Genomic DNA, 57671 nt, shown 5'->3' on the forward strand with positions numbered 1-57671 from the left:
CATCGTGGAAGATATTCCAGGTGTGACACGTGACCGTATTTATAGTTCGGCAGATTGGTTAGCACATGAATTTAATATTATTGATACAGGTGGAATTGAAATTGGTGACGAGCCGTTTTTAGAGCAAATCCGCCAGCAAGCTGAAATTGCCATTGATGAGGCAGATGTCATTATCTTTATGACAAATGGTCGTGAAGGTGTGACAGCAGCAGATGAGCAAGTGGCAAAAATTTTATATAAGACAAAAAAACCAGTTGTACTAGCTGTCAACAAAATCGATAACCCCGATATGCGTGAAATGATTTATGATTTTTATTCACTAGGATTTGGGGAGCCGTTCCCAATCTCAGGTTCACACGGCATTGGCTTAGGAGATTTACTTGATGAATGTGCAAAGCATTTCCCAAAAGAAGATGAAAATCAATACGACGAAGATGTGATTAAGTTCTCGTTAATCGGTCGTCCAAATGTAGGGAAATCTTCATTAGTAAATGCTTTCCTCGGACAAGAGCGTGTAATTGTATCGAATATTGCCGGTACAACGCGTGATGCGATTGATACACCATACACGTATGAAGAACAAGATTATGTCATTATTGATACAGCGGGGATGCGTAAAAAAGGGAAAGTGTACGAGTCCACAGAGAAATATTCTGTACTACGTGCGCTACGTGCAATTGAGCGCTCCGATGTTGTATTAGTAGTCTTGAATGCGGATGAAGGGATTCAAGAACAAGATAAAAAAATCGCTGGCTATGCGCACGAAGCAGGGAAGGCGATTGTTATCGTTGTAAACAAATGGGATGCTGTTGAAAAAGATGAGAAGACAATGAACTTCTATACACAACAAATTCGTGAGCATTTCTTATTTTTAGATTATGCACCGATTGTTTTTGTATCAGCGAAAACAAAGCAACGTGTACATCAAATTTTACCAATTATCCAACGTGTAAGTGAAAACCATGCAATGCGTATTCAATCATCAATCTTAAATGAAGTGATTGAGGATGCGGTAGCGAGAAATCCGGCACCAGCAGATAAAGGTCGCCGCTTACGCTTATATTACACGACACAAGTTGCTATTAAGCCACCAACGTTTGTCGTATTCGTCAATGAACCAGAGTTAATGCATTTCTCTTATGAGCGTTTCCTAGAGAATCGTATTCGTGAAACGTTTGATTTCGAAGGGACACCAATTCGTTTAATTACACGTGCACGTGATTAATTCGATAAAGGGGATAGAACGATGGAATATGTAACGGTATTAGGGGCAGGCTCTTGGGGAACAGCGCTTGCAGTTGTATTAGCGGAAAATGGGCATAATACGCTGTTATGGACCCACCGAGCAGACCAAGCAACAGAAATAAACGAACAACACACGAATAAAAAATATTTACCAGAAACGATTTTGCCGACGAATTTACGTGCTACCGCTTCTTTAGAAGAAGCGGTAGCCCATGCACCGACAATTGTTGTAGCGGTGCCGACAAAAGCGATTCGTGAAGTATGTAGCAATATGTCGGATTTACTGCATACGGCTAAATTATTAGTACATGTGTCAAAAGGGATTGAACCGGATACATTGCTGCGCATTTCGGAGCTGATACGAGAAAGCGTGAAGGCGGAGTTCATTGAAGACATTGTTGTCCTATCAGGGCCTTCGCATGCCGAAGAAGTTGTATTGCAACATCCGACGACTGTGACAGCGGCGTGTACGTCAATCGATGCGGCGAAAAAAGTGCAAGATTTGTTTATGAGTAATTATTTCCGCGTTTACACAAACGATGATATTATTGGTGTGGAAATCGGTGGTGCGTTAAAAAACGTCATTGCACTTGCTGCAGGGATTACGGATGGTTTAAACTACGGTGATAATGCCAAAGCAGCGCTCATTACACGCGGTTTAGCTGAAATTACAAGGCTCGGTGTCAAAATGGGTGGTAATCCATTTACATTTGCAGGTTTAACGGGTATGGGCGATTTAATTGTGACATGTACAAGCGTCCATTCACGTAACTGGCGTGCAGGTCATATGCTCGGTCAAGGGTTAAAGTTAGATGAAGTGTTAGCTAAAATGGGCATGGTTGTAGAAGGGGTTCGTACAACGAAAGCGGCGTATCAATTAGCACAGCAATATGAGGTACCGATGCCGATTACAACCGCTTTATACGAAGTGTTGTTTAACGATAAGGAAGTAAAAGTAGCAGTCGATGAGCTCATGATTCGTATGAAAAAATCAGAAATCGATGAGTTACGGTAAATTTTAATAAAATGTTCACAAACAAGGAGGTGCAAATGTGCGCCTCCTATATTTTTATATGGAAAAACGGTATAATGACTAACAGTGTGAAAGAAATGTGAAAGGCGGTTTTTCTGTAATGCCATTATTAGATATGTCTGCATTTGTATTAAATGCGCGTGGGCCGTTAGCGAATATGCCCGCCCTTGATGTCATGTGGGTATCATTTTATTCAATTGGGCTAATGATGCTTTCGGTTATTATGGTTTCAGCTGTTCGAAAGTGGGTACATAATGCATTCTTTTCAATTGCTTTAAGATTCATTGCGTTTGCAATGTTCTTTATAGGTACGGTTTTAATGGTGCTCGTTGTAGCAACGTGGCCAGCGTAATAAATGGAAGGGGAAAAATGATGAAAAAGTCCTTAGTATTTTTCTTAGTAGTAGTAGCTTCTGTTCTGTTATCTGCGTGCGGTGCTGTTTATACGAATGATGAACAACAACGAGTGCAGCAAACACCAAATCCAGACGCGCTTAATGCGGTACAACGTGCAATCAATGAATATCAAGAAGCTACCGGTGTATTGCCGATTAAAAATAGTGAAGAAAATACCGATATTTTTGTGAAGTATCAAATTGATTTTATGAAATTAACAAATGGTGGCTATCTTGCAAAAGCACCGGATAATGCGTATGAACAAGGTGGTATTTTTACATATGTCCTTTGGAATGTAGAAGACGCGCCAACAGTGAAATTGATTGATTTACGTATGACGGAACGTATTCGTGAAGTCAATTTACGTTTTGTATCTACAAAATATCCACAATTTAAAGATCGTGTCGCAGACTATGTATATACAATCAATTATAAAAATATTGGCTATAGTCAAGAAGTAGCGGTGAATAGTCCCTATACAAATAATTTATTGCCATTAGTTGTATCAAGCGAAGGGGATGTATATGTAGACTATTCGCTTGATATGCAGCTTTTTATTAATGAAAAAGGTTTGACACCAACACCAGGGGAAGATATTCGCTATTTACTAGCGGATGAATACCCTGTATTACCAGCTTATTCTTTACCATATACAGTAGATGAAAATAATGAAGTGACTTTTATGTATGACCCAGTAAAGGTAGAAAAAGAAGAAAAGCAACAAAAATAAGAGAATAGTGAAAAATAAAATAGACGCTTCTCGCAAATTTTGCGAGGAGCGTTTTTCATATTTTAATAAAATGTTCATACAATGGTAATACGTAAAGGGGGAGCGTATGTCAGAACAAGTATTTAAACAGTTAGCTGAACGTACTAATGGAGATGTATATATCGGTGTTGTAGGGCCTGTACGTGTCGGAAAATCCACGTTTGTCAAAAAAGTAATGGAAATGATTGTGTTGCCGAATATTGCATATGAGGATGAACGAAAACGTGCATTGGACGAGTTACCACAAAGCTCGCCTGGTCCTGTTATTATGACGGCAGAGCCGAAATTCGTGCCTGCTCAAAGCGCACATATTACAATTGGTGAAAATGATTTAGCTTTCCGTATTCGATTAGCGGATTGTGTAGGGTATGTGATTGATGGGGTAAAAGGTTACGAGGATGAAAATGGACCGAAATTCGTGCAAACACCATGGCATAATGAGCCTATTCCATTCCAAGAAGCAGCTAAGATTGGGACGGATAAAGTCATACGTGATCATGCGAATATCGGCGTCGTTGTGACAACGGATGGTACAGTAAACGGGATTAAACGTTCTGCTGCGGAAGTGGCAGAGCAACAAATTATCGAACAATTACAGGAGATTGGAAAGCCATTTGTTATCGTATTAAACAGTACAATGCCTGGGCATGAAAACACGATGCGTTTACGTAATGAACTATTAGAAAAATACAATGTGCCGGTGCATGCAGTGTCGATTGAGCAACTGACAAAAACAGATATTATGTATATTTTACAAGAGTCGCTCTATGAATTTCCGGTGGAAGTCATTGATGTAGAAAAACCAGACTGGTTAGATGTGTTAGAAGACTCGCATCCAATTCATGTGACGTTACAAGAAGCGATTGATCATATGACGACAACGATTCGAAAAATCCGTGATGTGGAGCATGCGACAAAAGTACTTGAGCAGATTGATTTTGTGGAAGCGTGTGACTTACAAGAAGTGGACCCAGGCCTTGGGGTGGCAACGATTCGATTAGCGATAAAAGGCGAAACATATAAAGCGGTATGTAATGAATGGTTAACGGAACCGATTGATACGAAAAAAGATTGGCTGCTATTTATTAAGGAGTCTGCACAAGCCAAAGAAGAACAAAAACGCTTTAAAGCAGCGATTGACAATGCTCGAAAAGATGGGTACGGGGTGACATTACCGACAATCGATGAATTTGAGCCAAGCGAGCCAGAATTAATTCGTCAAAATAATTTCTATGGTGTGCGGATGAAGGCAAGTGCAGCCTCTTATCACATTATTCGCATTGATATGGGGACGGAATTTGCGCCGTTAATCGGTTCAGAATTTTACAGTCAACAATTATTAAAAGATTTAAAATACGCATTTGAGCATGATCGAGAAGCGTTATGGAATACACAGCTCTTTGGTACACCGCTTCATGAATTATTAAAAGAAAGCATTAGTTATAAAATGCAATCTATTCCACAAAATGCAAAAGAACGTATGCGTTTAACAATTGAACGTATGGTAAATGAAGGTGAACGAGGAATTGTAACGTTTGTGATTTAGTTATAATTTATAAACAAATAATTGAAAATTCCGAAAGAACAGTGGCAAATTTGGTTCATTTGTCCTGTTCTTTTTGTTTTGGTCACAAAAAATAGCAGGAACTTAAAAAATACGGATAAATACAGTTGCAGTGCGATTTTTCTTATGTTACTCTTTTTACATGATTTAGGTTCATGACCCTTTGAGAGGAGGTGAATGGTGTGAATAAAACAGAATTAGTAAACTCTGTTGCTGAAGCTGCAGGTCTTTCAAAAAAGGACGCTTCTAAAGCAGTTGAAGCTGTATTTGATACAATTCAAGATGCTCTTGCAAAGGGTGACAAAGTACAATTAATCGGTTTTGGTAACTTCGAGGTACGTGAACGCGCAGCTCGTAAAGGTCGTAACCCACAAACAGGTGACGAAATCGAAATCGCGGCTAGCAAAGTACCGGCTTTCAAACCAGGTAAAGCGCTTAAAGATGCTGTAAAATAATACACATCCGTAGTTACATAGAGCAGCTCTCCATTGTTATGGGGGCTGCTCTTTTTGCTAGTTAGTACATAATTTTTATCGTTAGAGTAAGCTGTTTTGAACTTATAGACCGGATGTGCTACGATTCATGTGTTAAGTTGAACGAAGAAATGTAGGAGGCAACAATGTCAAACGTTGATTTAAAAAAGATAGAAGAAGCAGTAAAAATGATTTTAGAAGCAGTAGGGGAAGACGTAAATCGCGAAGGGTTACTAGATACACCCAAACGCGTTGCGAAAATGTATGCCGAAATGTTTAGTGGATTGCAAGAAGACCCACGTGATTATTTCAGTACAGTATTCCATGAAGACCATGAAGAGCTTGTACTCGTAAAGGATATTCCCTTTTACTCGATGTGTGAGCATCATTTAGTGCCGTTTTATGGGAAAGCGCATGTTGCTTATATTCCGAAGGACGGGAAAGTAGCAGGGTTAAGTAAATTAGGACGTTGTGTAGAGTCTGTAGCACGTCGCCCGCAATTACAGGAACGCATTACATCAACAGTAGCTGATACAATTATGGACATGCTAGATCCAAAAGGGGTATATGTCGTTGTAGAGGCGGAACATATGTGTATGACAATGCGTGGTTTAAAAAAGCCAGGTTCAAAAACCGTTACTTCCGTAGCACGTGGCGTATATGAAACAGATGATATTAAACGACGCGAAATCATTTCCTTTATTCAAATGTCTTAATTGGCGCAAAATTGTGTTATGATAGCTAAAGAAAAATGTTCGTATGAGGTGAGTAAAGGATGACACAACCTGATTATATAATTATTGAAGCGCAAGAAGACGGTGTACATGTAATCGGTTTAACACGCGGAACGGATACAAAATTCCATCATTCTGAAAAGCTAGACGCAGGAGAGATTATGATTGCACAGTTTACAGAGCATACATCAGCAATGAAAATCCGCGGAAAAGCAAAAATTCATTCAGCACATGGCGTAGTCGAGAGCGGCTTGAAAAAGTAATATATTTACGACCTTGAATGTGATACAACACCAAGCTGGCTATGCTATAATGAAGCATAGTTACTTTAGTGAAATGGAGTACTATTTATGGATGCAACAACTATTAGCCAAGCTGTGGAGCAATTAAAAACAACAATTTTAGACAGTATTCGGCATAATGTATTACTAAAATACACTGGCACGCCGTTGTTAAATGAACAACAGCTGTTTTTTTTGCTGCTTCCAAAGCTAAATGGTGAAGCTTGGGACGAGGAAGTGACAAAGAGTGCCGTAACAGTAGGGATCGTGCATTCGTCACTTGCAGAGCACGATAAAATTTATGCGACAAATGCCGTGTCGAAAGAGCAACAATTAACCGTTTTATCAGGTGATTATTATAGTGGTCGCTATTATCAGTTGTTAGCACAAACAGGTAATATTGAGTTAATTCGAAAATTATCCGAAGCCATTGTAGAGCGTTGTGAACAGGAAATGACCGTCTATGAACACGAGAGACGTACGTTCCAAGAATGGATTCACAGTATCGCTACAATTGAAACGGCGTTAATTGAACGATTCTTTTCCGTGTATCAGTACGATTCCTATAAACAAGTCATGCAGCAAGCATTAACGATTGCACGCCTCAATAGAGAGTTAATAGGCGTATCACAAGGAGCGCCCTCGCTGTATATAGAGCGCATGGCAATGAATCTTGAGGGACAACCGATTGCACAAGTACTTGAACAGGAAATCACTGAGCGTAAACGGGCATTAAATGTAACACTTGCAACAAGCACATATAGTGAGACACTACAACAAATCATTGTTGACATGGTATCTTGATTGTTTGTTGACAAAGAAAGGTTTTGAAAAAATGGCAAAATCGAAAGAACAACATGTACATGAAGTATTTGAACAAATTTCAGGTAATTATGACAAAATGAATTCAGTCATTAGTTTTCAAATGCATAAGCTATGGCGCAATGATGTCATGAAACGGATGGATGTAAAAAAAGGTTCAGCTTGTTTAGATGTATGTTGTGGTACAGCTGACTGGACGATTGCTTTAGCGAAAGCAACTGGTGGAGATGGCATCGTCAAAGGTGTGGACTTCAGCGAAAATATGCTGAGCGTAGGCAAGGAAAAAGTGTTGCCGTATGATTTTGTTGAGCTGATTCATGGGAACGCGATGGAATTACCATTTGAAGATAATACATTCGATTATGTGACAATTGGTTTTGGGTTGCGCAATGTACCAGATTACATGCAAGTGCTACGCGAAATGAATCGCGTACTAAAGCCAGGTGGCATGGCGGTATGCCTCGAAACATCTCAATCAGAAATTCCAGGGTATCGTCAATTGTTCCGTTTTTACTTTAAGTACATCATGCCATTATTTGGGAAGCTGTTTGCGAAAAGCTATAAAGAGTATTCTTGGTTACAAGAATCAGCGGATGATTTCCCGGGTATGAAAAAGTTAGCATCGATGTTTAAAGAAGCTGGATTTGTCAATGTCACATATAAAGGATATAGTGGCGGCGCAGCAGCGGCGCATATCGGTTTAAAAAAAGAAATTTAGTGGGAGAAGGTTTGTTCACGTGGAAAAGATGAAGCTGAAGTTACTCTATGCTGATTTAAAATCAGATATAGATGTCATCGAAAAAGAATTAGAAATAGCGTTGAACTCGTCTTCACACTTGTTAAATGATGCCTCTCTCCATCTTCTGCAAGCTGGCGGTAAACGAATTCGTCCTGTATTTGTCCTGCTCAGTGCCAAATTTGGCCAATATGATATCGAGCGTGTCAAGCATGTCGCCGTCCCATTCGAGTTGATTCATATGGCGTCACTTGTGCATGATGATGTCATTGATAATTCGGATATGAGAAGGGGAGAGCTGACAGTAAAAGCGCAGTGGAACAATAGAGTGGCCATGTATACGGGCGACTTTATTTTTGCGCGTGCGCTTGAATATGTTACAGCAATTGAACAACCGCGCGTTCATCAAATTTTAGCACGTACAATGGTTGAAATTTGCAACGGCGAAGTGATTCAAATTGAAGATAAGTTTCGTTTAAATCAAAATATCAAAGATTATTTCCGCCGCATTAAGCGTAAAACAGCTCTACTGATCGAATCGAGCTGTGAATTAGGAGCTATTGTAGGTGGCGTAGACCCAGAAAATGTTCGTCGTTTAAAACGTTATGGTTATTTTGTTGGGATGAGCTTTCAAATCGTCGATGATATTTTAGATTTTACCGCAACGGATAAAGAGTTAGGAAAACCAGCTGGCAGTGATTTATTACAAGGGAATATTACACTGCCAGCGTTACTCTTAAAGGATGACCCACAAGTGCGTCCATATATCGATAAGATTGTTGCAGGCCAATTAACAGAAGCAGAACGTAAAGACATGCTAAAAATCGTTCGTAAATCAAATGCCATCAAAGAAGCATCAAAAATTAGCGATAAGTATTTACAAAAAGCATTAAAAGAAGTGGCGGCATTGCCACATCATCCGATGAAGAAAAAATTACGTGATATAGCATTATTCATCGGTAAGCGTAAATTTTAGCTAATACTTGCACGTATAATATTATTTTGGTAATATTTATCGGTAGGTGAAAAAACCTGTATCGAATTTGAAGGAGTGTTTAAATAATGGCTATCGAAAAAACTTTTTTAATGGTTAAGCCTGACGGTGTTGAGCGCCAAGTAATCGGTGACATCATTGACCGTTTCGAGCGTCGCGGTTTCACAATGCGCGGAGCTAAATTTATGAACGTATCTCGCGAATTAGCGGAAAGCCACTATGCGGAGCACGCTGAGCGTCCATTCTTCGGTGAATTAGTAGATTTCATTACTTCTGGCCCAGTATTCGCAATGGTATGGGAAGGCGAGTCTGTAATCTCTCTAGCTCGTATTATGATTGGTGCTACAAAGCCATCAGAATCTCAACCAGGTACAATCCGTGGTGACTATGCAGTAACTGTATCTCACAACGTAATTCACGGATCTGATTCTTTAGCTTCTGCTGAGCGCGAAATCGGCCTTTGGTTCGGTGAAGAGTTAGCTTAATTTTTAACTAATAATACACAAATAGCTATCACATCGATTGTGATAGCTATTTTTTTATGTTGTTATTTCAGAAAAATGAAACAATTATATGGTATGCTTATATGTAATGGGAAAAATGAATGGAATGTTTTGGGCAATGATTACCGCCGTTGTGATAGCATGAATGCTCACAGATTCATTTATAAAAATAGAACATAAGGAGTGGAAATGGTGGGGGGATTTATTATAGCCATTGTTTCGATTATCGTTGGAGGTGCAATTCCTCTTTCGGCAATCTATTTAAATCATAAAAAGTCTACAATGAAACTTCAGCTACAGTTAGCCGAAAAGGAAATTAAACTGGAGGAATTAAGGCTTCAAACGATTGCTGAAGAAACACAAAAAATGCGTTTAGAGCTAGAACAATCAAAGCAAACATTACTTGAATCGACAAAGCAAATCGATTATACAAAGCCGTAAGTGATAAAAAAACTTGTCTATAGGATGATTTCATATAATACCTATTTCTGTCATGCGTATTTTCAGCTATAATAATTGTACTATGCATCAGAAAGGGAAGATGTGAGACGATGTCAGACTATGAACAATTTATCCAAGGTATTAAACGTAAAACAGGAATTGACTTAGCACTCTATAAAGAGGCGCAAATGAAACGTCGTTTAACGTCTTTATACGAGAAAAAAGGCTACAAAAACTTTGTGGAATTTTTAGCAGCGCTTGAAAAAGACCGCGATTTAATGAATGAATTTTTAGATCGTATGACGATTAATGTGTCAGAGTTTTATCGTAATGGTAAGCGTTGGGAAGTATTGCAAAATAAAATTTTCCCTAAGCTTTTGCAAACGAATAAAAGACTTAAAATTTGGAGTGCAGCCTGTTCTACAGGGGAAGAGCCGTATAGCTTAGCGATGGTGTTATCACAGCATCAGTCTCTATCGCAAATTAGCATTTTAGCTACGGATTTAGATGAAAATGTCATTCAAAAAGCGAAGCTCGGTTTGTATCCAGAGCGCTCGTTAGCAGAAGTGCCAAAAGATGTACAAGCTAAGTATTTCCGACAAGAAGGACAGTTTTATAAAGTAAACGATGAAATTAAACGTACGGTTACATTCAAGAAGCACAATTTATTAAAGGATGGGTACGAGTCTAATTTCGACCTCATCGTTTGTCGAAATGTCATGATTTACTTTACTGAGGAAGCAAAAGATCAAATTTATGAGAATTTTAGCAAATCTTTGCGCCCAGGTGGTATTTTATTTGTAGGGTCAACAGAGCAAATTTTTAATCCGGCCCGTTATGGGTTTGAAGTGGAAGATACATTTTTCTATCGAAAAAAATAATGAAATCGTTCGTCAAAGCAATGTATGTAGCTTGCAAAATAATCAAGAATGTACACTCATATTGCCATATCGACGCTTTTCGTATAAACGAAAGGCGTTGTTTATTTAGTAGTAAACGAAATGGTATACATTTGAATCTTTTTTAGAGAGATTGTTCTATAGGAGCTGCATGCGTTTTGTTACAAGAAGAACGTTCAGAATATTCGTGAATAAAGAAGTTTATTTCGATAATCGTACTGTATTTTCTAGATAGATATGTTATAGTGAAAAATACATACTTTAGCGAGTTGAAGGGAGAAAGTGTTTTATGCGTTATTTAACAGCAGGTGAGTCGCACGGACCACAATTAACAACTATTATTGAGGGGTTACCATCCCTTTTACCAATTACAGCAGAGAAAATTAACTATGATTTAAAACGACGTCAAGGTGGACACGGTCGTGGACGCCGCATGCAAATTGAAACAGATACAGTAGAAATCGTAGCAGGTGTACGTCATGGTCAAACATTAGGATCACCGGTTGCGCTGGTTGTCACAAATGATGACTGGAAGCATTGGACGAAAATTATGGGGGCAGCACAATTACCAGAAGACGTGGATCCAAATGAAATCAAGCGTCAAATTTCACGTCCACGTCCGGGCCATGCCGATTTAGTAGGTGGGATGAAATACGGCCATCGCGATCTTCGGAACGTGTTAGAGCGCTCGAGTGCACGTGAAACAACAGTACGTGTAGCCGTTGGTGCAGTAGCAAAAGCATTATTAAATGAACTAGGGATTTCCGTTGTGTCGTACGTAACAGAAATTGCTGGCATTAAAGCAGATGTATCCAAGGTAGCGGGTAAATCAGTCGATGAAATTCGTGCGATTGTAGAGGAAGATCCATGTTACACGGTGGATGCTGAAGCATCGGCAAAAATGGTCGAGGCGATTGATGAAGCCAAAAAAGCGGGAGACTCTATCGGTGGTATTGTAGAAGTTATCATTGAAGGCTTACCAGCAGGGATCGGCTCTTATGTGCATTATGACCGTAAGTTAGATGGGAAATTAGCACAAGCGATGCTTTCCATTAATGCATTTAAAGGTGTGGAGTTTGGGATTGGCTTTGAAGCAGCGCGTCTTCCAGGCTCACAAGTGCACGATGAAATCATTTGGGACGAAGAAAAGGGCTATACACGTAAAACGAATAATCTTGGTGGTTTAGAGGGCGGTATGACAACGGGGATGCCAATTGTTGTACGTGGGGTAATGAAGCCAATTCCAACCCTCTATAAACCGTTAAATAGTGTAGATATCGAAACAAAAGAAGTGTTTAAGGCGAGTGTAGAGCGTAGTGATAGTTGTGCAGTACCAGCAGCATCCGTTGTAGCAGAGCATGTGATTGCATGGGAAATCGCAGCCGCTATTGTGGACCAATTCCATAGCGACCAACTACCACAGTTAAAAGCACAATTAGATGCGATGCGTGCGTACACAAAGGAGTACTAAGATGAATATTCCAGTACGAGCAGCTTCACATCAATATGAAGTAGTGATTGGCAACGGGATGTTAAAAGCCGCCTTGGAAAGCTATAAGGCGTTATTTGAGCGAGCGGATAAAATCATCGTTTTAACCGATCAACACGTGTGGGCGGCACAAGAAGGCTATTTCAAGTCTTCTTGCCCGTACGACTTCCATGTTTTTGTTATGCCAGCAGGCGAAGCGTGTAAATCATTTGAAAACTTTAATGCCGCACAGACATTTCTATTAGAACAAAAATGTACACGCAAATCGCTTGTCATTGCTTTTGGTGGCGGCGCAGTAGGGGACTTAGCAGGCTTTGTTGCCGCGACGTATATGCGGGGTATTCCGTTTATTCAAGTACCGACAACGATTTTAGCGCATGATTCAGCAGTCGGCGGTAAGACGGCGATCAACCACGCGCTTGGTAAAAATATGATTGGTGCTTTTTATCAACCAGAAGCAGTACTGTACGATACACAGTTTTTAGCGACACTCCCTATTCGTGAAGTACGTTCAGGGATGACAGAAGTGATTAAACATGCGATGATTTCAAATCCACAATGGTTACAGGAAATCATGCAAAAAAACATCACGGCGCTGGATGAACCAACATTGGCAGATTATTTAGCGAAAGGCGTACAAGTAAAGGCGAAAATCGTAGAAGAAGATGAAACGGAACAATCTGTTCGCAAGTTTTTAAACCTCGGTCATACTTACGGTCATGCAATGGAAGCAGCAGCAGGCTACGGTGGGTTAGCACACGGTGAAGCAGTGATGATCGGTCTTGTGTATTGCTTATTGTTAAGTGAACGTTACGGTCAGATCACACGGGAATTTACCGTTGATTTTTACAAATTTGCACGTAATAATGGTTATCCGTTTAGTGCAGTACATGATTATACATTTGAAGAACTTACAGAATATTTATTAAAAGATAAAAAAGCAGATTATGGGGAATTACAATTTGTTTTACTAGAAGACATCGGCAAACCTTATGTGAAGAAAATTGAACTTTTTGAATGTAAGGAAATCGATGTAGCATTACGACAATTATTAACGGAGGTGCACGAATGATTCGCGGTGTTCGAGGGGCAACAACAATTCAATCAGATACAGCTGAACTAGTATGGAGCGAAACAGCATCACTTGTGTTAGAAATGGTAAAAGTAAATCAGATTGACCCAGCAGACATCGCTTCTGTTACTATTTCAACAACGACTGATATTAAATCAGCATTCCCAGCAAAATCAGTACGTTCGATGGAAGGATGGCAATACGTACCGATTATGTGTATGCATGAAATGGATGTGCCAGGCGGCTTGCCGCTTTGTATTCGTGTGCTAATGCATGTCAATACGGATGTAGTACAAAAAGATATTCAACATGTATATTTAAATGAGGCAGTCAAATTAAGACCGGATTTAGTTCGTAAATAGAGGAGTCGGTAAGGATGAAATGGAAACAACAAATTCACGGAATGAAAGCATACCAACCAGGTAAACCAATGGAAGAAGTAAAGGCAATGTATGGCTTAGATGAAGTAGTGAAGCTTGCATCAAATGAAAATCCATTTGGCAGCTCGCCAAAAGTAAAAGCGTTTTTACAAAGTGATGCATCGAATCATGCGATCTATCCAGATGGCTACGCACAAAACTTACGTACGGCGGTAGCGAATCACCTTGGTGTAAAAGAAACAGAATTAATTTTTGGTAACGGTTCGGACGATTTAATTGCCATTATTACACGTGCATTGTTGTATCCAGGTGTGAACACTGTAATGGCAGACCCATCATTCTCTCAATATTGGCACAATGCTGAAATCGAAGGGGCAGAAGTACGCAAAATTCCTTGTGTAGATGGTCGTCACGATTTAGATGCCATGCTAGCTGCAATCGATGAAAATACATCTGTCGTATGGGTTTGTAGCCCAAATAATCCGACAGGTACAATCGTAACAGATGCCGAATTACAAAACTTCTTAAAGCAAGTACCATCTGATGTGCTTGTCGTGTTAGATGAAGCGTATATCGAGTACGTAAATGATCCAGCACATGAGCCGACATTAAAATATTTCCGCGAATATGAAAATGTGATTTTACTTCGTACATTTTCAAAAGCGTACGGTTTAGCCTCATTCCGTGTTGGTTACGGTATTGCGCAAGAGCACGTCATTGCTAAGTTAGATCCAGTACGTGCACCATTTAATAACACCATTTTAAGTCAAAAAGTAGCTGTCGTGGCACTTGAGGACCAAGACTATATCGCACAATGCTGTGAAGCAAATGAAAAAGGGAAGGCACAGTATGTTGCTTGGTGTGAAAAGCACGGTTTACATTACTACCCTTCGCAAACAAACTTCGTATTATTTGAAGTGAAAGCAGATAGCAATGTTGTGTTTGAAGAAATGATGAAGCGCGGCTTTATTATTCGCAGTGGTGCAGCGCTTGGCGCACCGGGTTATATTCGTGTGACAATCGGTACGGAAGAACAAAATGCTAAATTCTTATCGCTTCTTGAAGAAGTCTTAACAGAACAAGGTGTGTTTGCATGACACGTAATGTCCTTGTCATTGGATTAGGGTTAATCGGCGGTTCGGTCGCATTAGCCCTCCAAAAAGCACCACAAACAAAAATTTACGGGTTTGATGCGCTTCCTCAAACGAGAGAATTAGCAAAAACCTTAAATGTCGTACATGAAATTGTAGAAAACCCTGCACAAGTTGCGGATAAAATGGACTTTATTATTTTTGGTACACCTGTCAGTGCTACATTAACGTGGATGGAGCAATTAAAGGACTGGGTATTAAAAAAGAATGTGATTGTCACAGATACAGGTAGTACAAAGGCGTTAATTATGCAAAAGGCTGAGGAACTGAAGGAAATGGGCATCACCTTTATCGGTGGACATCCAATGGCCGGTTCGCATAAAAGTGGTGTAACCGCTGCAAAACCGTATCTTTTTGAAAATGCGTATTATATGTTAACACCGTTTGAAGATGAAAACCCTGAAACAATCGAGAAACTGGAAAATTTGCTGAAATACACAATTGGAAAGCTTGTCAAAGTTGATGCCACAGAGCATGATCATATGACGGCTGTTGTGAGCCATTTCCCGCATATTGTGGCAGCATCACTTGTGCATCAGCTACAGCTTGAAAACGCACAGCTCCCGATGACAAGATTGCTTGCTGCTGGTGGTTTCCGTGATATTACACGTATCGCCTCGTCCAATCCGATTTTATGGCGTGATATTACCTTACAAAACCGCGGGGAACTAATTGACCAGCTGGAACAGTGGACGGCTGAAATGAATCGTGTAAAGTCGCTTTTACAAGAGGGTAGTCAAGATATGATTGAACAATATTTTGCGGTGGCAAAGCAAGTGCGTGATGCCTTACCAACATCAGCTGGTGCGCTATTTGTACCGTACGATTTATATGTCGATATCCCAGACTATCCAGGGGTTATTTCCGAAGTAACAGGGTACTTAGCAGAAGATAATATTAGCATTACAAATATTCGTATTGTCGAGACACGAGAAGACGTCTTCGGTATTTTAGTTATTAGCTTTAGTTCAGCGGATGACCGTGAGCGTGCGGTAAAATGCATTGCTAGAAGAGCTAATTTTGAAACATATATTTCATAAAAGGCAAAAAGCATAATCGCTTTTTGCTCTTTTTCACAAGGAGGTTTCTGCACTATGAAGGTAATAGATTACAATCGTCCAAGTTTGCGTGGGACAATTCAAGTACCAGGGGATAAATCCATTTCACATCGTTCCGTTATGTTTGGTGCTATTGCAGAAGGCACAACGACGGTTGAAGGCTTCCTACTAGGAGAAGATTGCTTAAGCACAATCGACTGTTTCCGTAAGCTTGGGGTTCAAATTGATGTAGACGGGACAAATGTCAAAATTGAAAGCGCGGGTATTGATGCTTGGGAAGAACCGAAAGAGGTGCTATATACGGGAAATTCGGGGACAACAACGCGCCTAATGCTTGGTATATTATCCGGCACTAACCTACATACGATTATGACAGGTGATGCGTCTATCGGAAAACGTCCAATGCGCCGCGTGGTCGATCCGCTTCGCCAAATGGGTGCACAAATTGCAGGGCGTGCAGGTGGCCAATATACACCACTTGCTATTCAAGGAACAGCACTACAAGCGATTGATTACACAATGCCGGTTGCAAGCGCACAGGTGAAGTCTGCTATTTTACTGGCCGGTCTTCGTGCAAAAGGCACAACGATTGTACGTGAATCAGAAGTGTCGCGTGATCACACTGAGCGCATGCTACGTCAGTTTGGAGCGAAAGTAGATGTAACAGATGGTGTCGTATCATTTGAAGGTGGTCAAAAGCTAGTAGGTACACATGTAAAAGTGCCTGGTGATATTTCATCCGCGGCCTTTTTCTTAGTAGCTGGAGCGATCGCGAAGGATAGTGAAATTGTTATAGAAAATGTCGGTGTGAATGAAACACGTGATGGTATTATTGATGTACTAACGGCAATGGGTGCTAATATGAGCATGATAGTAGAAGATGAAACGGCGGCAGAACCAACTGCAACGATTACAATTCGTACGTCTCATTTACATGGCACAGTTATTGAAGGCGCAATTATTCCTCGTTTAATTGATGAAATTCCGATTCTAGCTTTACTAGCAACGCAAGCGAATGGACAAACGATTATAAAAGATGCGGAAGAATTAAAAGTAAAAGAAACCGATCGCATTACAGCTGTTGTAACAGAGCTAAAAAAATTAGGTGCTGACATTGAAGCAACAGATGATGGGATGATTATTAATGGCCCGACACCATTGCAGGGGGCTTCCTTAAAGTCGTACGGTGACCATCGGATTGGGATGATGGCAGCAGTCGCAGCACTAATAACGGATGAGCCAATTCAATTAGATGATGCTGAATGTATCGCTGTTTCCTACCCGACATTTTTTGAGCATGTACATTCGTTAATTGCAAGATAATTCAAATGAATGAGTTATTTCTAAATACTATTTGAAATAACTCATTTTCCTTGTTTAGCGTGTTATAGTCCTGTAGCATAAGGAATAATAAAGATAGAAAAGGTGAACGCTAGAATGAAGGAAATGTTACAGGCAATTCAAGAAGGGGATTTGCAGCGTATTAATGCATTTTTAGAAACATTTTTAATGAACGAGGCACCAGGGGAGCAATACGAGGTAGCGGAGCTTCTGATGCAGTATGGTTATTTAGAAGAAGCGAATCGGGTGCTGGAGCATTTAGCCTTTTTATTCGCAGATGAAGCGCAAATTATTATTGATCGCGCCAATGTGTGTATGGAAATGGGCAATGAAGATGAAGCGCTTGAATTGTTATTATCGGTACCAAATGATGCGCCAGAATATCCACAAGCCTTACTGGTGATGGCGGATTATTACCAAATGCAAGGGTTGTTTGAAGTAGCAGAAAAGCGAATCAATGAAGCGCTGGAGCTATTACCAAATGAACCATTACTACAGTTTGCGAAGGCAGAATTATTATTTGAGACAGGTCGTTTTATAGAAGCTGCTCGTATTTATGAAGAATTGTACGAGCAAGAGAAGCAATTTGCAGGTATTTTGCTTGCGGCACGTTTAGCGGAAGTATACCGTGCAGGCGCTGCGTATGAAACAGCACTTGACTATTATATGGAGGCACTTGAAGAAGAAGTAACGCCAGACCTATTATTCGGCTCAGCCTATGCAGCGTTTCAATCAGCAAAATATGAAACAGCTATTACACAGCTCGAAGATTTAAAAGAACTGGATCCAGATTATTTTGCAGCCTATTTATTGCTTGCACAAAGCTATGCGATGCTAGAAGATAATACACGTGCTTATCAAACGATTCAAGAAGGTTTAGCGCGGGATGAGTACGATAAGTCCCTTTATTTATTTGCGGGGAAAATGGCGTTGAAGAACAACTTGCCAGAAGAAGCTGAATCTTATTTACAACAGGCCATTGCTTTAGATCCAGAATATATGGAAGCAATTCTTGTTTTAATCGCTATTTATGCACAGCAGGAACGCTATGAAGCAGTAATTGATTTATTTGAGAGTGTGCAAAAAGAAGGTTTTGACTGGGGAGCCCTTTACCCTTACGTAGCAGATGCGTATGATAAAGAGGAGGCGTATGACAAAGCATATGAAATTTACAAAAGCGCATATAATGAGTTTAAAGAAGATGTAGCATTTTTGGAGAAGTATTGCTACTTTCTTTTAGAGGATGGGAAGCGCGATGAAGCATATGTGGTAGCAAAACAGCTCGCTCTTTTAGAACCAACAGAGCAGGAGTGGCAAAATTTATTAGAACGTTTTGAATAAAGGGGGGAATAGGATGACTTCTTCCATCCCAGTATTAGAGAAAAAGACTTTTATTCGATGGTTTTTAAAAAATCATCAACTAAAGAGAAGAGAATGCGTGTGGATTTTAAATTATTTATTAAGCAATGATCGTCTACTTGAACATGTCCATTTTGTAGAAGAAGCACATTATTGTCCGCGGGCAATGGTCATGTCTTCCGTCGAACATAATGGCGTACCATTTCGCTTTTATAAAGGGAATGTTATGACAAGTGATGCAGAAAAGTCGTTTCATGATTTACGCTTGAATCCAGATGAAAGTGTTTATATTCAAATTAATTTTCCAAATGTACCTCCACACCTTCACTACTTAGCGGTGCTTGAGGAAAACCCTTATATGCCAAAAACTCTTCATATAAGCGAAAAAGACCGTATCATTGCTGAACAATTATTAAAAAACAGTATGGCAGCATTTCAAGAAGAAAAAATTTTACGCGATATTGATGAAGCACTTGACGCAGGGGATAAAGAACGCTTTTTTGAGTTATCCAATTTATTGCAAGCGCTAAAGCATACGTCATCACAACAATGAGTTTTGGAAGGAAGAAAGATCGATGTTTTTTAATGTTAAAGATATGGAGCAAATTCACGCCCAAAAACAGTTTATTGATACAGTGATTGTACCGTTACTCAGTTTAGAGTTTGCTGATGAACGTAGTAAGCAAAGTAGTTCTGCTGCAGAGTTTTTAATGTCACTAACAGCGTTTATCGAGCAACAATTTAAAGGACGCCTATTAGTGACACCACCGTTTTCCTATATAGAGTCTTTAAAGGAAACGGTTAGCCCTGAAGCGATTGCAGCAGAACTACAATCAGCAGGCTTTAAACATATCTTTTTTGTGACTTGTGATCATCATTGGACAACTATGAGTGATTCACTCCAAGTCGTTTGGTTACCAGCCATTCCGTTAGAATCAATGGATAAAGCAGTGAAGCAAAGGATATTAGAAGATCAATTAAAACAAGTCATTCCAACCTTTACAAAAGTGTGGACTAGCTAGTAGAAGATTGATTCATTAAATGTTCACAATCCTTACTATTTCTGGGCAATGCTATATTGACCAACCTATTTTATTGATATATCATAGATATGTCCTAGTTATTACTATTTGTAAAAGTATGTCCGTTGGACTGACCTTTTAAGTTAGAGGGGGGAAAAGGATTGAGTAATAATCGAGTTACACGACGCCAATTTTTAACGTACACAATTACAGGTGTAGGTGGATTCATGGCGGCTGGTATGTTAATGCCAATGGTACGCTTTGCAGTGGATCCATTATTACAGACAAAAGAAGAAGGAGACTTCATTTTAACTGGTCAGAAAATTGCGGATTTAACAGATCAGCCAGTAAAAGTTGACTTCTCATTCGAGCAAGTTGATGCTTGGTACAAGTCTGAGGTAACAGATGCGGCTTGGGTTTACAAAGAGGGTGATACTATTGTTGCACTTTCACCAGTATGTAAACACTTAGGTTGTACAGTAAACTGGGCAGGTGACCCTGAACAACCAACTCGTTTCTTCTGTGCATGTCACGCAGGTCGTTATGAGAAAAATGGTGTGAACGTTCCAGGTACACCACCAACAGCAGCTTTAGACCAATATGAAGTGTCTGAAAAAGATGGTTTCTTAATGCTTGGGAAAAAAATAGCAAATACTTTTGCATAATTAAGTTAGGGGGTACGACATCAGTGCTAAATAAAATTTATGATTGGGTCGATGAACGTTTAGATATCACTCCTATTTGGCGTGATATTGCCGACCATGAAGTGCCAGAGCACGTTAACCCTGCACATCACTTCTCAGCATTCGTTTATTGCTTTGGTGGTTTAACGTTTTTCATCACAGTAATCCAAATCTTATCTGGTATGTTCTTAACGATGTATTACGTTCCAGATATTGAGAATGCTTGGAGATCAGTTTATTATTTACAAAACGAAGTAGCTTTCGGTGAAATCGTTCGTGGTATGCACCACTGGGGGGCTTCATTAGTAATTGTAATGATGTTCTTACATACGCTTCGTGTATTCTTCACAGGTTCTTATAAGAAACCTCGTGAGTTAAACTGGATGGTTGGTGTAGGGATTTTTGGTGTAATGATGGGATTAGGTTTCACAGGTTATTTACTTCCTTGGGACATGAAAGCATTGTTCGCAACTAAAGTAGGTATTGAGATTGCAGCATCTGTACCATTCCTTGGTGAATACATCAAGATTCTTTTAGCAGGTGACTCAACAATTCTTGGTGCGCAAACGTTAACTCGTTTCTTCGCAATCCACGTATTCTTCTTACCTGCAGCTTTATTCGCACTATTAGCGGCTCACTTTATCATGATCCGTCGTCAAGGTATTTCAGGACCACTATGATTTAAACACAATGTCTTTTATGATTTTTTAAGGAGGGGACACTATGCAACGCGGAAAAGGCATGAAGTTTGTCGGCGATTCGCGTATTAAAGCGAATAACCGTATGCCGAACAAGCCTAAAGATTATTCCGAGTATCCAGGAAAAACAGAAGCTTTCTGGCCTGACTTTTTATTAAAAGAGTGGATGGTAGGAGCAGTTTTCTTAATTGGTTACTTATTATTAACTGTCGCGCATCCATCACCACTTCAAGCGCCGGCAGACCCAACTGATGCATCTTACATTGCATTACCGGACTGGTACTTCTTATTCATGTACCAATTATTAAAATACTCTTACTTCTCTGGTGCTTATAACGTACTTGGTTCTGTAATTGTTCCAGGTTTAGCATTCGGTGCATTATTATTAATGCCATTCTTAGACACGTCAAAAGAACGTCGTCCATCAAAACGCCCAATCGCAACTTCACTTATGTTGTTGTCGGTAGCTTCTATGGTTTACTTAACGTGGGAATCTGTAGATGCAACTAACTGGGATAAAGTAAATACTCAAGGTCAAATTACTGATAAGCATTTAGGTTTACTTCCTGCAGTGGAAGTAGATACTAAGTCTGATGGCTACTTAATTTATGAAGCAAACGCTTCATGTATTGGCTGTCACGGTGGTGACTTAACGGGTGCTTCTGGTCCGATGTTATTAGGTAACACATTAACAGCGGAAGAGGTTAAAGAAGTAGTGACGAACGGTCGTGGCGGTATGCCAGGCGGTATGTTCGAAGGTACTGAAGAAGAACTTAACACTTTAGCTGAGTTCATCGCAAGCCTAAAAGAAGAGTAGTATATACAAGAGGGTCAGTTCGCTGACTCTCTTTTTTTTAACGGATAGGGAAGTATAAGTTTTATGAAAATCCGTATAAAAAATAAGTACATATTTTGACGGGAGTCGTGTTTTTTCTAGCAATTGATACATAAAATTTTTAAAAAAAGATGAAACTTTAAACGAGATCATTCGTATTAATGAAGGAGAACAAGCATGCAGACATTTATGGTGAAAGGTTGGTATCTTTTAACACATCGGGCATTTTTAACGATCTTGCTCATCATTAACTTTTTAGGTACGGTGTACGGTTACTATTGGTATAAGGGGCAACTTGCTAGTACTGAGCCAATCTTTTATATTTTTGTTCCAGACAGTCCTACAGCTAGTTTGTTCTTTTGTCTTGCGATTATCGGTTGGCTTTTAGGGACACACTTTAAGTTGATGGAAGTGCTAGCATTAATCACACTAGTGAAGTATGGGCTATGGGCTGTTGTGATGAACTTGTTGACATTCGTGGAGCTCGGTTCACTGAGTTCAGAAGGTTGGATGCTTGTCTTTTCACACTTTATGATGGCTGTCCAAGCGATTTTGTATATCCCTAAATATACATTTAGATTTGGTCATGTTGTTATCGGTGCCATTTGGACATTACATAATGACGTCATTGATTATGTATTTGGACAAATGCCGGTATACCGTGTGCTGGATCAATATGCAGACAAAATTGGCTATTTTACATTTTGGCTATCGATTGCATGTATAATACTCGCCTATGCCGTTGTGAGCAAGCGCAAACATTTGCAAGCACGGTAAAAAGTAGATAGTATTATATACGAAATATTTTATAGAGAGGGAGAATACTATTGGGTTTAGGCATGTACATTGTATATTTTGCTGTCATTATGCTATTACCATTATATGCACAAATGAAAGTAAAAAGTACGTATAACAAATTTGCTGAAGTGTCATCTCAACGCGGTATGACAGGTGCGCAAGTGGCGCGTATGATTTTAGATCACCACGGTTTAACAGATGTACGCGTTGTACCCACACAAGGTGTACTATCTGACCATTACAACCCTGCAACAAAGACAGTAGCACTGTCGGAAAGTAACTATTACGAGTCATCTTTAGCAGGGATTGCTGTAGCTGCACACGAGGTTGGTCACGCAATTCAACATAAAGAAGCTTATTCATTTTTAACGTTACGTGCGAAGTTAGTACCAGTTGCTAACATTTCATCAAATATGTCATGGATTTTTGTCATGATTGGTATTTTTGCGTCAAGTACAGGGTTCCTTTTACTAGGGATTATTTTATTATTAGCGGGTGTTATTTTCCAAGTTGTTACATTACCAGTAGAGTTCGATGCATCGAAGCGGGCAATGAATGAAGTGGTATCCCTTGGGATTATCGGCAATAATGAAGAAGTAGGCGCGCGTAAAGTATTAAATGCAGCAGCTATGACTTATGTAGCAGCGGCATCAGTAGCTGTGCTAGAATTATTACGTTTAATCTTAATCTACACAGGTATGCGTTCAGACGACTAATAGTAAGAAACGGTGCGAGAGAAGGCTCTTTGCACCGTTTTACTTTGCAATAGCTTTTAATGAAGGGGTTGTTTTTGATCATCTAACGTAAATCCTTCACCAGCCACTTCTCTCACCTCTACGATAGACACAAACGCATGTGGGTCGATAGTTTGGATCATGGATTTTAAACGGACAATTTCATTTCTTGCCACAACACAGTATAAAATGTCTTTGCTTTCCTTAGTAAAATGACCACGTCCATTTATTACGGTCACACCGCGTTCCATTTTTTCTACAATTACGTTTGCGATTTCATCTGAGTGAGTGGAAATAATGAGTGCACCTTTCGCGGAATAGGCACCATCTTGTACAAAATCGATGACACGTCCGCCAATATACACAGCGACAAGTGTATACATCATCGAACGAGCGTCTAAAAATGTTGCCCAAGACACGAGAATCACAATTGTATCAAAGGCAAACATCGTTTTTCCCATCGTCCATCCGAAATATTTATTGGCTAGACGTGCTAAAATGTCTACGCCGCCTGTTGTACCGCCGAAACGGAAGACAATCCCAAGACCAATTCCGATAAATACGCCGGCAAAAAGCGAGACAAGCAATTTATCATCTTGTAAATGCATTTGAAATTCGTATGCTTGAAAAACTTTCAAAAAGATGGAAACAGCGATAGTGCCAATCACTGTATAAATAAAAGTACGGCGTCCGAGCAATTTCCATCCAAGAATAAACATCGGAATATTTAATATAATGTTTAATATTGCGGGGTCCCATCCAAATGTAAAGTATAAAATTAGCGTAATACCACTAAAGCCGCCTTCACCAAGCTCATTTTGCATATTAAAGTGGACAAAACCGAAACTAAAAATCGCTGCACCTAATAATATAGCTAAAATATTTTTTATTTTAATACCTTGCATAAAAAATCCTCCCTCTCATTTCGATTTGATAAATAATTCAGAAAACTATTAAAAATTTGCGCACAAATACAGTATGCTCATTATGTTTCATTTTTCATGTTTTGACAACAAGGTGACATTTCCTATACGATAGATTTGAGAGGTGAATGCATGGAACAGCAATCTTTGAAGCAGTTACAAAGCAGAGTAGATGCTTACATTAGTCAGTTTGAAGAAGGGTATTTTCCACCATTTGAAATGTTGGCACGTCTGACAGAAGAAGTGGGAGAGCTGTCACGTGAAGTGCAGCATGTGTACGGATATGCCAAAAAGAAGCAAGCTGACAATAATAACATGGAAAAAGAATTAGGCGATATACTTTTTACACTAATCTGTTTTGCAAATGCACATCAAATTCAACTTGAAGATGCATTACTCCAAGTATTAAATAAATTTGAGACGAGAGACAGAGATCGTTGGACACGAAAGGAAGAAAAAAATGATTAAAGTAGCAATTGCCGGTGCACGAGGGAAAATGGGCATTGAAGCAGTACATACAGTGATGAAGCGACAAGGGATGCAGTTAGTTGCTGTACTAGATTATAAAAAAATGGGTTCCACATTAGCGAATCTTGACATATTTCCAGAAAGTTACGATGTGCCCATTTATACGGATTTTGCGCAGCTTGTAGAGGATACGAAGCCAGATGTGTTAGTCGATTTAACGAATCCTCATTCGGTATATGAACATACAAAGCAAGCGTTAGAGCTAAATGTACGTCCTGTCATCGGCACAACAGGTTTTACAGACGAGCAATTAGCAGAGCTGACAGAACTAGCAGCAAGAAAACGAATCGGGGCAATCATTGCACCCAATTTCGCGATTGGCGCTATTTTAATGATGAAATTTGCACGTGAAGCGGCTAAATATTTACCGGATGTTGAAATTATTGAAATGCATCATGATAAAAAGCTTGATGCGCCAAGTGGTACAGGGTTAAAAACAGCACAAATGATTGCGGAAGTGCGCCAAGCAAAAATCCAAGGGCATCCGACAGAAAAAGAAACGCTTGCAGGGGCACGTGGCGCAGATTATGACGGTATGAAGATCCATTCTGTACGCTTACCTGGTTTAGTAGCACACCAACAAGTATTATTCGGTGGAGAAGGACAGTTGCTGACAATTCGTCACGATTCATTAAACCGTGAATCCTTTATGAGCGGTATTTCCTTCTGTATTGAAACAGTTATTACGATGGAATCATTAGTATACGGTCTAGAAAACATTATTTAAGTGAGGGAAAATTATGAAGATCGCATTAATTGCACATGACCAAAAAAAAGATAACTTAATACAATTTGCTATTGCTTACCGTCATATTTTTGCGCAACATGAGTTATTTGCCACAGGTACGACAGGGCAAAGAATACATGAGGAAACAGGATTAACGATTACACGTTTCCGCTCAGGTCCATTAGGCGGTGATCAGCAAATTGGTGCAATGATTGCGAACAATGAAATGGATATGGTGTTTTTCTTCCGTGACCCTTTAACAGCTCAACCACATGAGCCAGATGTGACAGCATTAGTTCGTTTATGCGATTTATATCATGTGCCACTTGCTACAAATATGGGCACAGCGGAAATTTTATTAAAAGGGTTGGAAGCAGGATTAGTCGATTGGCGACTCATTCAAGAAAGACGGGGATAAAACTGACTGAAAGAAAGGATGTAAAACGGATGAGAAAATTAAAAATTGGTATTACGTGTTATCCGACAGTGGGCGGTTCAGGTGTTATTGCAACAGAATTAGGGAAGATGCTAGCAGAAAGAGGGCATGAAATTCACTTCATTACATCGAGCGTACCATTCCGATTGAATAAAATTTATCCTACCGTTTTTTTCCACGAAGTTGAAGTGAATAATTATTCTGTTTTTCAATATCCACCTTATGATATTGCATTAGCGAGTAAAATGGCTGATGTGATTAAAGAGGAAAAGTTAGATGTACTGCATATGCATTATGCGATTCCGCATGCCGTTTGTGCCGTTTTAGCGCGTGATATGTGTGGAGAAAAGATCGGCATCGTGACAACGCTTCACGGTACGGATATTTCTGTCCTTGGGGAGGATTCTACATTAGCACCAGCTATTAAATATGGCATTGAGCATTCTGATATCGTCACAACGGTGTCGGATGCATTAAAAGCAGAAACGTATGAACGAATCGACACGACAAAGCCGATTGAAACGATTTATAATTTTGTCGATGAAGATGTCTTTTACCCAAGGGACAGTAGTGATTTAAAGGCACAATTTGGTATTCATGAAAATGAGCGTGTGCTAATTCACGTATCAAATTTCCGTAAAATCAAAAACCTTCCTGATATTATTAATGCTTTTATGAAAGTACGTGAAGCCATGCCGGCCAAATTATTGCTCGTTGGCGATGGACCAGAAAAGCATCGTATTATAGAGCAAGTAAAGGAATCACCGTATAAAAGTGACGTGTTATTTTTAGGGAAACAAGAAAATATTGCAGAGCTATTTTCAATGAGTGATTTAAAATTATTATTATCAGAAAAAGAATCATTTGGTCTTGTGTTACTGGAAGCAATGGCTTGTGGTGTGCCCGGCATTGGCACAAATATCGGGGGAATTCCGGAAGTCATTGATCATGGTATAAATGGCTATCTTGTGGAACTTGGTGATGTCGATATGGTCGCACACTATGCCATCGAGCTACTAAGCGATGAGGAAAAACTAGTGGCATTTCGTGCCAATGCATTAAAAGCAGTACAGACGAAATTTAAGTCTGAAGCAATTATTGAACAATATGAAAAGTTATATGAGAGACTGGCGGCAGTTAGAGTATGAAACAACAGTGGAATGCAGCAAAGCAAGTAATTAGACAACTAGAACAGGCAGGGTTTGAAGCTGTATTTGTTGGGGGAGCAGTACGTGATTTATTGCTCGCTCGCCCGGTTCATGATATAGATGTTGCTACAAGTGCGATGCCTGAAGAAGTGAAAACGGTTTTTACAAAAACCGTGGATATCGGAATTGAACATGGTACGGTGCTTGTACTAGATACAGGGGAGCCTGTCGAGGTGACAACATACCGCACAGAAGGGACATACGCGGATCATCGCCGCCCTGATGATGTGATGTTCGTTCGCTCATTAGCGGAAGACTTAAAGCGGCGCGACTTTACGATGAACGCCATTGCCATGGATGCGAACGAGCAACTCATTGATTTATACAATGGACAGCAAGATATTACGGAAAAAACAATTCGCGCGGTAGGGAATCCATTAGAGCGGTTTGCCGAAGATGCGTTAAGAATGTTACGAGCTGTGCGCTTTTCAGCACAGCTTGGTTTTACAATTGAACAAGTAACACTTGAAGCGATCAAAGAGCATGCGCAAGAAATTACGTTTGTAGCTCGTGAAAGGATTGCGGCAGAATTTGAAAAAATGTGGGTAAGTGAATCGGTGAAAAATGGGGTTGATGCACTAGTCGCGACAAACCTAGCCGATTATTTACCAGGAAATATTACGAAACATCAAGAGAAGTGGACGAGCTTTCAAACAAAGCAGGCTGTCGTCGGATGGGCGTATCTATCTTTTGTACATAATGATTGGCAAGAGATTGTACAAGGCTACCGCTTATCGAATAAGCAAAAAGTGTTTATTCAACAGGTCTTAACCGCTTATGACAAGTTACAGCTAGGGTGGCAACCATTAGATTATTTTGAATATGACGTTGAAGTATTGGAAACGGCCTATGATTTTGTAGGGTGGCAAGGAAACCGCTTACCATTTCCAAAAGAACAAATCCATGCGACAAAAGCCAATCTTCCCATTCAAACGAAGCAGCAGCTTGCAGCAAACGGTCATGATTTTATTCAGTGGAATGAAGGGAAGCGCGGCCCTTGGTTAAAAGTAGTAATAGACCAAGCGATTGAAGCAGTTTTATCAGGCAAATTGCAAAATGATAACCAACATATAAAAGAGTGGTTTATCAATGAGTTTGAAGAGAATCGGATGATTTAAAAGGTTTCTTAATTTAAATGGCAAGCGATCGAAAAATGACCTATTTCAAACGGTTATTCAGTAGGTCGCTTGTTTTTGTTTTTCTTTTTCTGTACCCTTCTATTTGTTATTAAAAAAGTATGAGTGACAAACATTTCCATTCGCACTATGATTAGTGTGGAGGGGAGGTGTATTATGGGGTCTGTAATTTTACATTTATCTAATGGTGAAAAAATCGAAATGGCCGATAGTTTAGAAGAATTTAAAGATGAGTATTTAGACGAAAAGGGATATTTTAAATTTGGGTATATCGAAATTGAATTAAACGATATAAAAGGTGAACCATCTTTTTTAGTATTTACAGATCAAATCGTAGCGGTTTTAGAAGAAAAATAAGTCACATTTAATTCCCTAAAAATGTATTTGTAACTACTTTTAGTGAGTTTAGCTTATAATGATGTATCCTGCTAAAAACTAACAATCGCTATAAATGAATACATCTGATGAAAAAGCTGTTTGCTAACAGATGTATTCATAGCGATTGTATTACAATATTAACTCAACGGTTGAACAGAGTAAAATTTGTAATTTTGTGTATCAAGTATGTACAAAATAGGTTTAATTTAAACGAGTGTTAGTTGGATATTTTAACATTTTCCTGAAAGAAGTTGCTCCTCTTCAAGCGTGTGAGGGGCTGAGCTAAACGTTAATCATAAAATGAAAAGGTGATCTATGATAAAGAGCAAACTTTTAGCATGGATACTGTTCCTGCCTCTCTGCTTATTTTTTATTGTAATGTTTTATATTGAAGTCTCACTCTATTCTCTTTTACCATCAAGTCAAGGTGGAGTGAGTTTGTGGGTGAGGTTTAAACATGTTTGGTATCATTCCGTATCGTTTTATAGCTTCCTGTTGTTGATGTTCTTTTGGTGTTATTTAAGGTTTTTACATAAAGGAGAATAAAGGGCTTATTGTACGAACTTGGCAAGTAAATAAACTTTAAGGAGGCTATTTATGAAAATAGTAGAAGTAAAAAATGAGGATAAAGTAATCATTGACGGCTTTAAATTTTATGGTCATATTGAAGAAAATCAATTTTGCGCTACATGTAAATTTAATTTAGTATATTACGAAGATTTTGATGCTTATTTTTGTCCTAAATGTAATCGTTGGACAGAATCACAATGCAGTGACCCTGATTGTAAATATTGTTCTAATCGCCCAGAGAAACCATTATTGTATAAATAGTGTTATACCATGTGCCTGCGGAAAGCGAGTCAAGAGGAGATCAGCAAGCGTGTTATTATATAATAAGGCTAAGCCGTAATGGAGATAGTCTTTTACATAAAGCAAGCGACTAATGATGATTTTTGTAGTATTTAATAGTAAATCATTACAGTTAATTGTATGATTAAGACGATTCACTAAAGATTTTAGCCATTTAAAAATAGTAAATTATATAAAAGGATTGGTTGTTACATGACTGTTTCAATAAAAGATAAATTATTAACAAGATTATTACAAGCAAATGGAAATCCGCTATCTGGTCAGCAGCTTGCGGATGACTTTGGCGTTTCGAGGACAGCTATTTGGAAACATCTCCAAGTTCTACAAGAGGAAGGTTATACACTGGAAACAGTTAAGAAAAAAGGATACATACTAACAGGGATGCCAGACAGAATGGATGCTGCACGTATTCAGACGTTTTTACAAACGAAGCGAATTGGTCAAACGATTCACCATTTTGAGCAAGTGGAGTCGACGCAGCTTATTGCACATGACCTTGTACGTCAACATACGCCAGACGGCACCGTCGTTATTGCAGAGCAACAAACCGCAGGGCGAGGGCGTATGTTACGGCCGTGGGAATCGACGGAAGGGAAAGGCGTTTGGATGACCGTCATTTTAAAACCAGATGTGTTACCACACCAAGCCCCTCAATTTACACTTGTCGCAGCAGTGGCGGTAGTGAATGCGATGAAGGCGATGTTCTCATCGTTTACACCTGAAATTAAGTGGCCGAATGATATTTTAATTAACGGTCGCAAATGTACAGGCATTTTAACAGAAATGGTAGCCGAGGCCGACCGTGTACAGGCACTATTAATCGGAATTGGTATTAATGTAAACCAGCAAATAGATGATTTTCCAGAAGCGCTGCAATCGATTGCGACTTCAATGGCGATAGTGCATGGAGAGCCAATTGACCGCGCGTCATTTATTGCTAATGTGCTTGATTTTTTAGAGCATTATTCAAACCTTTATATACAGCATGGATTCCAACCAATCAAGGCCCTTTGGGAAGAAGCATCGGGCACGATTGGCAAGCAAGTACGTGCGACAACATTGCGAGAAGTAATCGAAGGAGAAGCCATTGGTATTACAGATACAGGCGTTTTGCAAATTCGTACAGCAGATGGTGAAGTAAAAGGCGTGTACTCGGCAGATATTGAGTTAACTTAAAACGAAAAGGGGGTGTTGCATCATAGTATGCGGCACCCCTTTAGTGTATAAAAATTTACGCTTTTTTATATAGAAGGAGAGCAATGAGTGCTACGCCGCTCGTAGTATAGAGCAGGGCTGTATCATCGACCGATACAGCGAAAAATGCACCGATTGTTGCGATGATCGTCATGAGACCAGTAAACATTCTTGTTTGATGACGGGCGCGCTCTTTTTTTTGTGCTGCATCGCGCTGTTGCATATAAAGTCGCATACGTGTCGGCTCCTCTAAATAATTGGCAAGCTTTGCGGGTAAATCTCGCAATGGTAAAATTGCATTTTGTGCGATACGTAGTAGATCTTCTTTGGATAGCCGTTCACTTGTCGTTTCTTTCTGTTTTTTCGCCCATTCAATGACGCGTGGCTTAGCAAGCGCAAATAAGTCAACCTTTGGATCAAGCACATAAATCACACCGACAAATGTTGAAATCGCCCGTCCTAAAAAAGCAAATTCAGCAGGCATTTGTACAGGTTCTTTCCGTACAATCGTTTTTAAATCTTCGAGCAAACGTTCCATGACGAAGCTATCCACTTGTTTGAAATCATTAGATTCATAAGCCTCCACAAGACGGCGAATCGCATCTGCTAATAGTTGTCGATTGGCATGCGGGAGTAAAAAATGTAATTCTTCTAAACTATCAAGCACTTGGTCGTAGTTTTTAAAAATAATGCCTTCCACAAGCTTTGACACGTACTGCGCTTGCGATGGAGTGATGCTACCGACCATGCCAAAATCAATTAGTACAATGGTGCCATCAGGTTTTAGTAAAATATTTCCGCCGTGTGGATCAGCATGGAATTGCCCACCTTCCAACACTTGTTCTAAAAAGAGATGAAAGACGCGTGCTGCAAGCTGCTGTCGATCAATTTGGTGAGTGTTTAAAAAAGCAATATCCGTTACGCGAGAGCCTTCAATCCATTCCATCACGAGGACACGGCGAGTTGAAAGTGCCTCGTTATAAATCGGAAAGTGAACGCCTTTCATGTGAACGAATCGCTCGGCAAAGCTCTGTCCATGACGAAGCTCTTGCAAAAAGTTTAATTCTGCTCCAATTACTTGTACCATCTCGCTATACAAAACATCAAAATTAATTTGCTTCGCGAAAGACGTGAAATGTTTAGCGAGCCAAATGACGATTTTCATTGCTTTAAAGTCCACGCGAATAATGCGCTCGATGTTCGGGCGTTGGATTTTAATCGCCACTTCTGCCCCGTCCTTTAGAACCCCTTTATACACTTCACCAATGGAAGCTGACGCAACAGGCTCCTCTGATAAAAAGGATAAAAAATTGTGATACGATGTATTCCATTCCTCTTCTAATAAAGCAATTGCCTGATTTTTAGGCACAGGCGGTACGCGGTCTGTTAGTCCTTCTAGCTCTTGGATGAAGGAAGGTGGCATAATATCGGCGCGGGTCGATAAAAATTGACCGACTTTAATGAGTAGCCCACCAAGCGATAAGGCGGTTTTCTTAAATTCAACTGCCTGTTTCGTGACAAGTTGTTCCCACTTTTTTTGGATAGCAGGAGAAAACCTTCCTTGGTAGCGTTTTTGAAAAAGGGTTACTTGTGTAAAAAACTTAATGGCCATCCAAACGATACGGTATATGCGGTAAATAGCTAAGCGTTTCAAACGAATCGTCCCCTACGTTATGTATTGTGTTCTGCTGTAGTTTCATTATATGGGTTTGGAAAAAATGTGCCAAATGATGTAACTTGTGAGATATGTATAGCTCGATTGAATTTGACTAAAATGTGAACCCAAATGAATAGTTAATGATGCTTTTTTATTGTGTTCGTATACCTATGGTAGTATATTATAAATACCGTATAGGGTATATAAAAGGAGGAATTAACATGGCACCACAAGTAACAGTTTATTCTACAACGACATGTCCGTATTGCGACATGATGAAAAACTTTTTAAATGCACAAGGGATTCCCTATCAGAATGTGGATGTGCAAAAGGATCCAATCGCTGCAGCGAAACTTGTTCAAACGACAGGACAAATGGGCGTTCCACAAACGAACGTAAATGGTGAATGGGTACTTGGCTTTGACCCGAACCGTGTGATGCAAATTTTAGGTCGATAGTAAAAAAATTTTTAAAAAAGTATGGTCATAATTTGCTAATAAAACTGTACGTCTATATGTAAAGTTGTTATATTAGTAATGGACAGTATCACATATGAACTGTACCTGTAAGTAAAAAAATTTAAATAGTCTGCCTTGATCTTTTTAGACAGGGACGGAAGAAAACGAAGCGTTACAGTAGACAATCACGCGATCCTTCTGTCCATTTTTTGGATGAGAAGGCTTTTTGTTTTCTTCGGAGCACTGAAGGAGGAGCAAATGAAAACAACAAGCGATTTCTTAAAAATGAAGCAGCAAGGGGAAAAAATTGTCATGATTACAGCATACGATTACCCAGCTGCAAAGTTCTCAGAAGATGCCGGTGTCGATATGATTTTAGTTGGTGATTCTTTAGGAATGGTTGTACTTGGCTATGACTCTACAATGCCGGTAACAGTAGAGGATATGATTCACCATAGTAAAGCTGTTCGTCGCGGTGCAAAAGATACGTTTATCGTCGTTGATATGCCATTTGGTTCTTATCATGGTGATGTCAATGAGACGTTGAAAACAGCGGTACGTATGATGCAAGCAACAGGCGCGGACGCATTAAAAGTAGAAGGTGGCGACGAGGTCATCGATGTAATTAAAAAGCTAACAAACGCTGGTATTCCAGTCGTAGCTCACCTCGGTTTATTGCCGCAATCAGCAGGGGTACTTGGTGGTTACAAAGTACAAGGCAAGACGAAAGAGCAAGCCGAAAAATTAATTCAAGATGCATTACTTGCAGAGCAAGCAGGTGCTTGTGCAGTTGTGTTAGAGTGTATTCCACATCAATTAACAGCGATCGTTTCAGAAAAACTAACAATTCCAACAATCGGTATTGGGGCAGGACCACAAGCAGATGGCCAAGTGCTTGTATTCCATGACTTATTGTTATACGGTAAGCATCATATTCCGAAGTTTGTCCATGGCTTTGCACATGTTGGCGAGGAAGTGGCAAAGGGCATTACAGGCTATACACAAGCGGTAAAAACAGGCGTGTTCCCAAGTTTACAGCAAAGCTTTACGATGAAAGAAGAAGAGCTTGATACTTTATATGGAGGCGTAACAAAATGATCGCGACAGCTACAAAAATTGTGACTACAATTGCGGAGTTAAAAGAGATTGTACGTAAAACAAAGCAAGCAGGGAAAACAATTGGCCTAGTACCGACAATGGGGTATTTGCATGAAGGGCATTTAACACTCGCTACACATGCCCGCGAAGAAAATGATCTTGTCATTATGAGTATTTTCGTGAACCCAACACAATTTGGACCAAATGAAGATTTTGAATCGTACCCACGTGATTTACCGCGCGACACACAACTTGCTGAATCGGTAGGGGTAGATGTGATCTTTGCGCCTTCTGTGGAAGAAATGTACCCAACAGATGGTGGGATTTATATTCGTGCAGGTCGTCAAGCAGAGATTTTATGCGGTGCAAGCCGTCCTGGACATTTTGACGGTGTATTGCAAGTGGTAGCAAAGCTATTCCATTTAGCAGAGCCAAATCGTGCGTATTTTGGTCAAAAAGATGCACAACAGTTAGCGATTATTTCAACAATGGTACGTGATTACAACTTCCCGTTAGAAATTCGTTCGGTACCGATTGTACGAGAAGAAGATGGTTTAGCAAAATCAAGTCGTAATGTTTATTTAACGGAAGAGCAACGTAAGCAAGCGGTTGGTTTATATAGCGGTTTAAAATTCGCAAAAGATGCCATTTTATCAGGGAAGCCAATGGGCATTGCGATGATGGCAGCACGTGATCATATTGAGCGTGAAACGGGCGGTATAATCGATTACTTGGAATGTTTAGCGTATCCGGATTTAACGCCGATTGATGGCCAAACGACAGATGTGCTTTTAGCAGTAGCTGTATATATTGGCAAAACACGTCTAATCGATAATTTGATGTTTAGCTTAAAGGAGAAATGAACAAATGTTTAAAACGATGATGAACGGTAAAATCCACCGTGCCACTGTGACACAAGCGGATTTAAATTATGTAGGTTCTATTACAATTGATGAAGATATTATGGATGCTGTTGGGATTGAAGCAAATGAAAAAGTAGCAATCGTTAACAACAATAACGGTGCCCGTCTTGAAACATATGTCATTAAAGGCGAGCGCGGGTCAGGTGTTGTATGCCTAAACGGTGCGGCTGCGCGTATGGTTCAGCCTGGTGATATTGTCATCATCATTTCCTATGTGCTTATGGATGCAGAAGAAGCGAAAAACCACGTACCAAAAGTAGCGATTATGGATGAAAACAATCGCATTAAAGAAATGATTAACTACGAACCAGAAGCAACGGTAATGTAGATAGAAATGAGGAGGAGCTATCCTATTAAGTAGGGGTGGCTCTTTTTTAAATGAAAAAACAGCCTGAGAATTATTTCTCCAGGCTGTTTCGTTACAATTCCATCAATGCAAAGAGCTGTTCCTTTGTTTGCGGAAGGGGAGTGTCTGATGGGATTTTTCCAGCTTGCTTTAACGCCTCTGCCAACTCGACAATCCAAGGCGTTTCAATATGTGTTTGTGCTAGTAAATCCGGATTTGTAAAGAGCCCCTGTGCATCGCCTTCATATAAGACTTTCCCTTTGTGCAATACAATATAATAATCTGCCCAGCCATATATAAAATTAATTTGGTGCGTAGCATAAAGGAAGGTACGATTGTCTTCGTTTAATTGCGCCAAATATTCCATCAGTTGTGTAGAGAAATAGTAGTCGAGACTACTTGTTGGCTCGTCTAAAATAAAGACTTTTGGATTCATCGCATACACACCGGCAATCGTAACGCGCTTTTTTTGCCCACCACTTAAAAAATGAATCGGTCGGTGGGCTAGTGGTGTTAGCTCCGTTAAGGCAAGGGCTTTATTCACTTGCTCTTCAATATACCGAGCATCCCAACCGAGATTTAACGGACCAAACAAAATATCCTGTTTGACAGTAGCAGCAAATAGCTGATTGTTTGCATCTTGGAACAGAAGCCCGACTTGCTGGCGCAAATTTTTTAAGTCGGATTTTTTGTATTGTAATGGTGTCCCTTGAAAGGAAATCGTGCCGCTCGTTGGCTTAATGAGCCCCATTAGTAGTTGAAAGAGCGTTGATTTCCCTGAGCCATTTTCCCCTAAAATCGCAATTTTCCGGTTCATCGGAATAGTGAGTGACAGATCCTCTAACGCCTTTGTCCCATCTGGATAGCAATAATCTACATGTTGTAACGTAAAATAAGCGTCGTCCATTTAAAGTCCTCCTTGTAGCCACATGATGCCGATGATACTACTGCCATAGAGCGCGAGTATCCATGCCATTTGCTTGTTCCACTGCTTATGCTCACAAAATGCCATAGGTACAATAAAGCAATCAATCGTACGTGCATGCATTGCGAGTGTGAGCTGCTCATTTCGCACAAGAAGCGAATGTAGCATCGCAACAATTAAAGAACTTAGCGAACGAAAGCTAACTTTTATACTCGTATAGCCTAAGCGTGCTTGTTGCGCTATGTACAGTTGCTGTGCACAGCTTAAAAATAAAAAAATGAAACGATATGTTAATTCGATGAGTTCTATTAAAATCGCTGGCACGTGGAGCCTTTGTAGCAACTGGCTTAACTCGTAAACGGGCGTTGTGAGAATTAAAAAATATAAACTTGTAATGGCACCGGATGCGGTAAATAAAATCGTAATGGCACGTTTTACATCAGATTCCAATATAAAAATGTTCCAGTTGCCAGAAGAATGGTACCAAATCACATCAACTGGCATAGCAGGCGCAGTAGAAAATGATAGGACAATCGCTATGACACCTGTCACACTAAAACCGAGTGGTGCGATGAGTAATTTACTATAAACACTAACAGGAATACGTGCCATGCCTACAATCAGAACACTCATTACCGCAATTGTCCAGCAAGCAATGGCAATATCCCTCGTCATTGTCACAATCAATAATGCCCCAACGGCTAATAACGCTTTTTGTGCTGCGGGTACATGAGAAAGTCGGTTAATATAGGCGTATTGGTCAATCGCTATCATGGATTAGTCGTTTTTTGAAGGATTCGCACGGCCGCGCATAAACCCAACAAAGTAGCCGATAATCGCAGCTCCGATTGCTGCTTGTAATACGAATAATAAGCTTTCAATTTCTCCACTTGGTGGCTCCCAAATTGCATTAAACCAAGGCTCATAATCTGTTGCAATTTCTGTAATTGCTTCTTCTGCTTCCCCGTCAGCCCCACCAAATTCAGCATCTTGTAGGAAAATAATCGGGAAAATCGCTAATGCAACGACAATCGCTAATAATAATAGATTTTTCTTTAGCATCTTAATTCTCCTTCGGTTGTAAAATACGTAAGCTTGTTAATTCACGCACATTGTATTTTTGTAAGAAATTCATGACAATCACTGTCAGTAAGCCTTCACTAATCGCTAAAGGAACTTGAGTTAAAGCAAAAATACCGCCAAATTTTTGGAAAGAAGCGACGAAGCCACCAACCTCAGCAGGGAAAGCTAATGCTAATTGAATCGATGTCATCACATATGTACCAAGATCGCCTAGCGTTGCTGCTAAAAATACGGCAATGGAGAAAGACAGACCAAGCTTTGTCGCGCCCTTGTAAACACCGTAAGCAATAAATGGTCCAACGATCGCCATTGAAAAAATATTAGCGCCAAGTGTTGTAAGTCCACCATGTGCAAGTAGTAGTGATTGGAATAATAAAACGATTGTCCCCATGACACTCATCACTAGTGGTCCAAATAAAATAGAACCAAGTCCTACCCCTGTTGGATGTGAACAGCTTCCTGTAACAGATGGAATTTTTAATGCCGATAAAACGAAAGTAAATGCCCCAGATAAAGCAAGTAGCATTTTACTATCTGGATGTTCTTTGACAACTTTTTGAATCGAACGTAAACCAAGAATTAAGAAAGGTAAGCTGATAGCGAACCAGAAAATCGCCCAAGCAATCGGTAAATACCCCTCCATAATATGCATGGCATATGCTTGTTTCGGAATAAATAGTAGAACGATGCCGAAATAAAGCAATTTAGTCAATCGATTGTTCATGTTTCATTCTCCTTTTGTTATTTTATGACGAAAAAGTGCATAAAAAAATACACTTTCTAGGAGAAAAGTGCACGATGAAAAAAGCAAACAAGCGTTGCTTCTATTCGTACCTATCCTCGTAGGTTGAATGGCGTTTAATTTTTGGCAGGTCTCCTGGCTTATCATCAACGCTCCTCACACCTTCCCGTTTAAAAACAGTGGCTGTGTTGTGAGTCACTCCGAAATTACAGTTGCGGGACAGCATCGGCCTTTCACCGATTTCCCTTTTAAGCTAAATCTATAGCACCAAAAATCATTCAGTTGTCGTCATTGAAAAATAGTCTAACAGTTTTGAAAACTTTTTTCTAGTTCTTTTTTGGTTACTAAGAGAAATATGTACTAGAATTATATATTCTGAAATAGGAAAAGCTATTGAAAGAAATATTTGAATACAAGCTAACTATTATTTTCCCCTAATCCTCCAAACGTAGTAAAATGGTGGGACGGAGGGATAAACATGAACGTATTTCAAATGCATTTAGTTGAAAAGCAAACAATGAAATTATTAAATAGCATCGCAACAACAAAGGATGAAAGCGTATTAAATGCTGTACGTGGTATAATCGATACGACATTAACAGAAGCGGATGTACCGCGCTTTATTATCGATGATGTGTTGCTAGTAAAGGAGCGCCAACAGCTTGAGCCATTTATGACGTTTGTTAAATTAAACGTAAAGCCATTTCCTGACGTCTCTGAGCAAGTAGTGAAGCGTCTATGGAAAAAAGATAAAAAAGTGAAAGCGCCAAAAGTAACAGATCCACTTGTAACGTTTGTTTCATGGGATGATACAACAACACGTTCCCGTTATTTCGTGTATGAACAAGAAGGTAAATTAGTAGGGGTGAAAGGCGTCCTTGCTATGGAAAAAACACAAGGCATTTGTGCCCTTTGTCAGCAACATAAGGATGTATCCCTTTTTACCACAAAGGAAAAGGGCGATGTTGAGGGAACGTATAAAACCTATAGTCAGTATATTTGTGCCGATGCAATTAGCTGTGAACGAAATATTGATTCAGCAGAAAAATTGCACAGCTTTATGGAAACAGTAAGACCAAAAATGCGCTAAATTTTTATTTTGGATGAAAGTAGTGATCCCTGTTTTATTTTGTGCTACGCTCGCCATGAGGTGGTTGTCTTGATTTTAATTGAACGGGATGAATCATTTAAAATAAGTACATTACAAGCAGGCGTTCGGCGTGGCTTAATCGAGCTTCGTGATTCACTATATCGAGCAGAATTGGGTCTAGTAGGGGAGCTGTATGTGGACCGAATGTGGCATGATTTTCAACTGAAGGAGCCGTATTATTTACTCCATAATTATTGCATTAGTCAGCATCAAATCGATACTGTATTTATTTGCAGTCGATTTATATTAATTGTAGAGATTAAAAACATCAGTGGACGTATTACGTTTGAAGAAGAGAAATCGCAGTTTTTACGTGAACGGGAAGATGGCACGATAGAAAGTTTTCGAAATCCGATTGATCAAGTAAAGCGCCATGTACGCTATATAGAGAGTATAATCGATGCTCGTTTGCCTATTTTTTATGCGGTTATATTTGCTCATCCGCGGACAATTATCGGTCGTATACCTCTTGGTGAGCCTGTGTTTAAACTGAGTGGATTGGAAACGTTTGTCCGAAAATTGTTAGCACAGTGTCCTGAAAAGTTGAATCCAGTTCATCTCGAACAGTTTGCACTATGGCTTGCAAGGAAGCATCAAGTTCGTAATGAAACGGTACAAATAGATGTTTCACGTGTTATGCCTGGTGTATTGTGCTCCAAGTGTACAAAAGGAATGAAGTTTCAGCATGGGAAGTTTATTTGTTTAAGATGTAATCGAAGTGGGCTAGAGGACTTTTATGTGGGGTTAGCTGATTACCGGTATTTGATTTCGGAATGGATATGTAATCAGGAGTTGCGGAGGTTTTTTCATATTTCTTCTGAAGATGCGGCGAGAAGGCTTTTGAAAAACTTAGCATTTGATTTTACAGGAAGATATAAAGATCGAAAGTATAGAATTTGTTTAGAAAAATTGAATTCGCGGGTAAATAGGTGAAAATCGCGGGTAAAGCTATAATTTTCGCGGGTATTTCACCAAAATTCGCGGGTAAATCTAAAATCCCTGCTTCCACACAAGAAGCAGGGATCATTTCATTAACTATTCACTTTCGAATATTGATGAAGGATCTTTCCTAAGCGCTTAATGCCTTCTTCAATGACTTCAGGTGTTGAGTTCGTATAGTTTAAACGTAATGTATTGATATTTTCAGGGTTTGTATAGAACGGGTCTCCTGGAACGAACGCTACTTTTTCCGCCATTGCTTTTTCAAACAATTCAAGTGCACGTACACCTTTTTCTAATGTCACCCAAATGAACATACCGCCGTCTGGTTTTGTATAGCTCACTGTAGGTGGGAAGTATTTCTCGATTGCAGCTAGCATCGCATCAGATTGCTCGCGGTATAGGTTAATAATTTTATCGACATGCTCCTGGTACTCATTGTTCGCTAAATAATCATGAATGACATATTGAGAGAAAATATTAGTGTGTAAGTCTGTTGCTTGCTTTGCTGTTTCGATATGTGCCATCAGCTCTTTATTTTTCGTCATAATCCAGCCAAGGCGCATACCGGGTGTGACCGTTTTAGAAAATGAACCTAGTAATATCGAATTCTCTAAGCGACCACCGCCAATATAAGGCAATGTCTCACCACGGAAACGTAACTCCCCGTATGGATCATCCTCGATAAACGCTACATCGTACTTTTTCACCACGTCATAAATCGCTTCACGCTTCTCGCGAGAATACGTAATCCCTGTTGGGTTTTGGAAGTTCGGTACTGTGTAGATGAATTTAACGTTTGGATTTTGTAATTGCTTCTCCAGCTCTTCTACATTTAACCCATCTTCTTCTAGAGTAACAGAATAGAAGGTAGGCTCCGCTAATGTAAAGGCTTGAATGGCACCTAAGTAACCGGGTGCTTCCATAATGACACCGTCACCTTTATTTAATAACACTTTACCGATGATCTCTAAAGCTTGTTGTGAACCTGTTGTAATGAGGATGTCATCAGGTGCAATATCAAGACCATAGTTTTTCTTATATTTTGCTGCGATATATTCACGTAAAGGTAAGTACCCTTGTGTTGTAGAATATTGGAAAAGTTTTGTGCCGTGTTCGTCAATGGAGCGGTTAATAGCTTCTTTTAACTTGTCAGTTGGAAATGAAATAGGGTTCGGTAAACCACCAGCAAATGAAATGACATCCGTTTCACCTGTGACTTTTAAGATGTTACGAATGAATGACGACGGTGTATTTAAAATTTTATTAGAGTACTGCATAACGTATCGTTCCTTTTCTTTCTAGTATATTTCGGGGGAACCCCTTAGTTGCTTCAGTATTACTCGATAATATCAGATAATTCCAACAAATAAAACCGTTAAAAGGCAAGATTTACTGAACTATCCGAGTAAAAAGCGGTTTTATGCTTAAGGTCGCAGATTCGTAAAGCTTCACAGCAATAAAAAGCATAAAAAAGAATAGGTCCTCATTTCATAATATATGTGCCATTTTTAGGTGAACTTGAAACATTGGAACTACTTGTGTTTTGTTGGGTTTTAAGCGGTTTTGTGATATATTCTATTAGTAATCGACAAGATATTGAAACAACGAATAGCAAAGGCATATGTGCTAGGCTATAGATAAAAGGAGAAATTTTAATATATGTGTGGTTTTATCGGCTATATAAATGGTACACATCCCATTGATCATAAACAAGTTATCGAAAATATGATGAATACAATTATTCACCGCGGTCCTGATAGTGGCGGCATTCACGCAGATGACAAAGTAACACTCGGTTTCCGTCGCTTAAGTATTCTTGACTTATCGGATGTAGCGAATCAGCCACTTTACAGTGAAGATGGCAATATCGTTTTAGTGTTTAACGGTGAGATTTATAACTTTATGTCCATTCGTAAAGAGTTAGAAGCGAAAGGCTATCACTTCAAAACAAATTCAGATAGTGAAGTGTTACTACATGGCTACGCAGAATACGGTTTTGAGCTTGTACATAAACTGCGTGGGATGTTCGCATTTTGTATTTGGGATCAAAAAAATGATTTACAATTTATCGCACGTGATGGCTTTGGGATTAAGCCGCTGTACTATACGCAAAACACGACAGATGAAACGATCATTTTCGGTTCAGAAATTAAATCATTTTTACCGCACCCATCCTTTATAAAAGAATTAAATAAAGATGCACTACGACCATATTTAACATTCCAATACTCCGCGATGGATGAGACCTTCTTTAAAGGTGTTTATAAGTTGCCGCCAGGTCACTTTATGGTCATTAAAGATCGTAAAGTCCAACAAATCACAAAGTATTGGGATAAAAAATACAGTGCCTCAAAAGGTTCAATCGAAGAAACAATCGCAAATATTCGTGAAACAGTAGCTGAATCCGTCAAAGCGCACCAAATTTCAGATGTAAAAGTAGGTTCGTTTTTATCTGGCGGGATCGATTCATCGTATATTGCGGCACTGCTTAAACCAGATAAGAGCTTCTCGGTTGGTTTCTCTGACTACGAAGCGATGTTCAATGAAACACATCATGCGAAAGAGTTATCGGATATTTTAGGCATTCAAAATGAGCGTAAATATGTATCGGCAGAAGAATGTTTTGACGCACTACCAAAAATTCAGTGGCATATGGATGAACCACAATCTAATCCATCGTCTGTGCCGTTGTATTTCCTATCTGAATTAGCACGGAAAGATGTAACGGTCGTGCTATCTGGTGAAGGGGCCGACGAAATCTTTGGCGGCTACGAGTGGTATAAGCCATCTGCGAAAATGCAAAAATATGAGCAAATCCCATTAGGCTTACGTAAAGCAATTGCAGGGATTGCGGGGGCATTACCGAAAAATGCCTATACAAACTTCCTGAAAAAAGGTGCACAAACGATTGAAGAACGTTTCATCGGGGAAGCGGTCGTGTGGGATGAGCAAGACGCGCTGGATGTATTAAAACCAGACTATAAAAAAGGTCCATCTGTACACGATATTACAAAGCGTGTGTATGCGGACGTGCCAAACGAAGATGATGTGACAAAAATGCAATATTTAGACTTAAGTTTATGGTTACCAGGCGATATTTTATTAAAAGCCGATAAGATGAGTATGGCGCACTCGATTGAGCTTCGAGTACCATTCCTTGATAAAGAGGTTATGGAAATGGCGAAAAAAATTCCAACTGAGCACCGTGTAAACGAGATCGATACAAAATATGCACTTCGTCAAGCAGCATTAGAGGAATTACCTGAAGAATGGGCAAAACGTAAAAAGCTTGGTTTCCCTGTGCCAATTCGTCACTGGTTCCGTGAAGAGCGCTACTATAACTTAATAAAAGAGGCATTTACAGCTGAATATGCAAAAGAGTTCTTTGATACAGACAAGCTTGTATCATACTTAGATGCACACTATGCAGGCGATAAAAACTATGCACGCTATATTTGGACAGCTTACGTATTTTTAGTATGGTATAAATGCTTCTTCATCGAAGATAATAAGTGGACTACATTGAAAGGAACGAGCCATGATGAAGTGGCGTCTACCACTCATAATTAGTTCGAGTATTTTATTAACCGCTTGTGGGGAAGAGCTGTCTCCGGTAAGCAGTTCAGCTAAAATGGTTGTATTACCCGTTGAGTATTATAGCGGTGCAGCTGTGAGCGATGTATTAGTAGAATTATATGATGCAACGGGTAATCGCGTCGGTGCAGAAGTAAGCTATGGCGGTGAAGCGGTATTTGGAGACTTGCAATTAGACGAAATGTATTCTGTTCGAATTGGGGCAACGGATTATATGGAGGATAAGCCATTCATCAGTGAGAAATCCATTGTCTTTGATTCTTCTAATCCATATGTTGTTGTGGAGACGAATGCCGTAAATCATCAGCAAGCGCTAGCTGTACCGGTAGTAAAGCAAAATCCGCAATTACCACACGGATGTGAAATTACATCATTGACGGCGATTTTAAACTATTACGGTGCCGATGTCGACAAAATGACAATGGCGAATAATTATTTACCAAAGCAACCGTTCAAGATAGAAAATGGTGTGAAGTATGGTCCAGATCCCCATGTTTCGTATGCCGGTAATCCAAGTGAACAGCAAGGGACGTATGCATTTGCAGATCCGATTGTAAAGGCAGCACAAGATTATATTTCGCAATTGGATATGAATTTAATAGCAAAAAATATTAGCGGCAGTACAGAGGAAGACGTTGAAATGTACGTAAAGCTAGGCATTCCTGTTATTAGTTGGGTAACGCTTGATTTATCGGAGCCACGTACGACAGGTGGCTGGATCATTACAGGGACTAACACATTTCATCATATGTATGTAAACTTACATGCAGTTGTTCTTGTAGGGGTGGGCGAGCATGAAGTCGAAGTAATGGACCCATTAAAAGGCATCGTAAAATTAAATAAACAACAGTTTTTTGCAAGCTACAAAGCACTCGGGGAGCAGGCTGTTGTCCTCTATTAAAGCTACGCAATTGCGTAGCTTTTTTTATGGTACAATCACATTACATAGTAAGGGAGGAATATATATGTTATTACCACAACAAATTACAGCAGCATGTCATGAGTTAACGGAGGAAGAGGCAAAAGCATTGCTTGTCGAAATCTTTATTGCACGTAATTACGGCAACCAAGAGATGATTATGAAAATAAATGAAATGGTGGAGCGACTAGGTATCGCACAAAAGTAAGCGCCCCCTCTAAGGTGGCGCTTAAAACCTCATTAAACGAGCTTGCGATTATGAAGCATTTGTTTGAAGTATGCATAAATAGTAGGAACTAGTACGAATGCAGAAATAAGCAATAGCGTAAACATTAAGTTATCAGCCACCCATTGGATATTTCCGAGTGCATAGCCAGCAAACAGCCAAATACATGTCCATAATAGGGCACCCATCATATTAAAACGTATGAATTTAGCATAAGGATATTTTGTATAGCCAGACATAAATGGTGTCATCGTACGCATTAATGGTACAAAGCGACTAAAAGTTAACGCTATCCGATCATAGTCTTCTATAAATACTTTTGCACGTGTAATCGCGTTTTCAGGGATAAAGCGAAAAAGATTTAATTTTTCTTGCGATATATTGCCGAGAAGTTTACCGATTAAATAGTTGTTACTATCGGCTAATGTTGTCGCAACAAAGTATACAAAAAACAATGTAAGTACATCTAATTTACCGATTGCGGCTACCGTTCCGCTCGCAAATACAAGGGAATCGCCGGGTAAAAATGTAAGTACAATAAATGCAGTTTTCGTAAAGACGACTGCAAATAATAAAAGATAAATATAGACGCCGAATTTTTTTATATAATCATATAATTCCGTATCAATCATACGTAAAAATTCAATGATCTCTGCAAATGACATGTAAAAACCTCATTTACTATAAATTACGTCTTATTATAGAGAGAGGTGGAAGGAATTACAAATAAAACTCACTTAAGGGGAGAAGAGATGTTGCCAGAAAGACCGAAATTACATATCGAGAAAACAGGAATTGAAAAATTCGCCAACATTATTGGCATTGCAAGTATTTTAGCGATGATTTTATTTATTATTTTCAATTGGAATGCTTTACCCGACACAGTACCAACGCATTTTAATGGGGCTGGGGAAGCCGATGCATGGGGCTCAAAGCTTTCTTTAGTAATATTACCAGCGATTGCAATTGTATTACATCTTTTTATGGAAGTTGTAGAGCGAAAGCCACATACTCATAACTATCCAGCTCGTCTGACGGAAGAAAATGCACCGCAATTTTATATGGAGAGCCGTAAGATTGTCAATTTAACGAAAAATGTATGTACAGCGATGTTTGCCTATATCGTTATTCGTTCGGTATTAGTCGCTCTCGGTGAAGCAGATGGGCTAGGTATTTTAGGGATGGTTCTATTTTTTATATTATTAGCAATTGTGATCATTCGTGGTATGGTGCGTATGTCAAAAATAAAATAGCAGGATTGTAACACAGTACAAATCCGTACTGTGTTTTTTTGTATTCTTTAAGAGTAATGATTACTATTTATGTTGACAAAGAGAAAATGTCGCGCTACTATATAAAGCGTAACAATTACTATTTAGGGGAGTGTGTCAATTGAGAGTAAACATTACATTAGCGTGTACGGAATGTGGCGATCGCAACTACATAACAACAAAAAATAAGCGAAATAACCCAGAGCGTATCGAGCTGAAAAAGTATTGCCCACGATTAAAGCGTGTGACGTTACATCGTGAGACGAAATAGGAGGGACAATACAATGAGCTATTGGAAACGCCGATTATTGCCAATGTCAGCTGCCTGTGCATTGTTATTAGCAGCGTGTAATACAAATCAGACAGAGGAAGAAGAAAAGAAGGAAGAAACAACTGCTCAAGAACAACATGAACATGAAGACAGCGCGCATGAGCACGAAGAGATGAACGGCACGCGTCTACTTGTCAGCTATGCAGGTGGATTTCTTGTAATGAATAGTGCATTTGAAGAAATCGAGCGTTATAATATCGGTCCTTCCTCTTTAGCATTAGGGAGTGATATGCGTCACGTATTCGTAAAGGATACAGCCAATAAGGATTCATACACATTATTCGATATCGGTATATGGCATGAAGATCACAGTGATCATGCGCATCCTTATGAAGAAGACCTTGTTTTAGCCTCGTATGAAATCGAAGCAAAAAATGCAGCCCATGTAGTCAGCCATAATAATCAAACAGCTGTGTTCCATGATGATAGTGGATTAGTGGAAGTGTATGATGCAGCAAGCTTATCTACTATAGAAGAACCGATTCCAGCATATACGTATCAAGGGAGTGCTCATCATGGTGTAGCGGTGCCTTTATCTGATGGAACCCTTGCTGTTTCTTATCAAACGGAAGAAGGAGCAAAATTACCAGGCGGTGTGAAAATCGTGGACAGTCATGGTCATGATGTAGCAACGATTACCGATGCATGTAACGGTCTGCACGGAACCGTGTATACAGGAGCAGATACGACAGAGAAACTAGCGTTTGGCTGTATTGGAAATGTCGTTGCGTACGATGTAGCATCTAAACAAACGACAGCGATTGCACTGCCTCATGCAGAAGCTCGCGTAAGTACAATCAAGCAGCATGCGGACAGTTCTTACTACTTAACGAACTATAAAGAAGGCGAAAATCCATCGACAAAAGTTGGGGTAATCAATAGTGAAACAAATGACTTTACATTAGTGGAGCTACCAGCTGCCTATAGTTCGGCATTGTTAGTCGCTGCACATAATATCGGCTATGTACAGGCTGAAAATGGTATTTTGTATAAAATTGATTTAGCAAAAGCGGAAATTATCGAAGAAATCGATGCTCTACAACCGTTTAACTTAGACGAAGCGAACGTAACATTAGCCTTAATGAACAACGAAGTACTAGTTGTTGTACCAACGGCGAATGCCATCTTACAAGTACACGGTGATCACGTACACCAAGTAGCCGCGTTAGATGTGGAACCGACAAGTGTTTTATCGGTAACAGCTTATTAAAAAAGAAATAATCCAATCGGTAGTGAAAAGCTACCGATTTTTGTGTTTTCGAAAGTGATGACTTTTGGTACGCTTGTACAAGAGTAGGAATAAGGAGAGAGATAGATGAAAGCATATTTAGCAAATGGATTATTTTCGATTGGGGACCGTTATGTCAATGAATACATTGCAGCAGAAATTCGAAAGGCAGTAGAAGGCATTGATTTATATGTACCGCAAGAAAACGATGCGATTAATGATAAATCTGCCTATGCGGATAGCTTAGCGATTGCAGAGGCGGATTTACAAAGCTTACAAGCGAGTGATGTATTGATTGCGGTGATAGACGGGGTAGAAATCGATTCAGGTGTAGCGGCAGAAATCGGTGTGTTCTCTACATTGAACCGACCGATTATTGCCTTATTTTCAGATGTGCGCCAACAGGGTCGCGATAATCATAAAAAAATCGAGGCGCTCATTGCAGATGGTGTGGAAAATCAATTTATTTACCGCAATTTATTTGTCATTGGCTTAGTGAAACGTACCGGTGTGATCGTTAGCACAGTGGAAGAAGTAGTAGAAGAGATGAAGAAGTTAGTATAAAGATAAAAGCGACTGTTTTGGAGCAGTTGCTTTTATTATATAGGAGTACATAATCACTCGTAGTGGTGCAGGTAAATAATAAATGGTAAGTGTTTTTGAATACTATTACAAATAAACGTATAATGAGTGAAAAGCGGTGGTGGAAATGATGGATAAAGTCAATCAACTAGTAGATTGGTTACGACAATCGACGAAAACGGTTGTGTTAACAGGTGCGGGGATGTCAACAGAAAGTGGCGTACCAGATTTTCGCTCGAAGTCAGGCTGGTGGCGGAATATCGACCCATCAACGGTTGCGAATATACAAGCACTTGAGCATGATTATGATTTATTTCATGCATTTTATTGTGCACGATTTGAAGCATTAAAAGGATGTGAACCTCACGAAGGACATCGCATTTTAGCAGATTGGGAGAAGCACGGGCTCATTGCACGTGTGGCGACACAAAACGTCGACGGCTTTCACAAAGCAGCAGGTAATACCTATGTAGATGAATTACACGGTAGTATTCATGCTGTACGTTGTCACAAGTGCGGACACGAAGCAAGTGCACAAGCTTTTTTTAATCAAGAAACATGTACTGTATGCCGAGGCAAGCTTCGACCAGGTATCGTATTATTCGGTGAAATGTTACCAGAGGATGCGTGGAATCGTGCGCTACACGCCATCAAAACGGCAGACCTCGTCATCGTCATTGGTACAAGCTTGCAAGTATATCCCGTTAATCAGCTTCCAAGCATGACGCGCGGCAAGCTTGTGTATATTAACCGGGAAGTGGATGGCTTTGAACGTGATTTTGATTTATTATTCGAAGGCTCTGCAAAGGAAATATTACAGCAAATTGATGCAGCTTTAAAAAGGTAAAATAACAGCGTGAGGACAAGTAGCCTCACGCTTTTCAGTTTACTTTAGTGTAATGTGAATCGGTTCAAGTTCTTCTTTCATTGCAATTGGCCCATTGCCAGCTGAATAATAAACAGCAGGTACTAATGTTAATGTGCTTGCGTTTGCATCAATGGCTTGAATAGAGCTGCTCCATTCATATGTCTTCAGTGCATCATAGCTGGCACCCCCATTGTTATTTGGATAATATTCATTACCTAAATCATCTGTAATGCGGACGAAATCAGTTGTGACATGCAGCCATTTTTCTAACACTACATCACTTACAATTTGTTGTACATGGAAAACAGTGGAGTAATCATTTGTTTCATAGGAAGTGAGCGTAAGGGATACATCGTCATTTGTAACGGTTTTATTGACGATCACTTTATTATTTTCCAATGCCTGAATCGTGAAATCGAATGACCAATCTCCGTTAACCATTTTAAGGGTTTCATAGTCGGTAAATGCGGTTGGCTCCCACATTACTTCAAGTGTTTGAGGTATTTCTTCTTTAAAGTGAGGTACTATTTTGGCTGTCCCAATATAGGTTGTGTCACTTATTTTTTTAATATAGTCAGAGCCTCCTTCGGCAGTCGCCCCTTTTACATGGAAGAAGTCTTTTGCGTTTGGGTTGTTCCCGAGCTGTTTTTCTGTTTCAATGGCATAAGCAATCGTAATAGCTGTTCCGTCGAAAACGGCATCCTCAATCATCACGGTTACACCGTTACTCGATTGAATTTGTGCCACATCTGTTGCAACAGTACCGAAATGTGGATTGAATGTTTCCTCTTCGGAAAAATAGTGCATCACGTCCTTTATAAATGGGATTTGCGAGGCGATGGATGGTGCTGTAAACATCGTTGTAGCAGTCACAACACCTGTCAATGTTGCAGCGGCAGCTACGTATTTAAACCAATTTGCCTTTTTCTTTTTGCCAAGGACATGCTGTTTCACACGTTGTTTCTCCAAGTCACTCACTTCTGTTAGTTCAATAGTATCGATATTTAGATCCACTAATTTTTTTAAGTCACTCATATGAGAACCTCCTTTAGCTTTAAGTTTTTTGCCAGCTTTTGTTTTCCACGGTATAGTCGATTATCAACAGCAGATTTGCTTAAATTCAGCGCTTCACCAATAGCACCATTTTGCATCTCTAAATAATATTTCAGTATAAAAATATCTCGGTCGAGTTCATCTAGTTTACTTAATTCAAACAATAGCTCATTTCTTCGCTCTCGTTCCAATAAGGTAGCCTGTACACTGATGTGTGAAGAGCCCGTTTCCTCAAACTCCTCAACCTGCTGCTCCCGCGCTCGTTGTTTTTCATAAATACGATAATAATCAATCGCTTTATATTTCGTAATCATGCCGACCCATTTCTTAAAATCAGCTGCATCACCACTAAATTGATGACTATTTTTCCAAACTTCTAAAAACACATCGTTAATACAATCATCTACGGCATCCTGCTTTCCTAATGGTTGTAAAACTTTCAGGGCGATGGCCTTCACTAATGGCATGTATTCATCGATGATATATTCTAAAGCATCTTCTTTTTTCTTCTGTAAACGTTTAATAAAATTACGATTCGTAACGGTCATATAGTATTCTCCTTCATGTATTGAAAAAGCTTTTTCACTAACTACAACGAAGTGAGCGATTAATTATTCGCAACTTTTTTTATTTTAACTTAAATTGGTAGTTGAAAATGTGCTCGTTATAAAGATGTGACAATTTTACAAAGTATAAGCCTGAATATCATTGTTGACTTAATATTTTAAATATTGTGAATTTAATAGGGGGAAACCCCTATTTTTTAAATATTAGGAAATTTGTAGAATAGAAAGTGTAGAGTTTCACAATACAAATTCGAAAGAAGGTGGGCGTGTGGATAATTCTTTCAAGATTGTCATTGTAGGTGGAGGATCAGGGGGAATTACTGTAGCATCACGACTATTGCGGAAGATGCACAGTTTAGCTGGTAAAGTGGCGATTATCGATCCTGCTACGAAGCATTATTACCAACCTTTATGGACGCTAGTTGGTGGTGGAGCGAGTAAAAAGGAGCAATCTGAGCGAGAAATGGCCTCACTCATTCCTCAAGGTGCTACTTGGATACAACAGGGGGTCACCCATTTTTACCCTGATACGAATCAAATTCAATTGGCAGACGGTTCCTTTGTGAGTTACGAGTATTTAGTCGTTTCAGCAGGATTGGAGATCAATTGGGGAGCGATTAAAGGCTTAGAAGAGGCACTAGGTACAAAAAATGTATGCAGTAATTATTCTTATCAGCATGTAGACTACACATGGGAAACCATTCGGAATTTCAAATCAGGGACAGCATTATTTACCCATCCCGCATCACCAGTAAAATGTGGTGGCGCACCCCAAAAAATTATGTACTTAGCAGATGATTATTTTAGCAAATTAGGCGTTCGGCACAATATTGATATTATTTTTGGCTCTGCTAATCCAGCAATCTTCGATGTAGCGAAATATCGTAGTGCATTGGAAAAAGTAATAGAGCGCAAAAACATCGACGCACGCTTTTGCTATAACTTAATTGAAATTAAAGCAGATGAAAAAATGGCTATTTTTGAAGATTTAAATACAGGTGAAAAAGAGGAAGTTCATTATGACATGATTCATGTCACACCGTATATGAGCGCACCTAAATTTGTAGCGAAAAGTCCATTAGCAGATGGAACGGGTTGGTTAGAAGTCGATATTCATACACTTCAGCACAAAAAATATGAAAACGTTTTCGGTTTAGGGGATAATGCGAATTTACCGACATCTAAAACAGGAGCTTCTATTCGTAAGCAAGCACCTGTTGTCGTAGAAAACTTACTGGCATGTATGCGAAACCAGCCACCAAAGAGTATGTATGATGGCTATACATCCTGTCCGATCGTTACTGGCTATAATAAGTTAATTTTAGCAGAATTCGATTATTCGAAGGAGCCTGTTGAATCGTTGCCTATTGATCAAGGAATGGAACGTACAAGTATGTATATCTTGAAAAAAGATTTACTGCCCATTATGTACTGGAATGGAATGTTAAAAGGCACAATGTAGAAAGGGGTAAATAATGATGATTAAAACACCTGTTCAGCATCAATTAGAGCAACCAGAAGTCCAGGAAGCGATTACTTCTTTTCTACAAAACTTACCTATTTACCAACAACAATTAGAATTCCTTGGACAGTTGACGAACTTCGGGCAGGCTGTATTTTCCGACAAGCAAGGTTTACAGCAATACGACCAAATGCTTCAAACATACAACCTGAATATGGAGACAATTGAAGCATTAATAGGACTGTTAGAAAAGTTGCCGCGCCTAAACCAAATGCTGGAGCAACTCGAAAATGTTGTGGCATTTGTGATGTCCATTTTAGGAGATGAAACGACATTAGCGAATGCCACAGAAAGTATAAAGGAGTATACAAAACCGATCGTTGAAAAGGGGCAAGCTGGGCTATCACTCACACAAGCAATTCAGCAAGAGGCGGAGTCAAATAAAGAACCGATTACACTACTGATGATGTATAAATGGTTAAAAGATCCGACAGTTCAACAATCATTAAAGTACGTACAAGCGACTTTAACGGTGTTAAGTAAAAACAAAAACTAAGGGGGATATTAGGATGTTATTACGTTATTTTTATGATGAAAAATTAGCACACGCGTCTTATATGATAGGCTGTCAACAAAAGGGGCAAGCTTTTATTGTTGATCCGATGCGTAATATTGAGCCGTATATTGAAGTGGCAGAAAAAGAAAATATGAGCATTATAGGCGCGTTAGAGACGCATATTCATGCGGACTTTGTGACAGGTTCAAGAGAATTAGCAGACCGTTTTGGTGCTACGATGTATGTTTCAGATGAGGGTGGAGAGGACTGGCAATATCAAAACTTAGAAAATATCCCACATCAGTTATTGAAGGATGGAGACCAGTTTGAACTAGGGCGTCTCACATTTGAAGTTATGCATACACCCGGGCATACACCGGAATCGATCTCCTTTTTATTAACAGACGGAGCGGCAGCCGATAAGCCAATTGGCATTTTTACAGGTGACTTTGTTTTTGCGGGTGATATTGGTCGTCCAGACTTACTTGAAAAGGCAGCGGGCATGGTAGGGACAGCGGATGCTGGTGCAAAGGCGATGTTTAAATCCGTTCAGCGCTTTAAGGAGTTACCGGATTATTTACAACTGTGGCCTGCGCACGGAGCTGGAAGTGCTTGTGGAAAGGCATTAGGAGCCATTCCATCTTCTACTGTAGGTTATGAAAAGCAATTTAACTGGGCAATGAAATTTGATACAGAAGAGGACTTTGTACAATCATTATTAGATGGACAGCCTGAACCGCCGTATTATTTTGCAGTGATGAAATCCGTAAATAAGGTCGGCATTGAGCTCATTAAAAATCTACCGGAGTTGCAATTTATTAATGATGTCACAATGATTGAACAATTAATCAATGAAGGTCATCAAATAGTGGATACGCGTAGTACCGATGCATTTTCAAAAGGACATGTGAAGGGAACAATCAATATTCCATTTAATAAGGCATTCACAAATTGGGCTGGTTGGATTGTAGATTACGAGAAGCCACTGTATGTATTAACTACACCTGCTCATATGGAGGAAATTTTAATCGACTTACGCTCGATAGGTATTGACCAATTAGTAGGATATGCAGATATCGATGCAATGTTATCACAGGCTAACGCGCTAGATTCCTATGAAAATGTATCACCTTTAGAAGCCAAAACAATGATGGAACAGGACGATGTTGCGTTAATCGATGTACGTAATTTAGTGGAGTTTAATGAAGGGCATATTGAAGGAGCGCAACATATTATGCTTGGCACGATTAAAAATCGATTAAACGAACTCCCGAATAAAAAGCTCATTATACAATGTCAGGCTGGCGCTCGTTCAGCCATTGCAGTAAGTGTTTTAAAAGCAAACGGCTATCATAATATCGTGAATATGTCAGGTGGCTATAGTAAGTGGCAAAAAGAAGTGCAGGAAAGCATTGTAGTAAATAATTAAAACGAGTAAAAATAACGAATCTAACGAGTCGCATGGACCAGCTGTAGCTGTCTCCTACGGCTCGTTCTTGTGTAGCTTAAAATTAAAATTTATTTGACTCTCACATTTCTTATCCTAGCTCAGTGAAAACGGTATTACTTTTATGTGTCATGTCCATCAATATTTAAATTTCATAAAATATTAGTAGGTAAGTAGTGTGATTTTTTTAGGGGAATGATTGATAAAAGGTGCTTGCTCGTTGATTTGAGCTGAAAATCCATTTCTTTCGGCACTAGCCGAAAGAAATTAGTTGAAGCCGTGCCTGCGGAAAGCGAGTCAGCCGTAGCGGAAATCAACGGTTACCTAAATGGTAATATATGTTTCGGGATTTGCTCATTATAAGTTTATCACTACATCTATTGTGCAATAATAGTGTTTTTACCATTTATAGTAAAAATCATGTAGTATTCTGTTAAATGATGATGTAATTGATAATATAGTGAAAAAATAAGAAATAATAAATTAAAAAGTTAGTATATTCATGCTTTGGGTATTTAGTTAATAATTATAATCATTCTATTTTTATAAATTAAAGATTATAAATAATAGAAAAAGGACATTTTATCATCACACAAATGGAGTAAATAACTAATTATTTGAAAATTATTTATAAGGTACTTTTTACTATATGAGAAAATTTTATATTAAAAATGATTACATTGGTTTGAAAATTATTAAATATATGCTTGTGAGAAAAGAGAGTTGATAGTAATATTAATTTAAACAAACATAGTGCTTATAGATTTACAAGTTACGGTAGTTTTATACATACTTAAATGTAGTTTATGGATTTTGAATATGTATCTAGTGACACGGCAATGATTTAATTAACTTAGTAACGTCATCGCTTTTGTGATGTTTTTATAGCACTATTATTATTTGTTCCTACCACAATTTTTATAGGGAGATGATTTAATGACAAAGCAAATCGAAATCAATTTACCAGATTGGTTTGAATTGGATGGATTAAATACTCTAGATACAATTATTAGTCCAAACTCGGAGGATGTAGGGATTTTAGTAGCAGGTGAAAATTTAGATTACACAAAAACTTGCTGCCCGACTGTACGTTTATATTTATTGCAATTAGTTGATGGTAAATATGAAGTAACAAAAGAATTAGAAGCATTTCCATTCCAATCGACAGATGAAGCAATTCAATTCTCATCTAAATTGCCAAAATTAAATGCATTTGATTTAGTGATGTTATTAAATAGAGAGCAACCTATTTTTACGGCTTAAATTTTAATGCGCGTTCGTATTCGTACGAATGCGTTTTTTTATGCGTCAAAATTGTATTTTTGTGATGAATAGGTACAATGAAAAGGTACAAAGTAAAAAGAAGGGAAGTGATTGCGTGGTGCGAGGAGTATATATTCATATCCCTTTTTGTCATCAAATTTGTAATTATTGTGATTTTAACAAAGTCTACTTTAAAAACCAGCCAGTAGACCAATATATAGAAGCGTTAGGTCAAGAAATGGCCATGGCCGTACGTGAGATGCCGCAAGCGTTTGAAAACATTGAAACGATTTTTTTAGGTGGAGGCACACCAACGGCTCTGTCGGCGACACAAATTGCTCGATTGATGGAATTGATTCGCGAGCATATTCCAATGGACAATGTGACCGAGTTTAGTTCGGAAGCCAACCCAGATGAATTGTCAGAGGATAAATTACAGGCATTGTTTAACGGTGGTGTGAATCGTCTTAGTATGGGGGTACAATCTTTTGATCAAGAGCTGCTACAAAAAATTGGCCGTACCCATTCGAATGAGCATGTATATGAAACGATTGCATTAGCGAAGAAAGTGGGCTTTGAAAACATTAGCATCGACTTAATGTATGGTTTGCCGCATCAAACAATGGAGCAGTGGAAGGATACGCTTCGTCTTGCGTTGCAACTGGACTTACCACATTACTCTGCTTATTCATTAATCGTTGAGCCGAAAACAATCTTCTATATTCAATATGCAAAAGGGAAGTTAGCCCTACCGACAGAAGATTTAGAGGCGGATATGTATGATGTCCTCATGAAAGAAATGGAAGCACATGGCTTACAGCAATACGAAATTAGTAACTTTGCGAAACCGGGATTTGCGTCTGTTCATAACAAGATTTACTGGGATAATGATGAATACGCAGGTTTTGGCGCAGGAGCACATGGGTATGTTGAAGGTGTGCGCTATTCAAACTATGGTCCCATCAAAAAATATATAGAAGCGGTAGAAGTCGGTTGTCGTCCAATCGTCCATGAACATACGGTAACGATGACGGAAAGAAAAGAAGAGCAAATGTTTTTAGGGCTTCGGAAAACAGAAGGGATAGTAGCAGAAGTATTTGAAGCGAAATTTAATGAAACCATTGCGACTACATATCGTAAAGTAATGGAGAAGCTAGTGGGTCAAGGTCTACTAGAAAGCGATGAACTAGGTATTCGGCTAACGCGAAAAGGTCGATTTGTCGGTAATGAAGTGTTTCAACAATTTTTATTAGAAGATTGAGCGATTCCGTTGACAGAAAAACGGGGATTTGTTAATTTATTATTAGTATTAGCACTCGAGGTAAATGAGTGCTAACAGAGGTGATGAGCATGTTAACAAATCGGCAATTACAAATTTTACAAGTAATCGTTGATGATTTCGTGACGTCTGCCCAACCTGTTGGGTCTCGCCAAATATCTAAAAAGGATTGGATTACATTTAGTCCCGCAACGATTCGGAATGAGATGGCAGATTTAGAGGAGTTAGGTTTTTTAGAAAAAACACATACTTCCTCAGGTCGTGTTCCTTCTGAGAAAGGCTATCGCTTTTATGTGGATCATTTATTGCAACCACAAGTGATGTCAGCTGAAGAAGTCATTCAAATTCAATCTGTTTTTCAGCGACGTATGGTCGAAGCAGAGCAAGTGATTAAAGAGTCGGCGAGTATTCTATCAGAATTAACGACCTATACAACGATTTTACTTGGTCCAGATGTACAACGACATAAGGTGAAAAAGTTTCAAATTGTTCCATTAACAAATCAAACAGCAGTTGCTATTATCGTGACGGACAATGGACATGTGGAAAATCGTGTATTTACATTACCAACGGGGTTTAGCCCTTCAGATATTGAAAAGATGGTAAATATATTAAATGACCGTTTAATCGGTGTTTCACTTCAAAACCTTCATCTCAAGTTAGAAGTTGAAGCACTCGCTGTATTAAAACAACATATACAGGCAGCAGATGCTGTCATTCAATCTTTAATACAAGTAACAAGTGGTCAAAAAGAGGGTAAGATTTACTACGCTGGTAAGACAAATATGCTCAA

At 39.3% G+C, this 57671-nt stretch carries 66 protein-coding genes and 1 riboswitch (2 of these 67 running past the window's edge); of the genes, 56 read left to right on the forward strand and 10 right to left on the reverse strand.

Annotated features, from left to right (window positions below; all coding sequences use genetic code 11):
• From der to AC3II9_RS00945, 28 genes are all read left to right on the forward strand, one after another.
• Positions 1-1225, forward strand: the 3' portion of a protein-coding gene (gene der / locus AC3II9_RS00810; protein ID WP_489152594.1) for a ribosome biogenesis GTPase Der. The gene continues 86 nt to the left of window position 1, outside the view; the window shows 1225 of its 1311 coding nt (coding positions 87-1311); its start codon lies off the left edge, out of view; it ends in the stop codon at positions 1223-1225.
• A gap of 21 nt (positions 1226-1246) precedes the next feature.
• On the forward strand, positions 1247-2260 hold the full coding sequence (locus tag AC3II9_RS00815; protein WP_489152595.1) for an NAD(P)H-dependent glycerol-3-phosphate dehydrogenase: 1014 nt from the start codon (positions 1247-1249) through the stop codon (positions 2258-2260).
• A gap of 118 nt (positions 2261-2378) precedes the next feature.
• Positions 2379-2630 (forward strand): DUF2768 domain-containing protein, encoded by a 252-nt coding sequence (locus tag AC3II9_RS00820; RefSeq protein WP_391366894.1) that lies wholly within the window; start codon positions 2379-2381, stop codon positions 2628-2630.
• Between the two features lie 20 nt (positions 2631-2650).
• Positions 2651-3403, forward strand: coding sequence for a hypothetical protein (locus AC3II9_RS00825; protein ID WP_489152596.1), 753 nt, complete (start codon positions 2651-2653; stop codon positions 3401-3403).
• A gap of 106 nt (positions 3404-3509) precedes the next feature.
• Complete coding sequence (gene spoIVA / locus AC3II9_RS00830) at positions 3510-4988, forward strand: stage IV sporulation protein A (protein ID WP_489152597.1); 1479 nt, start codon at positions 3510-3512, stop codon at positions 4986-4988.
• Positions 4989-5188: 200 nt separating this feature from the next.
• Positions 5189-5461, forward strand: coding sequence for an HU family DNA-binding protein (locus AC3II9_RS00835; protein WP_036154459.1), 273 nt, complete (start codon positions 5189-5191; stop codon positions 5459-5461).
• Positions 5462-5625: 164 nt separating this feature from the next.
• Positions 5626-6195: a GTP cyclohydrolase I FolE gene (gene folE, locus AC3II9_RS00840; RefSeq protein WP_391366900.1), complete on the forward strand. Its 570-nt coding sequence runs from the start codon at positions 5626-5628 to the stop codon at positions 6193-6195.
• A gap of 59 nt (positions 6196-6254) precedes the next feature.
• On the forward strand, positions 6255-6476 hold the full coding sequence (gene mtrB / locus AC3II9_RS00845; RefSeq protein WP_391366902.1) for a trp RNA-binding attenuation protein MtrB: 222 nt from the start codon (positions 6255-6257) through the stop codon (positions 6474-6476).
• An 87-nt stretch (positions 6477-6563) separates the two neighbouring features.
• On the forward strand, positions 6564-7298 hold the full coding sequence (locus AC3II9_RS00850) for a heptaprenyl diphosphate synthase component 1 (protein WP_489152598.1): 735 nt from the start codon (positions 6564-6566) through the stop codon (positions 7296-7298).
• A 31-nt stretch (positions 7299-7329) separates the two neighbouring features.
• A complete protein-coding gene (locus AC3II9_RS00855; RefSeq protein WP_489152599.1) occupies positions 7330-8034 on the forward strand; it encodes a demethylmenaquinone methyltransferase in 705 nt (234 codons plus the stop codon).
• Positions 8035-8053: 19 nt separating this feature from the next.
• Positions 8054-9028, forward strand: coding sequence for a heptaprenyl diphosphate synthase component II (gene hepT / locus AC3II9_RS00860; protein WP_391366908.1), 975 nt, complete (start codon positions 8054-8056; stop codon positions 9026-9028).
• Between the two features lie 86 nt (positions 9029-9114).
• Entirely contained in the window at positions 9115-9531 is a 417-nt protein-coding gene (ndk, locus tag AC3II9_RS00865; protein WP_391366910.1) for a nucleoside-diphosphate kinase, read from the forward strand.
• Positions 9532-9738: 207 nt separating this feature from the next.
• Positions 9739-9990, forward strand: coding sequence for a hypothetical protein (locus AC3II9_RS00870; RefSeq protein WP_391366912.1), 252 nt, complete (start codon positions 9739-9741; stop codon positions 9988-9990).
• Positions 9991-10100: 110 nt separating this feature from the next.
• Positions 10101-10871: a CheR family methyltransferase gene (locus AC3II9_RS00875; protein WP_489152600.1), complete on the forward strand. Its 771-nt coding sequence runs from the start codon at positions 10101-10103 to the stop codon at positions 10869-10871.
• Between the two features lie 307 nt (positions 10872-11178).
• Entirely contained in the window at positions 11179-12360 is a 1182-nt protein-coding gene (gene aroC / locus AC3II9_RS00880) for a chorismate synthase (RefSeq protein WP_489152601.1), read from the forward strand.
• A 1-nt stretch (position 12361) separates the two neighbouring features.
• Positions 12362-13450 (forward strand): 3-dehydroquinate synthase, encoded by a 1089-nt coding sequence (gene aroB / locus AC3II9_RS00885; protein ID WP_489152602.1) that lies wholly within the window; start codon positions 12362-12364, stop codon positions 13448-13450.
• Positions 13447-13812 (forward strand): chorismate mutase, encoded by a 366-nt coding sequence (gene aroH / locus AC3II9_RS00890; RefSeq protein ID WP_489152603.1) that lies wholly within the window; start codon positions 13447-13449, stop codon positions 13810-13812. The genes aroB and aroH overlap by 4 nt, the downstream gene beginning before the upstream one ends.
• Before the next feature lie 14 nt (positions 13813-13826).
• The gene (hisC, locus tag AC3II9_RS00895) at positions 13827-14927 is read left to right on the forward strand and encodes a histidinol-phosphate transaminase (RefSeq protein ID WP_489152604.1); all 1101 of its coding nucleotides are present in this window, start codon (positions 13827-13829) and stop codon (positions 14925-14927) included.
• The gene (locus AC3II9_RS00900; RefSeq protein WP_489152605.1) at positions 14924-16021 is read left to right on the forward strand and encodes a prephenate dehydrogenase; all 1098 of its coding nucleotides are present in this window, start codon (positions 14924-14926) and stop codon (positions 16019-16021) included. The genes hisC and AC3II9_RS00900 overlap by 4 nt, the downstream gene beginning before the upstream one ends.
• Positions 16022-16075: 54 nt before the next feature.
• Positions 16076-17362, forward strand: coding sequence for a 3-phosphoshikimate 1-carboxyvinyltransferase (gene aroA / locus AC3II9_RS00905; protein ID WP_489152606.1), 1287 nt, complete (start codon positions 16076-16078; stop codon positions 17360-17362).
• A 114-nt stretch (positions 17363-17476) separates the two neighbouring features.
• Entirely contained in the window at positions 17477-18721 is a 1245-nt protein-coding gene (locus AC3II9_RS00910) for a tetratricopeptide repeat protein (protein ID WP_489152607.1), read from the forward strand.
• 13 nt (positions 18722-18734) lie between these two features.
• Positions 18735-19292 (forward strand): ReoY family proteolytic degradation factor, encoded by a 558-nt coding sequence (locus AC3II9_RS00915; RefSeq protein WP_489152608.1) that lies wholly within the window; start codon positions 18735-18737, stop codon positions 19290-19292.
• Between the two features lie 22 nt (positions 19293-19314).
• Entirely contained in the window at positions 19315-19761 is a 447-nt protein-coding gene (locus AC3II9_RS00920; protein WP_391366929.1) for a YpiF family protein, read from the forward strand.
• A 161-nt stretch (positions 19762-19922) separates the two neighbouring features.
• Entirely contained in the window at positions 19923-20426 is a 504-nt protein-coding gene (locus AC3II9_RS00925; RefSeq protein WP_489152609.1) for a Rieske (2Fe-2S) protein, read from the forward strand.
• A 23-nt stretch (positions 20427-20449) separates the two neighbouring features.
• Positions 20450-21124, forward strand: coding sequence for a menaquinol-cytochrome c reductase cytochrome b subunit (qcrB, locus tag AC3II9_RS00930; protein WP_391366932.1), 675 nt, complete (start codon positions 20450-20452; stop codon positions 21122-21124).
• 43 nt (positions 21125-21167) lie between these two features.
• Positions 21168-21959: a c-type cytochrome gene (locus AC3II9_RS00935; protein ID WP_489152610.1), complete on the forward strand. Its 792-nt coding sequence runs from the start codon at positions 21168-21170 to the stop codon at positions 21957-21959.
• A gap of 195 nt (positions 21960-22154) precedes the next feature.
• Positions 22155-22754 carry a lipoprotein heptaprenylglyceryl N-acetyltransferase LhaT gene (gene lhaT, locus AC3II9_RS00940; RefSeq protein ID WP_489152611.1) on the forward strand — a complete coding sequence of 200 codons (600 nt, stop codon included), beginning with the start codon at positions 22155-22157 and terminating at the stop codon, positions 22752-22754.
• 62 nt (positions 22755-22816) lie between these two features.
• Positions 22817-23491 (forward strand): zinc metallopeptidase, encoded by a 675-nt coding sequence (locus AC3II9_RS00945; RefSeq protein ID WP_489152766.1) that lies wholly within the window; start codon positions 22817-22819, stop codon positions 23489-23491.
• A gap of 56 nt (positions 23492-23547) precedes the next feature.
• On the opposite strand, the gene AC3II9_RS00950 is transcribed toward AC3II9_RS00945, so the two are convergent.
• Entirely contained in the window at positions 23548-24414 is an 867-nt protein-coding gene (locus AC3II9_RS00950) for a YitT family protein (RefSeq protein ID WP_489152612.1), read from the reverse strand.
• 150 nt (positions 24415-24564) lie between these two features.
• Between AC3II9_RS00950 and AC3II9_RS00955 the strand changes: the two genes are divergently transcribed.
• The 8 genes from AC3II9_RS00955 to AC3II9_RS00990 all read left to right on the forward strand — a co-directional run bounded on the left by AC3II9_RS00955 (position 24565) and on the right by AC3II9_RS00990 (position 30891).
• Positions 24565-24900, forward strand: a complete 336-nt coding sequence (locus tag AC3II9_RS00955) for a nucleotide pyrophosphohydrolase (RefSeq protein WP_489152613.1) — start codon at positions 24565-24567, stop codon at positions 24898-24900.
• Positions 24893-25687 (forward strand): 4-hydroxy-tetrahydrodipicolinate reductase, encoded by a 795-nt coding sequence (gene dapB, locus AC3II9_RS00960; protein WP_489152614.1) that lies wholly within the window; start codon positions 24893-24895, stop codon positions 25685-25687. The genes AC3II9_RS00955 and dapB overlap by 8 nt, the downstream gene beginning before the upstream one ends.
• 13 nt (positions 25688-25700) lie before the next feature.
• Complete coding sequence (gene mgsA, locus AC3II9_RS00965; protein ID WP_489152615.1) at positions 25701-26105, forward strand: methylglyoxal synthase; 405 nt, start codon at positions 25701-25703, stop codon at positions 26103-26105.
• A 29-nt stretch (positions 26106-26134) separates the two neighbouring features.
• The gene (gene bshA / locus AC3II9_RS00970; protein ID WP_489152616.1) at positions 26135-27271 is read left to right on the forward strand and encodes an N-acetyl-alpha-D-glucosaminyl L-malate synthase BshA; all 1137 of its coding nucleotides are present in this window, start codon (positions 26135-26137) and stop codon (positions 27269-27271) included.
• On the forward strand, positions 27268-28449 hold the full coding sequence (locus tag AC3II9_RS00975) for a CCA tRNA nucleotidyltransferase (RefSeq protein ID WP_489152617.1): 1182 nt from the start codon (positions 27268-27270) through the stop codon (positions 28447-28449). The genes bshA and AC3II9_RS00975 overlap by 4 nt, the downstream gene beginning before the upstream one ends.
• 174 nt (positions 28450-28623) lie before the next feature.
• The gene (locus tag AC3II9_RS00980) at positions 28624-28824 is read left to right on the forward strand and encodes a hypothetical protein (RefSeq protein WP_391366948.1); all 201 of its coding nucleotides are present in this window, start codon (positions 28624-28626) and stop codon (positions 28822-28824) included.
• Positions 28825-29442: 618 nt separating this feature from the next.
• Entirely contained in the window at positions 29443-29676 is a 234-nt protein-coding gene (locus AC3II9_RS00985) for a hypothetical protein (protein WP_489152618.1), read from the forward strand.
• 231 nt (positions 29677-29907) lie between these two features.
• The gene (locus AC3II9_RS00990) at positions 29908-30891 is read left to right on the forward strand and encodes a biotin--[acetyl-CoA-carboxylase] ligase (protein ID WP_489152619.1); all 984 of its coding nucleotides are present in this window, start codon (positions 29908-29910) and stop codon (positions 30889-30891) included.
• 55 nt (positions 30892-30946) lie between these two features.
• Here AC3II9_RS00990 and AC3II9_RS00995 read toward each other — a convergent pair whose 3' ends face one another.
• Positions 30947-32563 (reverse strand): ABC1 kinase family protein, encoded by a 1617-nt coding sequence (locus AC3II9_RS00995; protein ID WP_489152620.1) that lies wholly within the window; start codon positions 32561-32563, stop codon positions 30947-30949.
• Positions 32564-32787: 224 nt separating this feature from the next.
• Here AC3II9_RS00995 and AC3II9_RS01000 point away from each other — a divergent pair, with 224 nt between their 5' ends.
• The 4 genes from AC3II9_RS01000 (at position 32788) to panD (ending at position 35373) form a co-directional block, all read left to right on the forward strand.
• The gene (locus tag AC3II9_RS01000) at positions 32788-33024 is read left to right on the forward strand and encodes a glutaredoxin family protein (RefSeq protein WP_489152621.1); all 237 of its coding nucleotides are present in this window, start codon (positions 32788-32790) and stop codon (positions 33022-33024) included.
• Between the two features lie 258 nt (positions 33025-33282).
• Positions 33283-34122, forward strand: a complete 840-nt coding sequence (panB, locus tag AC3II9_RS01005; protein ID WP_489152622.1) for a 3-methyl-2-oxobutanoate hydroxymethyltransferase — start codon at positions 33283-33285, stop codon at positions 34120-34122.
• Positions 34119-34985, forward strand: a complete 867-nt coding sequence (gene panC, locus AC3II9_RS01010) for a pantoate--beta-alanine ligase (RefSeq protein WP_489152623.1) — start codon at positions 34119-34121, stop codon at positions 34983-34985. Before panB ends, panC begins: the two co-directional genes overlap by 4 nt.
• 4 nt (positions 34986-34989) lie before the next feature.
• Positions 34990-35373, forward strand: coding sequence for an aspartate 1-decarboxylase (gene panD / locus AC3II9_RS01015; protein ID WP_391366963.1), 384 nt, complete (start codon positions 34990-34992; stop codon positions 35371-35373).
• 91 nt (positions 35374-35464) lie between these two features.
• Here panD and AC3II9_RS01020 read toward each other — a convergent pair whose 3' ends face one another.
• The 4 genes from AC3II9_RS01020 to AC3II9_RS01035 are packed head-to-tail and all read right to left on the reverse strand — an operon-like array spanning position 35465 to position 38123.
• Positions 35465-36298 (reverse strand): energy-coupling factor ABC transporter ATP-binding protein, encoded by an 834-nt coding sequence (locus AC3II9_RS01020; RefSeq protein WP_489152624.1) that lies wholly within the window; start codon positions 36296-36298, stop codon positions 35465-35467.
• Complete coding sequence (gene cbiQ, locus AC3II9_RS01025; RefSeq protein ID WP_489152625.1) at positions 36299-37090, reverse strand: cobalt ECF transporter T component CbiQ; 792 nt, start codon at positions 37088-37090, stop codon at positions 36299-36301.
• Positions 37091-37093: 3 nt separating this feature from the next.
• On the reverse strand, positions 37094-37378 hold the full coding sequence (locus tag AC3II9_RS01030; RefSeq protein ID WP_431029716.1) for an energy-coupling factor ABC transporter substrate-binding protein: 285 nt from the start codon (positions 37376-37378) through the stop codon (positions 37094-37096).
• A 1-nt stretch (position 37379) separates the two neighbouring features.
• Positions 37380-38123 carry an energy-coupling factor ABC transporter permease gene (locus AC3II9_RS01035; RefSeq protein WP_489152626.1) on the reverse strand — a complete coding sequence of 248 codons (744 nt, stop codon included), beginning with the start codon at positions 38121-38123 and terminating at the stop codon, positions 37380-37382.
• A gap of 126 nt (positions 38124-38249) precedes the next feature.
• A riboswitch (cobalamin riboswitch) is annotated at positions 38250-38428 on the reverse strand.
• Positions 38429-38619: 191 nt separating this feature from the next.
• Between AC3II9_RS01035 and AC3II9_RS01040 the strand changes: the two genes are divergently transcribed.
• Positions 38620-39231 carry an FBP domain-containing protein gene (locus AC3II9_RS01040; RefSeq protein ID WP_489152627.1) on the forward strand — a complete coding sequence of 204 codons (612 nt, stop codon included), beginning with the start codon at positions 38620-38622 and terminating at the stop codon, positions 39229-39231.
• Between the two features lie 69 nt (positions 39232-39300).
• The gene (locus AC3II9_RS01045) at positions 39301-40224 is read left to right on the forward strand and encodes a nuclease-related domain-containing protein (RefSeq protein ID WP_489152628.1); all 924 of its coding nucleotides are present in this window, start codon (positions 39301-39303) and stop codon (positions 40222-40224) included.
• Positions 40225-40322: 98 nt separating this feature from the next.
• Here AC3II9_RS01045 and AC3II9_RS01050 read toward each other — a convergent pair whose 3' ends face one another.
• Entirely contained in the window at positions 40323-41510 is a 1188-nt protein-coding gene (locus AC3II9_RS01050; protein WP_489152629.1) for an aminotransferase-like domain-containing protein, read from the reverse strand.
• 382 nt (positions 41511-41892) lie between these two features.
• Here AC3II9_RS01050 and asnB point away from each other — a divergent pair, with 382 nt between their 5' ends.
• The 3 genes from asnB to AC3II9_RS01065 all read left to right on the forward strand — a co-directional run bounded on the left by asnB (position 41893) and on the right by AC3II9_RS01065 (position 44954).
• Positions 41893-43803, forward strand: coding sequence for an asparagine synthase (glutamine-hydrolyzing) (gene asnB, locus AC3II9_RS01055; RefSeq protein WP_489152630.1), 1911 nt, complete (start codon positions 41893-41895; stop codon positions 43801-43803).
• A complete protein-coding gene (locus AC3II9_RS01060; RefSeq protein WP_489152631.1) occupies positions 43772-44728 on the forward strand; it encodes a C39 family peptidase in 957 nt (318 codons plus the stop codon). Before asnB ends, AC3II9_RS01060 begins: the two co-directional genes overlap by 32 nt.
• A 64-nt stretch (positions 44729-44792) precedes the next feature.
• Positions 44793-44954 carry a hypothetical protein gene (locus AC3II9_RS01065; RefSeq protein WP_489152632.1) on the forward strand — a complete coding sequence of 54 codons (162 nt, stop codon included), beginning with the start codon at positions 44793-44795 and terminating at the stop codon, positions 44952-44954.
• A 32-nt stretch (positions 44955-44986) separates the two neighbouring features.
• Here AC3II9_RS01065 and AC3II9_RS01070 read toward each other — a convergent pair whose 3' ends face one another.
• Entirely contained in the window at positions 44987-45637 is a 651-nt protein-coding gene (locus AC3II9_RS01070) for a DedA family protein (RefSeq protein ID WP_489152633.1), read from the reverse strand.
• An 87-nt stretch (positions 45638-45724) separates the two neighbouring features.
• On the opposite strand from AC3II9_RS01070, the gene AC3II9_RS01075 reads away from it, so the two are divergent.
• The 5 genes from AC3II9_RS01075 to AC3II9_RS01095 all read left to right on the forward strand — a co-directional run bounded on the left by AC3II9_RS01075 (position 45725) and on the right by AC3II9_RS01095 (position 49231).
• On the forward strand, positions 45725-46225 hold the full coding sequence (locus tag AC3II9_RS01075) for a DUF1648 domain-containing protein (protein WP_489152634.1): 501 nt from the start codon (positions 45725-45727) through the stop codon (positions 46223-46225).
• A gap of 139 nt (positions 46226-46364) precedes the next feature.
• Positions 46365-46514 (forward strand): 50S ribosomal protein L33, encoded by a 150-nt coding sequence (gene rpmG, locus AC3II9_RS01080; RefSeq protein WP_129729751.1) that lies wholly within the window; start codon positions 46365-46367, stop codon positions 46512-46514.
• Between the two features lie 13 nt (positions 46515-46527).
• Positions 46528-47784 (forward strand): NHL repeat-containing protein, encoded by a 1257-nt coding sequence (locus AC3II9_RS01085; protein ID WP_489152635.1) that lies wholly within the window; start codon positions 46528-46530, stop codon positions 47782-47784.
• Between the two features lie 105 nt (positions 47785-47889).
• Entirely contained in the window at positions 47890-48366 is a 477-nt protein-coding gene (locus AC3II9_RS01090) for a nucleoside 2-deoxyribosyltransferase (protein ID WP_489152636.1), read from the forward strand.
• A 148-nt stretch (positions 48367-48514) separates the two neighbouring features.
• Positions 48515-49231, forward strand: a complete 717-nt coding sequence (locus AC3II9_RS01095) for an SIR2 family NAD-dependent protein deacylase (RefSeq protein WP_489152637.1) — start codon at positions 48515-48517, stop codon at positions 49229-49231.
• A 39-nt stretch (positions 49232-49270) separates the two neighbouring features.
• Here AC3II9_RS01095 and AC3II9_RS01100 read toward each other — a convergent pair whose 3' ends face one another.
• Positions 49271-50287, reverse strand: a complete 1017-nt coding sequence (locus tag AC3II9_RS01100) for a DUF4179 domain-containing protein (RefSeq protein ID WP_489152638.1) — start codon at positions 50285-50287, stop codon at positions 49271-49273.
• Positions 50284-50853, reverse strand: a complete 570-nt coding sequence (locus AC3II9_RS01105; RefSeq protein WP_489152639.1) for a sigma-70 family RNA polymerase sigma factor — start codon at positions 50851-50853, stop codon at positions 50284-50286. The genes AC3II9_RS01100 and AC3II9_RS01105 overlap by 4 nt, the downstream gene beginning before the upstream one ends.
• Positions 50854-51139: 286 nt before the next feature.
• On the opposite strand from AC3II9_RS01105, the gene AC3II9_RS01110 reads away from it, so the two are divergent.
• The 6 genes from AC3II9_RS01110 to hrcA all read left to right on the forward strand — a co-directional run.
• Positions 51140-52333 (forward strand): NAD(P)/FAD-dependent oxidoreductase, encoded by a 1194-nt coding sequence (locus AC3II9_RS01110; protein WP_489152640.1) that lies wholly within the window; start codon positions 51140-51142, stop codon positions 52331-52333.
• A 13-nt stretch (positions 52334-52346) separates the two neighbouring features.
• The gene (locus tag AC3II9_RS01115) at positions 52347-52889 is read left to right on the forward strand and encodes a hypothetical protein (RefSeq protein ID WP_489152641.1); all 543 of its coding nucleotides are present in this window, start codon (positions 52347-52349) and stop codon (positions 52887-52889) included.
• A 13-nt stretch (positions 52890-52902) separates the two neighbouring features.
• Positions 52903-54318 carry an MBL fold metallo-hydrolase gene (locus AC3II9_RS01120; RefSeq protein WP_489152642.1) on the forward strand — a complete coding sequence of 472 codons (1416 nt, stop codon included), beginning with the start codon at positions 52903-52905 and terminating at the stop codon, positions 54316-54318.
• Positions 54319-55272: 954 nt separating this feature from the next.
• Positions 55273-55599, forward strand: coding sequence for a geranylgeranyl pyrophosphate synthase (locus AC3II9_RS01125; protein WP_489152643.1), 327 nt, complete (start codon positions 55273-55275; stop codon positions 55597-55599).
• A gap of 115 nt (positions 55600-55714) precedes the next feature.
• Positions 55715-56860: a radical SAM family heme chaperone HemW gene (gene hemW / locus AC3II9_RS01130; protein WP_489152644.1), complete on the forward strand. Its 1146-nt coding sequence runs from the start codon at positions 55715-55717 to the stop codon at positions 56858-56860.
• Positions 56861-56949: 89 nt separating this feature from the next.
• Positions 56950-57671: the 5' portion of a heat-inducible transcriptional repressor HrcA gene (gene hrcA / locus AC3II9_RS01135; protein ID WP_489152645.1), read on the forward strand. It continues 301 nt past the right edge of the window; 722 of the gene's 1023 nt are visible here — the first part of the coding sequence; it begins with the start codon at positions 56950-56952; its stop codon lies off the right edge, out of view.

The organism is Lysinibacillus sp. RU7 (assembly GCF_057837305.1).

Coding starts and splice junctions, on each gene's coding strand:
- AC3II9_RS00815 (WP_489152595.1), top strand. CDS start 1,247: ATGGAATATGTAACGGTATTAGGGGCAGGCTCTTGGGGAACAGCGCTT.
- AC3II9_RS00820 (WP_391366894.1), top strand. CDS start 2,379: ATGCCATTATTAGATATGTCTGCATTTGTATTAAATGCGCGTGGGCCG.
- AC3II9_RS00825 (WP_489152596.1), top strand. CDS start 2,651: ATGAAAAAGTCCTTAGTATTTTTCTTAGTAGTAGTAGCTTCTGTTCTG.
- spoIVA (WP_489152597.1), top strand. CDS start 3,510: ATGTCAGAACAAGTATTTAAACAGTTAGCTGAACGTACTAATGGAGAT.
- folE (WP_391366900.1), top strand. CDS start 5,626: ATGTCAAACGTTGATTTAAAAAAGATAGAAGAAGCAGTAAAAATGATT.
- mtrB (WP_391366902.1), top strand. CDS start 6,255: ATGACACAACCTGATTATATAATTATTGAAGCGCAAGAAGACGGTGTA.
- AC3II9_RS00850 (WP_489152598.1), top strand. CDS start 6,564: ATGGATGCAACAACTATTAGCCAAGCTGTGGAGCAATTAAAAACAACA.
- AC3II9_RS00855 (WP_489152599.1), top strand. CDS start 7,330: ATGGCAAAATCGAAAGAACAACATGTACATGAAGTATTTGAACAAATT.
- ndk (WP_391366910.1), top strand. CDS start 9,115: ATGGCTATCGAAAAAACTTTTTTAATGGTTAAGCCTGACGGTGTTGAG.
- AC3II9_RS00870 (WP_391366912.1), top strand. CDS start 9,739: ATGGTGGGGGGATTTATTATAGCCATTGTTTCGATTATCGTTGGAGGT.
- AC3II9_RS00875 (WP_489152600.1), top strand. CDS start 10,101: ATGTCAGACTATGAACAATTTATCCAAGGTATTAAACGTAAAACAGGA.
- aroC (WP_489152601.1), top strand. CDS start 11,179: ATGCGTTATTTAACAGCAGGTGAGTCGCACGGACCACAATTAACAACT.
- aroB (WP_489152602.1), top strand. CDS start 12,362: ATGAATATTCCAGTACGAGCAGCTTCACATCAATATGAAGTAGTGATT.
- aroH (WP_489152603.1), top strand. CDS start 13,447: ATGATTCGCGGTGTTCGAGGGGCAACAACAATTCAATCAGATACAGCT.
- hisC (WP_489152604.1), top strand. CDS start 13,827: ATGAAATGGAAACAACAAATTCACGGAATGAAAGCATACCAACCAGGT.
- AC3II9_RS00900 (WP_489152605.1), top strand. CDS start 14,924: ATGACACGTAATGTCCTTGTCATTGGATTAGGGTTAATCGGCGGTTCG.
- aroA (WP_489152606.1), top strand. CDS start 16,076: ATGAAGGTAATAGATTACAATCGTCCAAGTTTGCGTGGGACAATTCAA.
- AC3II9_RS00910 (WP_489152607.1), top strand. CDS start 17,477: ATGAAGGAAATGTTACAGGCAATTCAAGAAGGGGATTTGCAGCGTATT.
- AC3II9_RS00915 (WP_489152608.1), top strand. CDS start 18,735: ATGACTTCTTCCATCCCAGTATTAGAGAAAAAGACTTTTATTCGATGG.
- AC3II9_RS00920 (WP_391366929.1), top strand. CDS start 19,315: ATGTTTTTTAATGTTAAAGATATGGAGCAAATTCACGCCCAAAAACAG.
- AC3II9_RS00935 (WP_489152610.1), top strand. CDS start 21,168: ATGCAACGCGGAAAAGGCATGAAGTTTGTCGGCGATTCGCGTATTAAA.
- lhaT (WP_489152611.1), top strand. CDS start 22,155: ATGCAGACATTTATGGTGAAAGGTTGGTATCTTTTAACACATCGGGCA.
- AC3II9_RS00945 (WP_489152766.1), top strand. CDS start 22,817: ATGTACATTGTATATTTTGCTGTCATTATGCTATTACCATTATATGCA.
- AC3II9_RS00950 (WP_489152612.1), bottom strand. CDS start 24,414: ATGCAAGGTATTAAAATAAAAAATATTTTAGCTATATTATTAGGTGCA.
- AC3II9_RS00955 (WP_489152613.1), top strand. CDS start 24,565: ATGGAACAGCAATCTTTGAAGCAGTTACAAAGCAGAGTAGATGCTTAC.
- dapB (WP_489152614.1), top strand. CDS start 24,893: ATGATTAAAGTAGCAATTGCCGGTGCACGAGGGAAAATGGGCATTGAA.
- mgsA (WP_489152615.1), top strand. CDS start 25,701: ATGAAGATCGCATTAATTGCACATGACCAAAAAAAAGATAACTTAATA.
- bshA (WP_489152616.1), top strand. CDS start 26,135: ATGAGAAAATTAAAAATTGGTATTACGTGTTATCCGACAGTGGGCGGT.
- AC3II9_RS00975 (WP_489152617.1), top strand. CDS start 27,268: ATGAAACAACAGTGGAATGCAGCAAAGCAAGTAATTAGACAACTAGAA.
- AC3II9_RS00980 (WP_391366948.1), top strand. CDS start 28,624: ATGGGGTCTGTAATTTTACATTTATCTAATGGTGAAAAAATCGAAATG.
- AC3II9_RS00985 (WP_489152618.1), top strand. CDS start 29,443: ATGAAAATAGTAGAAGTAAAAAATGAGGATAAAGTAATCATTGACGGC.
- AC3II9_RS00990 (WP_489152619.1), top strand. CDS start 29,908: ATGACTGTTTCAATAAAAGATAAATTATTAACAAGATTATTACAAGCA.
- AC3II9_RS01000 (WP_489152621.1), top strand. CDS start 32,788: ATGGCACCACAAGTAACAGTTTATTCTACAACGACATGTCCGTATTGC.
- panB (WP_489152622.1), top strand. CDS start 33,283: ATGAAAACAACAAGCGATTTCTTAAAAATGAAGCAGCAAGGGGAAAAA.
- panC (WP_489152623.1), top strand. CDS start 34,119: ATGATCGCGACAGCTACAAAAATTGTGACTACAATTGCGGAGTTAAAA.
- panD (WP_391366963.1), top strand. CDS start 34,990: ATGTTTAAAACGATGATGAACGGTAAAATCCACCGTGCCACTGTGACA.
- AC3II9_RS01020 (WP_489152624.1), bottom strand. CDS start 36,298: ATGGACGACGCTTATTTTACGTTACAACATGTAGATTATTGCTATCCA.
- cbiQ (WP_489152625.1), bottom strand. CDS start 37,090: ATGATAGCGATTGACCAATACGCCTATATTAACCGACTTTCTCATGTA.
- AC3II9_RS01030 (WP_431029716.1), bottom strand. CDS start 37,378: ATGCTAAAGAAAAATCTATTATTATTAGCGATTGTCGTTGCATTAGCG.
- AC3II9_RS01035 (WP_489152626.1), bottom strand. CDS start 38,123: ATGAACAATCGATTGACTAAATTGCTTTATTTCGGCATCGTTCTACTA.
- AC3II9_RS01040 (WP_489152627.1), top strand. CDS start 38,620: ATGAACGTATTTCAAATGCATTTAGTTGAAAAGCAAACAATGAAATTA.
- AC3II9_RS01050 (WP_489152629.1), bottom strand. CDS start 41,510: ATGCAGTACTCTAATAAAATTTTAAATACACCGTCGTCATTCATTCGT.
- asnB (WP_489152630.1), top strand. CDS start 41,893: ATGTGTGGTTTTATCGGCTATATAAATGGTACACATCCCATTGATCAT.
- AC3II9_RS01060 (WP_489152631.1), top strand. CDS start 43,772: ATGATGAAGTGGCGTCTACCACTCATAATTAGTTCGAGTATTTTATTA.
- AC3II9_RS01065 (WP_489152632.1), top strand. CDS start 44,793: ATGTTATTACCACAACAAATTACAGCAGCATGTCATGAGTTAACGGAG.
- AC3II9_RS01070 (WP_489152633.1), bottom strand. CDS start 45,637: ATGTCATTTGCAGAGATCATTGAATTTTTACGTATGATTGATACGGAA.
- AC3II9_RS01075 (WP_489152634.1), top strand. CDS start 45,725: ATGTTGCCAGAAAGACCGAAATTACATATCGAGAAAACAGGAATTGAA.
- AC3II9_RS01085 (WP_489152635.1), top strand. CDS start 46,528: ATGAGCTATTGGAAACGCCGATTATTGCCAATGTCAGCTGCCTGTGCA.
- AC3II9_RS01090 (WP_489152636.1), top strand. CDS start 47,890: ATGAAAGCATATTTAGCAAATGGATTATTTTCGATTGGGGACCGTTAT.
- AC3II9_RS01095 (WP_489152637.1), top strand. CDS start 48,515: ATGGATAAAGTCAATCAACTAGTAGATTGGTTACGACAATCGACGAAA.
- AC3II9_RS01100 (WP_489152638.1), bottom strand. CDS start 50,287: ATGAGTGACTTAAAAAAATTAGTGGATCTAAATATCGATACTATTGAA.
- AC3II9_RS01105 (WP_489152639.1), bottom strand. CDS start 50,853: ATGACCGTTACGAATCGTAATTTTATTAAACGTTTACAGAAGAAAAAA.
- AC3II9_RS01115 (WP_489152641.1), top strand. CDS start 52,347: ATGATGATTAAAACACCTGTTCAGCATCAATTAGAGCAACCAGAAGTC.
- AC3II9_RS01120 (WP_489152642.1), top strand. CDS start 52,903: ATGTTATTACGTTATTTTTATGATGAAAAATTAGCACACGCGTCTTAT.
- AC3II9_RS01125 (WP_489152643.1), top strand. CDS start 55,273: ATGACAAAGCAAATCGAAATCAATTTACCAGATTGGTTTGAATTGGAT.